Source organism: Lacinutrix chionoecetis, from assembly GCF_053604665.1.
On sequence record NZ_JBSHNQ010000084.1, the window covers coordinates 173,015 to 230,685 of the forward strand.

At 33.9% G+C, this 57,671-nt stretch carries 50 protein-coding genes (2 of these 50 running past the window's edge); 25 read left to right on the top strand and 25 right to left on the bottom strand.

The window, feature by feature from the left end; genetic code table 11:
• Positions 1-645, bottom strand: partial view of an HD domain-containing protein gene (locus ACVC43_RS10685; RefSeq protein WP_452224509.1) — the 5' portion only. 585 nt of this gene lie to the left of the window's left edge; the window shows 645 of its 1,230 coding nt (coding positions 1-645); it begins with the start codon at positions 643-645; its stop codon lies off the left edge, out of view.
• A 38-nt stretch (positions 646-683) separates the two neighbouring features.
• Between ACVC43_RS10685 and porX the strand changes: the two genes are divergently transcribed.
• The 5 genes from porX to ACVC43_RS10710 all read left to right on the top strand — a co-directional run bounded on the left by porX (position 684) and on the right by ACVC43_RS10710 (position 5,280).
• A complete protein-coding gene (gene porX / locus ACVC43_RS10690; RefSeq protein ID WP_452224510.1) occupies positions 684-2,237 on the top strand; it encodes a T9SS response regulator signal transducer PorX in 1,554 nt (517 codons plus the stop codon).
• A gap of 50 nt (positions 2,238-2,287) precedes the next feature.
• Positions 2,288-2,698 (top strand): tRNA (adenosine(37)-N6)-threonylcarbamoyltransferase complex ATPase subunit type 1 TsaE, encoded by a 411-nt coding sequence (gene tsaE, locus ACVC43_RS10695; protein WP_452224511.1) that lies wholly within the window; start codon positions 2,288-2,290, stop codon positions 2,696-2,698.
• Between the two features lie 252 nt (positions 2,699-2,950).
• Positions 2,951-3,499, top strand: coding sequence for a hypothetical protein (locus ACVC43_RS10700; RefSeq protein ID WP_452224512.1), 549 nt, complete (start codon positions 2,951-2,953; stop codon positions 3,497-3,499).
• Between the two features lie 82 nt (positions 3,500-3,581).
• Positions 3,582-4,781, top strand: coding sequence for an alanine dehydrogenase (locus ACVC43_RS10705; protein ID WP_452224513.1), 1,200 nt, complete (start codon positions 3,582-3,584; stop codon positions 4,779-4,781).
• A gap of 124 nt (positions 4,782-4,905) precedes the next feature.
• Entirely contained in the window at positions 4,906-5,280 is a 375-nt protein-coding gene (locus tag ACVC43_RS10710; protein WP_452224514.1) for a hypothetical protein, read from the top strand.
• Here the strand turns inward: ACVC43_RS10710 and ACVC43_RS10715 are convergent.
• Complete coding sequence (locus ACVC43_RS10715) at positions 5,277-6,449, bottom strand: proline dehydrogenase family protein (protein WP_452224515.1); 1,173 nt, start codon at positions 6,447-6,449, stop codon at positions 5,277-5,279. The genes ACVC43_RS10710 and ACVC43_RS10715 overlap by 4 nt on opposite strands.
• Positions 6,450-6,541: 92 nt before the next feature.
• Between ACVC43_RS10715 and aroB the strand changes: the two genes are divergently transcribed.
• A complete protein-coding gene (aroB, locus tag ACVC43_RS10720; RefSeq protein WP_452224516.1) occupies positions 6,542-7,609 on the top strand; it encodes a 3-dehydroquinate synthase in 1,068 nt (355 codons plus the stop codon).
• Positions 7,610-7,680: 71 nt separating this feature from the next.
• The gene (locus ACVC43_RS10725; protein ID WP_452224517.1) at positions 7,681-7,971 is read left to right on the top strand and encodes a hypothetical protein; all 291 of its coding nucleotides are present in this window, start codon (positions 7,681-7,683) and stop codon (positions 7,969-7,971) included.
• Positions 7,972-7,975: 4 nt separating this feature from the next.
• Here the strand turns inward: ACVC43_RS10725 and ACVC43_RS10730 are convergent, their stop codons facing one another.
• The 3 genes from ACVC43_RS10730 to ACVC43_RS10740 form a co-directional block, all read right to left on the bottom strand.
• Entirely contained in the window at positions 7,976-8,491 is a 516-nt protein-coding gene (locus ACVC43_RS10730; protein ID WP_452224518.1) for a DinB family protein, read from the bottom strand.
• A 74-nt stretch (positions 8,492-8,565) separates the two neighbouring features.
• Positions 8,566-9,045 (bottom strand): Lrp/AsnC family transcriptional regulator, encoded by a 480-nt coding sequence (locus ACVC43_RS10735; RefSeq protein ID WP_452224519.1) that lies wholly within the window; start codon positions 9,043-9,045, stop codon positions 8,566-8,568.
• Between the two features lie 71 nt (positions 9,046-9,116).
• The gene (locus ACVC43_RS10740; RefSeq protein WP_452224520.1) at positions 9,117-10,259 is read right to left on the bottom strand and encodes a M14 family metallopeptidase; all 1,143 of its coding nucleotides are present in this window, start codon (positions 10,257-10,259) and stop codon (positions 9,117-9,119) included.
• 312 nt (positions 10,260-10,571) lie between these two features.
• On the opposite strand from ACVC43_RS10740, the gene ACVC43_RS10745 reads away from it, so the two are divergent.
• From ACVC43_RS10745 to ACVC43_RS10755, 3 genes are all read left to right on the top strand, one after another.
• The gene (locus tag ACVC43_RS10745; RefSeq protein ID WP_452224521.1) at positions 10,572-10,988 is read left to right on the top strand and encodes a helix-turn-helix domain-containing protein; all 417 of its coding nucleotides are present in this window, start codon (positions 10,572-10,574) and stop codon (positions 10,986-10,988) included.
• Positions 10,989-11,094: 106 nt separating this feature from the next.
• Positions 11,095-11,484, top strand: coding sequence for a DNA topoisomerase IV (locus ACVC43_RS10750; protein ID WP_452224522.1), 390 nt, complete (start codon positions 11,095-11,097; stop codon positions 11,482-11,484).
• 1 nt (position 11,485) lies between these two features.
• Positions 11,486-12,295 carry a TerC family protein gene (locus tag ACVC43_RS10755; RefSeq protein ID WP_452224523.1) on the top strand — a complete coding sequence of 270 codons (810 nt, stop codon included), beginning with the start codon at positions 11,486-11,488 and terminating at the stop codon, positions 12,293-12,295.
• Here ACVC43_RS10755 and ACVC43_RS10760 read toward each other — a convergent pair.
• Together ACVC43_RS10760 and ACVC43_RS10765 are read right to left on the bottom strand one after the other, a co-directional pair.
• Positions 12,292-14,967, bottom strand: a complete 2,676-nt coding sequence (locus ACVC43_RS10760) for a DNA gyrase/topoisomerase IV subunit A (protein ID WP_452224524.1) — start codon at positions 14,965-14,967, stop codon at positions 12,292-12,294. The two genes, ACVC43_RS10755 and ACVC43_RS10760, sit on opposite strands and share 4 nt — an antisense overlap.
• A 76-nt stretch (positions 14,968-15,043) precedes the next feature.
• Positions 15,044-16,903, bottom strand: a complete 1,860-nt coding sequence (locus ACVC43_RS10765; RefSeq protein ID WP_452224525.1) for a DNA topoisomerase IV subunit B — start codon at positions 16,901-16,903, stop codon at positions 15,044-15,046.
• Between the two features lie 229 nt (positions 16,904-17,132).
• On the opposite strand from ACVC43_RS10765, the gene ACVC43_RS10770 reads away from it, so the two are divergent.
• The gene (locus ACVC43_RS10770; protein WP_452224526.1) at positions 17,133-17,957 is read left to right on the top strand and encodes a phosphatase PAP2 family protein; all 825 of its coding nucleotides are present in this window, start codon (positions 17,133-17,135) and stop codon (positions 17,955-17,957) included.
• A gap of 114 nt (positions 17,958-18,071) precedes the next feature.
• Here ACVC43_RS10770 and ychF read toward each other — a convergent pair whose 3' ends face one another.
• A complete protein-coding gene (gene ychF / locus ACVC43_RS10775; protein WP_452224527.1) occupies positions 18,072-19,166 on the bottom strand; it encodes a redox-regulated ATPase YchF in 1,095 nt (364 codons plus the stop codon).
• 197 nt (positions 19,167-19,363) lie between these two features.
• On the opposite strand from ychF, the gene ACVC43_RS10780 reads away from it, so the two are divergent.
• Complete coding sequence (locus ACVC43_RS10780) at positions 19,364-20,494, top strand: carboxypeptidase-like regulatory domain-containing protein (RefSeq protein WP_452224528.1); 1,131 nt, start codon at positions 19,364-19,366, stop codon at positions 20,492-20,494.
• A 70-nt stretch (positions 20,495-20,564) separates the two neighbouring features.
• Here ACVC43_RS10780 and ACVC43_RS10785 read toward each other — a convergent pair whose 3' ends face one another.
• Positions 20,565-20,918, bottom strand: coding sequence for a 4Fe-4S dicluster domain-containing protein (locus ACVC43_RS10785; RefSeq protein WP_452224529.1), 354 nt, complete (start codon positions 20,916-20,918; stop codon positions 20,565-20,567).
• Positions 20,919-20,994: 76 nt separating this feature from the next.
• Here ACVC43_RS10785 and ACVC43_RS10790 point away from each other — a divergent pair, with 76 nt between their 5' ends.
• The 7 genes from ACVC43_RS10790 (at position 20,995) to ACVC43_RS10820 (ending at position 28,741) form a co-directional block, all read left to right on the top strand.
• The gene (locus ACVC43_RS10790; RefSeq protein WP_452224530.1) at positions 20,995-22,053 is read left to right on the top strand and encodes an acyl-CoA reductase; all 1,059 of its coding nucleotides are present in this window, start codon (positions 20,995-20,997) and stop codon (positions 22,051-22,053) included.
• A gap of 109 nt (positions 22,054-22,162) precedes the next feature.
• Positions 22,163-23,224: a 3-phosphoserine/phosphohydroxythreonine transaminase gene (gene serC, locus ACVC43_RS10795; protein WP_452224531.1), complete on the top strand. Its 1,062-nt coding sequence runs from the start codon at positions 22,163-22,165 to the stop codon at positions 23,222-23,224.
• An 85-nt stretch (positions 23,225-23,309) separates the two neighbouring features.
• Entirely contained in the window at positions 23,310-24,272 is a 963-nt protein-coding gene (locus ACVC43_RS10800) for a D-2-hydroxyacid dehydrogenase (RefSeq protein WP_452224532.1), read from the top strand.
• A gap of 110 nt (positions 24,273-24,382) precedes the next feature.
• A complete protein-coding gene (locus ACVC43_RS10805; RefSeq protein WP_452224533.1) occupies positions 24,383-25,021 on the top strand; it encodes a DUF937 domain-containing protein in 639 nt (212 codons plus the stop codon).
• Positions 25,022-25,124: 103 nt separating this feature from the next.
• Positions 25,125-25,562, top strand: a complete 438-nt coding sequence (locus ACVC43_RS10810; protein ID WP_452224534.1) for a DUF6146 family protein — start codon at positions 25,125-25,127, stop codon at positions 25,560-25,562.
• Between the two features lie 47 nt (positions 25,563-25,609).
• On the top strand, positions 25,610-26,104 hold the full coding sequence (locus ACVC43_RS10815; protein WP_452224535.1) for a DUF6787 family protein: 495 nt from the start codon (positions 25,610-25,612) through the stop codon (positions 26,102-26,104).
• A gap of 396 nt (positions 26,105-26,500) precedes the next feature.
• On the top strand, positions 26,501-28,741 hold the full coding sequence (locus tag ACVC43_RS10820) for a TonB-dependent receptor (RefSeq protein ID WP_452224536.1): 2,241 nt from the start codon (positions 26,501-26,503) through the stop codon (positions 28,739-28,741).
• A 106-nt stretch (positions 28,742-28,847) separates the two neighbouring features.
• Here ACVC43_RS10820 and ACVC43_RS10825 read toward each other — a convergent pair whose 3' ends face one another.
• Both ACVC43_RS10825 and bcp read right to left on the bottom strand, forming a co-directional pair.
• A complete protein-coding gene (locus ACVC43_RS10825; RefSeq protein WP_452224537.1) occupies positions 28,848-36,281 on the bottom strand; it encodes a choice-of-anchor Q domain-containing protein in 7,434 nt (2,477 codons plus the stop codon).
• A gap of 327 nt (positions 36,282-36,608) precedes the next feature.
• A complete protein-coding gene (gene bcp, locus ACVC43_RS10830) occupies positions 36,609-37,064 on the bottom strand; it encodes a thioredoxin-dependent thiol peroxidase (RefSeq protein ID WP_452224538.1) in 456 nt (151 codons plus the stop codon).
• Between the two features lie 45 nt (positions 37,065-37,109).
• On the opposite strand from bcp, the gene ACVC43_RS10835 reads away from it, so the two are divergent.
• Positions 37,110-37,766: an endonuclease III domain-containing protein gene (locus ACVC43_RS10835; RefSeq protein WP_452224539.1), complete on the top strand. Its 657-nt coding sequence runs from the start codon at positions 37,110-37,112 to the stop codon at positions 37,764-37,766.
• 64 nt (positions 37,767-37,830) lie between these two features.
• On the opposite strand, the gene ACVC43_RS10840 is transcribed toward ACVC43_RS10835, so the two are convergent.
• Positions 37,831-37,974: a hypothetical protein gene (locus ACVC43_RS10840; protein WP_452224540.1), complete on the bottom strand. Its 144-nt coding sequence runs from the start codon at positions 37,972-37,974 to the stop codon at positions 37,831-37,833.
• A gap of 59 nt (positions 37,975-38,033) precedes the next feature.
• Positions 38,034-38,618 (bottom strand): RNA polymerase sigma factor, encoded by a 585-nt coding sequence (locus ACVC43_RS10845; RefSeq protein ID WP_452224541.1) that lies wholly within the window; start codon positions 38,616-38,618, stop codon positions 38,034-38,036.
• A 235-nt stretch (positions 38,619-38,853) separates the two neighbouring features.
• Here ACVC43_RS10845 and uvrA point away from each other — a divergent pair, with 235 nt between their 5' ends.
• A complete protein-coding gene (gene uvrA / locus ACVC43_RS10850; RefSeq protein WP_452224542.1) occupies positions 38,854-41,652 on the top strand; it encodes an excinuclease ABC subunit UvrA in 2,799 nt (932 codons plus the stop codon).
• Between the two features lie 224 nt (positions 41,653-41,876).
• On the opposite strand, the gene ACVC43_RS10855 is transcribed toward uvrA, so the two are convergent.
• Together ACVC43_RS10855 and ACVC43_RS10860 are read right to left on the bottom strand one after the other, a co-directional pair.
• Positions 41,877-42,245, bottom strand: a complete 369-nt coding sequence (locus ACVC43_RS10855) for a hypothetical protein (protein WP_452224543.1) — start codon at positions 42,243-42,245, stop codon at positions 41,877-41,879.
• A 72-nt stretch (positions 42,246-42,317) separates the two neighbouring features.
• Entirely contained in the window at positions 42,318-42,929 is a 612-nt protein-coding gene (locus ACVC43_RS10860) for a DUF3667 domain-containing protein (protein WP_452224544.1), read from the bottom strand.
• Between the two features lie 218 nt (positions 42,930-43,147).
• Between ACVC43_RS10860 and ACVC43_RS10865 the strand changes: the two genes are divergently transcribed.
• Positions 43,148-43,864, top strand: coding sequence for a hypothetical protein (locus ACVC43_RS10865; RefSeq protein ID WP_452224545.1), 717 nt, complete (start codon positions 43,148-43,150; stop codon positions 43,862-43,864).
• A gap of 80 nt (positions 43,865-43,944) precedes the next feature.
• Here the strand turns inward: ACVC43_RS10865 and ACVC43_RS10870 are convergent, their stop codons facing one another.
• From ACVC43_RS10870 to ACVC43_RS10885, 4 genes are all read right to left on the bottom strand, one after another.
• Positions 43,945-44,169 (bottom strand): hypothetical protein, encoded by a 225-nt coding sequence (locus ACVC43_RS10870; RefSeq protein ID WP_452224546.1) that lies wholly within the window; start codon positions 44,167-44,169, stop codon positions 43,945-43,947.
• A 5-nt stretch (positions 44,170-44,174) separates the two neighbouring features.
• Entirely contained in the window at positions 44,175-44,543 is a 369-nt protein-coding gene (locus ACVC43_RS10875) for a DUF2085 domain-containing protein (RefSeq protein ID WP_452224547.1), read from the bottom strand.
• A gap of 178 nt (positions 44,544-44,721) precedes the next feature.
• On the bottom strand, positions 44,722-45,321 hold the full coding sequence (locus ACVC43_RS10880) for a porin family protein (RefSeq protein WP_452224548.1): 600 nt from the start codon (positions 45,319-45,321) through the stop codon (positions 44,722-44,724).
• Between the two features lie 61 nt (positions 45,322-45,382).
• Complete coding sequence (locus tag ACVC43_RS10885; protein ID WP_452224549.1) at positions 45,383-45,994, bottom strand: DEAD/DEAH box helicase; 612 nt, start codon at positions 45,992-45,994, stop codon at positions 45,383-45,385.
• 126 nt (positions 45,995-46,120) lie between these two features.
• On the opposite strand from ACVC43_RS10885, the gene ACVC43_RS10890 reads away from it, so the two are divergent.
• Entirely contained in the window at positions 46,121-47,383 is a 1,263-nt protein-coding gene (locus tag ACVC43_RS10890; RefSeq protein WP_452224550.1) for a hypothetical protein, read from the top strand.
• A 75-nt stretch (positions 47,384-47,458) separates the two neighbouring features.
• Here ACVC43_RS10890 and ACVC43_RS10895 read toward each other — a convergent pair whose 3' ends face one another.
• The 4 genes from ACVC43_RS10895 to ACVC43_RS10910 form a co-directional block, all read right to left on the bottom strand.
• Positions 47,459-48,913, bottom strand: coding sequence for an oligosaccharide flippase family protein (locus ACVC43_RS10895; protein WP_452224551.1), 1,455 nt, complete (start codon positions 48,911-48,913; stop codon positions 47,459-47,461).
• Between the two features lie 40 nt (positions 48,914-48,953).
• A complete protein-coding gene (locus tag ACVC43_RS10900; protein WP_452224552.1) occupies positions 48,954-50,246 on the bottom strand; it encodes a glycosyltransferase family 4 protein in 1,293 nt (430 codons plus the stop codon).
• A complete protein-coding gene (locus ACVC43_RS10905; RefSeq protein ID WP_452224553.1) occupies positions 50,239-52,707 on the bottom strand; it encodes a YfhO family protein in 2,469 nt (822 codons plus the stop codon). The genes ACVC43_RS10900 and ACVC43_RS10905 overlap by 8 nt, the downstream gene beginning before the upstream one ends.
• Positions 52,708-52,829: 122 nt before the next feature.
• The gene (locus ACVC43_RS10910) at positions 52,830-53,093 is read right to left on the bottom strand and encodes a DUF4834 family protein (protein WP_452224554.1); all 264 of its coding nucleotides are present in this window, start codon (positions 53,091-53,093) and stop codon (positions 52,830-52,832) included.
• A 116-nt stretch (positions 53,094-53,209) separates the two neighbouring features.
• On the opposite strand from ACVC43_RS10910, the gene ACVC43_RS10915 reads away from it, so the two are divergent.
• The gene (locus ACVC43_RS10915) at positions 53,210-54,235 is read left to right on the top strand and encodes a transporter (protein ID WP_452224555.1); all 1,026 of its coding nucleotides are present in this window, start codon (positions 53,210-53,212) and stop codon (positions 54,233-54,235) included.
• A gap of 5 nt (positions 54,236-54,240) precedes the next feature.
• On the top strand, positions 54,241-55,365 hold the full coding sequence (locus ACVC43_RS10920; RefSeq protein ID WP_452224556.1) for a GTP cyclohydrolase: 1,125 nt from the start codon (positions 54,241-54,243) through the stop codon (positions 55,363-55,365).
• Between the two features lie 62 nt (positions 55,366-55,427).
• Here the strand turns inward: ACVC43_RS10920 and ACVC43_RS10925 are convergent, their stop codons facing one another.
• Together ACVC43_RS10925 and ACVC43_RS10930 are read right to left on the bottom strand one after the other, a co-directional pair.
• Positions 55,428-56,687, bottom strand: a complete 1,260-nt coding sequence (locus ACVC43_RS10925) for an aminotransferase class I/II-fold pyridoxal phosphate-dependent enzyme (protein WP_452224557.1) — start codon at positions 56,685-56,687, stop codon at positions 55,428-55,430.
• A 139-nt stretch (positions 56,688-56,826) separates the two neighbouring features.
• Positions 56,827-57,671, bottom strand: partial view of a PLP-dependent cysteine synthase family protein gene (locus tag ACVC43_RS10930; RefSeq protein WP_452224558.1) — the 3' portion only. It continues 196 nt past the right edge of the window; the window shows 845 of its 1,041 coding nt (coding positions 197-1,041); its start codon lies beyond the right edge, outside the window; its stop codon occupies positions 56,827-56,829.

Genomic DNA, 57,671 nt, shown 5'->3' on the forward strand with positions numbered 1-57,671 from the left:
GGCTACTAAAAATTTTTCAATACTATAAATACCCTTGTCTTCTACAACTAACTTATCGTCTTTAACATTAAGCATAGTAATTAAACGGTCGCTATTAATGTTCCCTTCTGCAACTCCCGTATAAAAACTATCACGCTTAAGGTAATCTGCCCTATCCATATCTATTTGACTCGAAATAAGTTCACACATAAACTTACGAGGATACTCTCCTTTAAAAATTTGTATCGCCAAAGTTAAATCGTTGTTAAATTCCTTATTTAAAGTTTCCATAAAAAGCATAGAAATATGCTCGTGAGAGATACCATTAACGATGCTGTGTTCCATGGCATGAGAAAATGGACCATGCCCAATGTCGTGTAATAATATAGCTATGTAAAGTGCGTTTTTTTCTTCATCTGAAATGTCAACACCCTTAAAACGTAGCACTTGCACAGCTTTTTGCATTAAATGCATGCAGCCTATTGCGTGATGAAAACGCGTGTGGTGAGCTCCTGGATATACCAAATAGCTCATACCCATTTGAGTAATGCGACGGAGTCTCTGGAAATATCGATGTTCTATTAAATCGAAAATTAACGAATTTGGGATAGTAATAAATCCGTAAATTGGGTCGTTTAATATTTTAAGTTTGTTACTTTTTTGCAAACTGATGATTTTTCAATGATTTATATAAACAAATATACATGGATAAAATAAAAATACTTTGGGTTGACGATGAAATAGATTTACTAAAACCACATATTATGTTTTTAGAGCAGAAAAACTATACCGTTACCAAATGCAATAGTGGTACCGAAGCGCTCGAAATATTAGATAATGATAAATTTGACATTGTTTTTTTAGATGAAAATATGCCTGGATTAACTGGCTTAGAAACCTTGAACGGTATTAAAGAAAAGCAAGACACACTTCCTGTGGTTATGATAACCAAAAGTGAGGAAGAATATATTATGGAAGAAGCCATAGGCAATAAGATTGCAGATTACCTTATTAAACCGGTTAATCCAAACCAAATCCTGTTAAGCCTTAAAAAGAACTTAGATCACTCACGTTTGGTTTCAGAAAAAACAACGTCTAATTACCAGCAGGAATTTAGAAAGATTGCTATGGATATGGCGATGGTAAATAGTTACGAGGAATGGGTTACACTTTACCAAAAGCTAATTTACTGGGAAATGCAGTTAGAAAATATTGAAGATTCTGGCATGTTCGAGATTTTAGAATCACAAAAAAACGAAGCGAATATTCAGTTTGGTAAGTTTATAGATAAACATTACCCTACTTGGTTCGAGCCTAATGTAGATGCACCAACCTTATCTCATAACTTATTTAAAGATAAAGTGGTTCCAGAATTAAGCAAAGAGCAACCTACTCTTTTAGTGGTGGTTGATAATTTGCGTTACGACCAATGGAAAGCTTTCGAACCCTTTGTCACCAACCATTATAAGAAAGAGAGCGAAACGCCCTTTTTTAGTATATTACCAACGGCTACGCAGTATGCCAGAAATGCTATTTTCTCTGGGTTAATGCCAAGTGACATGGAAAAAATGCATCCGGAGTTTTGGAAAAACGATACCGATGAAGGCGGCAAAAACATGCACGAAGACGATTTTTTAAACGCCCAAATGAAGCGTTTAGGACTTACAAACTACAAGCATGAATATTACAAAATAACCAATCTTAAATCTGGAAAAAAATTAGCCGAAAACTTTAGGGGCTTAAAGGATAACGATTTAACTGTTGTGGTTTATAATTTTGTAGATATGCTCTCGCATTCTAAAACAGAAATGGATGTTGTAAAGGAATTGGCGTCTAACGACAAAGCTTATCGCTCACTTACGCAGAGTTGGTTTAAAAACTCACCTCTGCTCGAAATGATACAACAGGCACAACAAATGGGTTTTAAACTCATTCTTACTACAGATCATGGTACAATTAATGTAAAAAACCCATCGAAAGTAATTGGCGACAGAGATACAAGTTTAAATTTACGCTATAAAACAGGACGCAGTTTAAGCTACGAAGATAAAGATGTGTTGGCTGCTAAAGACCCAAAGTCTATTCATTTACCCTCACTTTCTATGAATAGCTCTTTTATTTTTGCTAAAAGCGATTTGTTTTTTGCCTATCCAAACAACTACAACCATTATGTTAGTTACTATAGAAACACCTACCAGCATGGTGGCGTTTCTTTAGAGGAGATGATTATTCCTTTTGTAGTTTTAAACCCAAAATAAAATGAATTTGTTTTTTTAATTTAAGTTTTTAGTTTTACCTCATGCTTAAAATGGAATACGCTTTAAACGAAATTGATGCCGTTGCAATACAAATACTAGAGCATGCAACCTCTAAAGTATTTCTATTTAATGCTGAAATGGGAGCTGGTAAAACCACACTTATTAAAGCATTAGTAAAAGCATTGGGTTGTAAGGATGTGGTTAGTAGCCCAACCTTTTCTTTGGTAAATGAATACGAAACTGAAAAAATAAAAATCTATCATTTCGATTTATATCGTGTAGAAACCGAAGATGAGCTATACGATTTTGGCATAGAAGAGTATTTAAATACGGATGCCTATTTATTTATTGAATGGCCAGAATTAGTAAACAATATGTTAACTGATTTTGAAACTATTAAAATAGAACAAAAAGAAAATAACTCAAGACAATTAAAAATGTACTCAAACAAAAAAAAATAACACTTTTTTATGTTACTAAAATGTGTATTTTTACCCGAAGTACGGTTTTTACCGTACTGAAAAAAGCTGAAAATGCTTTTTTTAACATAATTTTAACATTTAGAGTGTAATACGGTTAAGGATTTATCTAATTTAGAGTAATTAATTAATTTAAATCCCTAACAATTATGAAAACAAAAAAGTATGTAATCGCACTAGCGATTTTCGGAGGTGTACTATTCACCGCAAATGCAACTAACATTATTAATTTAGATGACCAACAAAAAACTGAAATCGACGGAAGAAAAGTCAAAGTTCCGAAGCACGGTTAATAGAAAAAAAACAATTATATTAGGTAGTTTTACTGCAACAATTATTGGTATTACACCTTATTTGTTTTACACATACGAAGGTGTTCCAGAAACTAAAATCTGGAACACTTTTTTATTTACATATGATAGTGAGGTTTATCAAGATGCACATATGGTCGCTTGGACTTTATGTGGTAAGCTAACACCCCTTCTGCTTTTACTGATTTGGTTCTTTACATGTCGCCACTGGTGGTATCATGCTATTTTGATTCCAATAATAATGTATATCTATCAAATAATAGGTTTTATTTCTTCGGATACAGGTTTTTTTGATGAATTTCAGCTTATGCATTTAGTTCCATTTATGGCTGTTATACTGCCTTCAATATACTTAATAAGAGCTAGGATTTTTGATAGACTAAACTCTATAGATAAAACAACCCAAGAACTAGAAGATGAATTAATGCTTAAACCAAAAAATCTTTGGCAAAAGATTAAGCAGTTTTTTTAGTCGTATTTATTAATACCGTATAATACTTGTAAATTTGCTATTTATTCGTAATTTAATTCCTAAATAAAACGAACCACAAACAATGGCAAAATCCATTACTCCTTTTTCTAAGGCACAACTTTTACCACAAGAAGAAAAATTAGAAATTTTAAAGCAAAAAAGCTCTCTATTTATAGGCATACCTAAGGAAACGGCGTTTCAGGAAAAACGTGTTTGTTTAACGCCAGATGCGGTTTCGGCGATTGTAAATAACGGACATCGTGTTTTAATAGAATCTGGAGCTGGCAAAGGTTCGAAGTTTAGCGATAAAGATTACAGCGAAAATGGCGCCGAAATAACTAACGATGTTGCCAAAGTATACAGTTGCCCAATGATTTTAAAAGTAGAACCACCTACTTTAGAGGAACTTAAATTAATTAATCCGCAAACAATTTTAATTTCTGCGCTTCAACTAAAAACACAGTCTAAAAAATATTTCGAAACACTTGCCAATAAACGGATTACAGCCTTGGCTTTCGAGTTTATTCGCGACGAAGATGGTGCTTATCCTGCGGTGCGTGCCTTAAGTGAAATTGCAGGGACAGCTTCGGTATTAATTGCCTCGGAATTACTAAGTAACACAAGTGATGGAAACGGATTAATGTTTGGTAATATAAGTGGTGTACCTCCTGTAGAAGTAGTCATTTTAGGCGCTGGAACCGTAGGCGAATTTGCAGCAAGAAGCGCTATAGGATTGGGAGCTAATGTCAAAATTTTCGATAATTCTATTACCAAATTACGCTGTGTGCAAACCAACTTAGGCAGAACACTTTACACCTCTACTATTCAACCTAAATATTTAAATAAAGCATTAAAGCGCTGTGATGTAGTTATTGGCGCTGTTAGAGGTAAAGATCGTGCTCCAGTTATTATTACCGAGGCTATGGTGGAGCAAATGAAAAAAGGATCGGTTATTATAGATGTGAGTATTGACATGGGTGGTTGTTTTGAAACCAGTGAAATTACCTCGCACAAACACCCAACGTTCGAAAAACATGGTGTTATCCATTATTGCGTGCCCAACATTCCCGCTCGATATTCGCGTACTGCCTCTGCTTCTATTAGCAACATTTTCACACCTTATTTGCTTAAAATTGCCGAAGATGGTGGCTTAGAACATTCGCTGCGTATGGATCGCGGACTCAAAAACGGACTCTACTTCTATCATGGTATATTAACCAGTCGTGCCGTTGGTGAGTGGTTCGATTTAAGTTATAACGACATTAATCTCCTTATTTTTTAATAAAATAATTAGTTTAAATATCTCTGTTATTAACCAGTTATATTTCCGAATTTTGCAAAATAAATAATGTTTTCGTTACTGCCCAACAAGCAAGTAGGTTCACGGAAACAAAAATTAATTTTCAATGAGTTTACTTAAAAGATTTGGCTACTATTTTGGCGGTTTTGCTATTGGTTTAGTGATTTTAGCCTTTTTTTTAAACGGAAAAAAAGTGTCTTGCGATTATGGGCCAGATGCCAGAGTTTTAAAGAATATAAACTCTAAAACATTAGTATATTCTACAGAAGCTGAAGCTTTTATAGCTTCAAAAAATATAGATACGACCCAGATAAATTACATTTTATATAAAGGCGATATAAATTTTTCTAAAAGTGATAGTAGAAAAACGCCTTGCGGCACTTATTTTGTTGAAGGCGAAATTAACGACAAAGACACAGGATTAACAATTGAAAACTGTGAAAAAATTGCTACCATACAATCTGTAGAATTTATAGACTAAGCCTTTCTGCGCTGTCGTTCTTTTTTAATTAAAGCTAATTCTCTACTTGTTTGTCCCGCAACCGAGGTGTTTTCTTCGGCTCGACGTATAAGATATGGCATCACATCTTTAACTGGGCCAAAAGGTAAATATTTAGCAACGTTATAGCCATTATTAGCTAAATTAAAGCTAATATGATCACTCATACCATACAGTTGGCCAAACCACACACGATTATCATCTTTTTTAATAGCTAAGGTTTCCATTAAATCCATTGCCAAATAAGTGCTTTCCTCGTTGTGAGTGCCAATAAATATCGACATATCTTCCAGGTTTTCTAAAACATAACGCTGGCAGTTGTTAAAATTATCGTCGGTTGTTTTTTTGTCTTTGCAAATTGGCGATTCATAACCTTTTTCTTCGGCTCTTTCACGCTCTTTTTCCATATAAGCACCTCTTACTATTTTAAAGCCTAATTTATAGCCTTTAGCTTTTGCCCGCTTATGCGAAGCTTTTAAAAAATCTAACCTGTCCCAACGGTAAGTTTGTAAGGTGTTATAAACGTAGGGCACCTCTTTATTATATAACGCCATCATTTGCTCTATTAACTCATCTGCGGCATCCTGCATCCAGCTTTCTTCGGCATCAATTAGCACTTCTACATCTTTAGATTTTGCCAAGCTGCATAACATATTAAATCGCGCTATGATTCTATTCCATTCCTCATTTTCTTCAGCAGTAAACGCTTTGCCTTCTCCCTTTTTTTGAAACAATGCAAAACGCCCTAAGCCAGTAGGTTTAAAAACCACAATTGGCATGGCTTCTTTTTTGTCTGAAAACTCTATAATTTTAGCTAAACGTGCTGTTGCATCATCAAATTGATTTTCTGATGCTTTACCCTCTACCGAGTAGTCTAAAACAGAACACACACCTGCAGTAAACATTTTATCAATCGCTGGTAAACAATCTTCTTCGTTTACACCGCCACAAAAATGATCGAAAACAGTTGCTCTAATTAATCCTTCTACAGGCAGTTTTGCTTTTAAAGCAAAATTAGTCGCAGCAGTACCTATACGAACCAATGGCTCGTTTGCAATCATTTTAAATAAAAAGTAAGCACGTTCTAATTCAGAATCACTTTTTAAAGCGAAAGCGACCTCTGTATTATCAAAGATTTTATTGGATGTCATTTAAACCAGAAAATTATTTGAACAAATATAAATTAACTAAATTATAATTCTTTAAAAACTCCTTACTTTTACATTTCAATAAAATTATTTTAATGACTTCAATTAACACTCAAGATTATACCATTTATTTCAATGATGATGGCTACAAAGCTATAAATGAGCATTTAAAACCTAAAAAATATTCAAAAGTGTTTATTCTTTGCGATAGCAATACAAATATAGATTGCCTGCCAACTTTTTTGTCCCATATCGACACAGATGTTACTTACGATATTTTAGAAATCGATCCTGGAGAAGAACAAAAAAATCTCGACATCTGCTTAGGCCTGTGGGAAACCCTGTCTGAATATGGTGCAGATAGAAAAAGTGTAATGATTAATGTTGGTGGTGGTGTTGTAACAGATTTAGGCGGCTTTGTGGCTTCTACGTTTAAGCGTGGGATAGATTTTATTAATATACCAACCAGCTTATTAGGCATGGTAGATGCATCAATTGGTGGCAAAACAGGAATAGATTTAGGGCATCTTAAAAACCAAATTGGAGTAATAAACACACCAGAACTTATAATTGTTGATACTTCTTTTTTAAATACTCTACCACAATTAGAGATGCGTTCTGGTTTAGCCGAAATGCTCAAACATGGATTGATTTTCGATGAAGATTACTGGAATAGACTACAGGATTTGTCTAAATCTTCAATTGAAGATTTAGACACCTTAATTTACGAGTCTATAATTATAAAGAAGACTATTGTAGAGCAAGATCCAACAGAGCAAGGCTTACGTAAGACTCTAAATTACGGCCACACACTCGGTCATGCCATAGAATCTTATTTTATGGAAAGTGAAGACAAAGAGCGCTTATTGCATGGAGAAGCCATCGCTATTGGCATTATTTTAGCCAATTATCTTTCGACAGTATATTGCGGCTTTTCTAAAGAGAAGAATAACGAGATTAAACGAATAATTAAAGCTATTTATGGGCATGTAGCATTAAATGAAACAGACTACGCTGCTATTACAAATCTTTTAAAACACGATAAAAAGAACGAGAATGGCAATGTATATTTTGTGTTACTCGAAGCAATTGGGAAGCCAAAAACTAACTGTATAGTCGACGACGAAAGCATAATTGAAGCTTTTAAATTTTATAGTGTTTAACTTTAAATAAAAATTTGTAATTTTATAAATAGCTTACTAAACATAATCACTAACCTTAAAACCAAAGTGTTATGCGCAGAGTCATTGTAGATTATAAAAAACTAACTCCAAACGTGTTAACTTTACTCACTGAGAAATTTCCAGATGGTTATGGAGATGATGACATCGTGGTTTTCGACAACCATCGAAACGAAACCATTGAAGCTGTAGAAGTTAAAACCGAAGACACTATTTACCTGGTTAAAATTGGCAGTAAATTGCATTATACCATGGCTAATTTTGCAGATGCAGACGATTTGGTGTTAAATGAAGATGGTCATATTTTAATTGAAGAATCCTTTAGCAACGACGAAGAAGAATAAGCAGTTAAAGATAACGTTTCTTTATCACTTCGCAATGGTGCTTTTCGTGTCCTGCAATTAAAAAACCTAAAGCACGAACAGAAACTTCTCCGCCTCCTGCTTTACCTGTACGCTTTAAAATTGTGCTATCAAAAGTATTAAAAAGTTTAATGGTTGCTTGTCGTAATAGCACATACTCCTCTAATAAATCGTTAAAATCTCTATTATTAGCAAAGCTTTCTATAACATAGTCATCCTGTTCAAAACCAGGGACAGGAGTATTATCGTTTCTTGCAAAACGCAACGCGCGATAAGCAAAAACACGTTCTGAATCGATTAAATGATTTACAATTTCTTTTATAGTCCATTTACCTTCTTCGTATCTATATTCTAATTTGTCTTGATCGATGGATTTTAAAAATTTGGTGGTGGTTTCTAAACCTTCGGTTAAACCATCCACGAGAATTAAATCGCCAAGTTGATTGATGTAAGGTTGAAAATAAGGTATATATTCTGTATCTGATAAATCTGAAACTCTCATAGTTTATAAAATTAAGTCCAAAAAAAAGTCCTTTAGCAAGATAACCAAAGGACTTTTAAATAGTATAAGTTTTTTTACAAAGAATTAAAAATATCGTGCATTAAACGTTTTTTGTCGTTAATGCTTTCTTCTAAAGAAATCATGGTTTCTGTTCTGTAAACTCCCTCAATTTCATCCAACATGAAGATTATATTTTTAGCGTGCTCAGTATTTCTGGCTCTAATTTTACAGAATATATTAAATTTCCCAGTAGTTACGTGTGCTACAGTAACGAATGGGATTTCATTAATGCGCTCTAATACAAAGGTTGTTTGCGATGTATTTTGAAGAAAAACACCTACATAAGCTATAAAAGAATACCCTAATTTTTTATAGTCTAAAGTTAAAGAAGAACCTTTTATAATGCCTGCATCTTCCATTTTTTTCACTCTAACATGAACCGTTCCTGCAGATATAAGTAATTTTTTTGCGATATCTGTAAAAGGTACTCTGGTATTATCAATCAACATATCTAATATTTGGTGATCAATTTCGTCTAATTTAAATTTTGCCATTTGTCTGATTTCATTAAATAATAATCAAAAATAATACATTTTTAATGAATTATCCATATCAAAAATACATATTAACTAATATTTAATGAAAATTTTACATTTTTAATGACAACGAAAAGGTTTTCGTAACCTACTTTCAATATCCCATTATCCTCACCGAAAACCTCGTTATTATTGGCTTCGAGATAGTTGTGAGCATAAAAATTAAATAATTTCTCGATTTTTTCAATTTTGGGCACAAAATGTATCTTATTATTAACTAATTGTTCTTGATATTGAATTGCCACATCTACTATTTCGTTTTCAACAAGTGCATTTTTAATAATAATATCATAAAACATTTTTTTATTCTCAGGGATTAACAAATAAGCTTTGTAATCTTCCTTATCGACAGCATTATTAGCAATGGTGTTCAAGGCAACGATGTAAGATTGAAATATTAACCTTCTCACTTCTTCTCTATCGTAATCATTAGCGTAGTGTCCAGCTTCAAATAGAACGGTTGGCACATTTAAACTCTGAAAAGTATCACCAACACAATTAATATTAAAAGCATCATCGTAAACACCAACTTGCTTTGGTATCTCGTTTTGAAGCATATTGTTCATTTTAACAATAACAGACATGGCAATCTTTCTGTTTTCCGTAATGGTGCAACCTTCGTCTTGGGCTGGCGATAAAAAAGACAACGTAGCAGGTTTATTAGTGTTTCCTGCACTAAAAATGGTGCGTTGTCCATGAAGATTAAAGGAATAATGCGGTTTAAAAGCTTTAAAAACATTAGCCAACACCTTGCTTTCGGGTTGTGTTAACGCTTGCGCATCACGATTTAAATCTATTTTATTGGCATTTAAGCGCGTATACGCCTTGGCTCCATCGGGATTTAGAATAGGAATAATACAAATAACACAGTTTTTTAAAAGGAATTCTGCCTTAGGATTTTCAGAAAGAAAGTTTAACAAATCGAAAACAGCCTTGGTTGTTGTCGATTCATTACCGTGCATTTGCGACCACATTAATATTCTTTTTTCTCCAGAGCCAATTTTTACGCTATGAATATCTGCTCCCAAAACCGATTGCCCAATAACTTCAATTTTAAATTTACTGGCATGTTTTTTTAACAGTGGCTTAATAGATTCATTGTTAATGTAACGCCCAAAAAGAGTCGTTTCTTTATGTGTTTCAAATATGTTTTTTAATTCTGTATTTATCATATAAATTTTATGTGTTACAAATGTAAACAATATCTATTTTACAATTGTAAACAGTAGTTGTTACAAATGTAATTTACAAGTGTAACCAAATTTTAAAAAAGTATAGCAATTGATGCAGCTTCAGCTTCGTTAAAATTAACAAAAATAAAAACTTACACCTAAATTATTCTTTTTCAGATATTTAAAATATATCATATAAAGTTTTAATTTAATTATTTTCGATTGTTTAATGGGATAATTCACTCCTTTTATTTGTTAAATATACAATTGTAAACATAAATATTGAAATCAATTGTTTACATTTGTATCGCAATGATAAACAACGAAGAATTTACCAAAAGACTGAAAAAAGTCATCGATTATTACGGAGAAACCGCCTCTTCTTTTGCCGAAAAAATTGGTGTGCAACGCTCTAGTATTTCTCATATATTATCTGGCAGAAATAAACCAAGTTTAGAATTTGTATTAAAAGTACTCTCCTCTTTTCCCGAAGTAGAATTATATTGGCTCATGAATGGGAAAGGAAATTTTCCTTCGGAAAAAACTGCAGACAAAAAAAATATAGTATCACCAAGTTTGGAAAAAGCAAATTTGTTTTCTGAACAGAAAATTGAAAATACTTTTGCTAAAACTCCCGAAATAAAAAATAGTGCTTCAAATCAAAAAAAAGAAATTGACCGTATTATTATTTTTTACAAAGACGGTAGTTTTTCAAATTTTGAAAATTAGACACTCACTTCAAGAAAATTTTGAATACGCGATTCTAAGAGATTATGAAAAAAGCACATTTTTGATCGTTTCATTTTGTAATTTTGTTTTAAAGTAAACCGTCAAAATGAAAAAACTCATCTTTCTCTTCTTCTCTATTTTTATTTTTAGTTGTCAGCAACCGGAAAGAAGTTGTAAAGATTATAAAACTGGTTTTTTTGAATTTAGTTATAATGACAATGGCATAGAAAAGACCGGTTATATTTTAAGAGACAATAAACTCCAGATTGAAACCTACGATAATAAAATAGATTCGTCTGAAGTAAGATGGATTAATGATTGTGAGGTGATTTTTAAAACCATTAACCCTAAACGCATGGTAGATAAAAATGATATTCATTTAAAAATACTATCGACAACAGATTCTACTTATACGTTTGAATATTCTTATGTAGGTAAATCGAATAAACAAAAAGGAATTGCTAAAACAGCTGAACTAATTAAAAGCACTAAATAATATGCTGGATTTTCTATTAACATCGGATGCTATTTTTGCGCTACTAACACTAACGTTTTTAGAGATAATACTTGGCATAGACAATATTATATTTATTTCTATTGCTGCAAATAAGCTTCCTGAAAATCAGCGTAAAAAAGCAACCAATATTGGGCTAGTGCTAGCCATGGTGCAACGTGTTGTCTTATTATTTTTCGTATCTTTTTTAATAGGTTTATCTAAACCTTTTTATACTATTGAAACCAGCTGGTTAACTATAGATTTAACCTGGCAAAGTATTATTCTTTTTGCAGGTGGTTTATTTTTAATATATAAAAGTACTTCTGAAATTAGAGAAAAAGTTGAAACTCCACAACATGACGAGAATACGGTGAAAAGTAAAGTTATTAAGTCTTTACAGCAAGCACTGGTGCAAATTTTAATTATTGATTTTATATTCTCTATAGATTCTATTTTAACTGCAGTAGGGATGACAAATGGATTGAGTGAGAACCATAATCATAATTTAGTTTTAATGATTATTGCTGTAGTTATTTCTATAGCTGTAATGATTGGTTTTGCAAATAAAATTAGATTATTTATAGAGCGACACCCAAGTATTCAGGTTTTAGCTTTGGCGTTTTTAATTTTAATAGGATTTATGTTAATTACAGAAGCTGCGCATTTAAGTGAAGCTACCTTTTTTGGTAAAAAAGTAGGTGCAATACCTAAAGGCTATTTATACTTTGCCATTGCTTTCTCGTTGTTTATAGAGTTTTTAAACCATAAGATTAGTAATCCAAAGAAAAAGAAACGAAGCGAGAATCTTTAAAACAATTTCGCTTGTCCGCTATCATCTACATCTGCATCCTTATCGTTTAAGTTCGTGTCTTTATTAGCGGTAGATTGTGAGTCATCATCTTTTGTGCTTTCAGCAGATACTTCGGTTTCACCTATAACTTCCATATCTTCTGCGTGTACTTCTTCGGGAGCTTCGTAAGGTAATGGTGTTAATAAACTAACCTGATTGACTTTGTGTTTTGTAAGCTGATTTCCTAATGCCGAAATACCTTTAATGGCAATAAAATCTTCGATATTTATTTCTTCGTTCTCACGTCTGTCTTTACCACGTTCTTTTGCAAAGACTATTTCTGCTATTGGTCTCCAATCTGTAGAAACAATCTCTAATTGGGAGTTTGGATGGTCTGAAATAAAAGATTCTTCTTTATCTTCATTTTCAATAAGGAAACGTTTTACATAGTATTTTTCCTTTTCACCATCAAAATAAATTGCGGAAATTGGTTTTTTAGGCAACCATTTTTCCATAACAATCATATCATCATCAAAATGAAGGGTTACTTCTGGTGTTACGGTTTTGGCTATTCCTTTTTGATTAATGATTAACAGTTTATCTTCTCCTCTAAATTCGCCAACCAATTCGCCACGACCATCTACATTTAAGCGCTGTACAGCATCATCAAACCATAGTTTTCTTGGTTTTAATGTAGACACACCTTCCTCTTTTAATTCTATTTTTTTAATAGCATATTTAGTAACTACATTCCCTTTACTATTACGACCTTTTATTAGAATATCTGCAAAATCGACATCCCACTTTAGTTTTTTAATACTACCAACCTGACGCAAGAAAATTGAAATAACCTCAGCCTCTCCATTCGGGTTTGCAGAAAAATACCAAAGTTTAGACCCTTTACTTCCATTGGTTAAATCGTACTCTTTATCACGAGTCATCGATGTAACAGCAAAACGCTTAATATAACTTGCGCCTTTGGCACCATCACGATATACCATATTGTAAATAGTCCGTTTGTCTTTCTTTTTAAAGACTGCTACATGAATAATATCTTTACCAATAAAGGTTTTAGAGTCTACTTTAGTTACCATCATTTTACCGTCTCCGGTAAAGGCAATAATATCATCAATATCACTACAATCGCAAACATATTCGTCACGACGCAGCGAGGTTCCTATAAAACCTTCTGCTCTGTTAACGTAAAGTTTTGTGTTTCTAATTATTACTTTAGTTGCGTCGACATCTTCGAAAGTACGTATTTCGGTTTTACGTTCTCTACCTTCACCATATTCCTTTTTTAATCTTGTAAAATATGCAATAGCGTAATCTATTAAATGTGCTAAATGATGTTTTACTTCAGCTATTTGCTCTTCTAAAGCATCAATTTTTTGCTGTGCTTTATCAATATCAAATTTAGAAATACGCTTGATTCTAATTTCGGTTAAACGTGTAATGTCTTCAACCGTAATTGCACGCTTTAAATGTTTAATATGTGGCTTAAGTCCTAAATCTATAGCGTTAATAACACCTTCCCAGGTTTCTTCTTCTTCAATATCGCGATAAATTCTATTTTCTATAAAAATACGCTCTAAACTGGCAAAGTGCCATTGTTCTTCTAATTCGCCAAGTTTAATTTCAAGCTCTTGCTTAAGTAATTGTACGGTATTATCTGTAGAACGACGTAACATTTCGGTTACACCAACAAACAACGGTTTGTTATCTTCAATAACACAACCCAAAGGCGAAATTGAACTTTCACAACTTGTAAAAGCATATAAGGCATCTATGGTTTTGTCTGGCGATAAGCCAGATGGTAAATGAATTAATATCTCTACCTCTGCAGCAGTATTATCTTCAATTTTTTTAATTTTAATTTTCCCTTTGTCGTTGGCTTTTAAAATGGAGTCGATAAGTGATGACGTGGTCGTACCAAAAGGAATTTCGGTAATTGCCAATGTGTTTTTATCTTGTTGTAAAATTTTGGCTCTTACACGCACTTTTCCACCACGTAAACCATCTTTATAATCTGAAAAATCTGCAATTCCAGCTGTTGGAAAGTCTGGCAAAATAGTAAAACGCTTCCCTTGTAAATGCTTAACTGAAGCATCTATTAATTCTATAAAGTTATGAGGTAATATTTTGGTTGATAAACCTACTGCAATACCTTCGCCACCTTGCGCTAATAAAAGCGGAAACATGACAGGCAAATTTACTGGTTCCTTACGTCTGCCATCATAACTGGCTTGCCATTCTGTAATTTTAGGATTGAAAACAACATCTAATCCAAATTTAGAGATGCGCGCTTCAATATAACGAGATGCTGCTGCGCGATCTCCTGTTAATATATTTCCCCAGTTTCCTTGAGTGTCAATTAGTAAATCCTTCTGGCCAATTTGTACCATGGCATCTGCAATACTGGCATCGCCATGTGGATGATACTGCATGGTGTGACCCACAATGTTTGCTACTTTATTGTAGCGACCGTCGTCGAGATCCTTCATAGAATGCATGATACGACGCTGTACAGGCTTAAAGCCATCCTCAATCGCTGGTACGGCACGTTCTAAAATTACATACGAAGCATAATCTAAAAACCACTCTTTGTACATTCCAGTAATTCTGGTAATGGTTTCTTGTGGTTCTTGGTTTTCTAAATTTTCGTTTGTTAGGTCGTCGTTTTCTTCTATCATATTACCTATTCCTGCGGAGGCAGGAATCTATTTTTCTTTTAGTGGATTCGGCATCAAGTGCAGAATAACAAATGGTTTATTTTTCTTCCTCAATTAAATCCAATTCCACTTTCAAATTATCTATTATAAATTCTTGTCGTGTTGGCGTGTTTTTCCCCATATAAAATGATAATAATTCTTCAATAGACATATTATCATCAAGCATAACAGGGTCTAAACGAATATCGTCGCCAATAAAATGAACAAATTCATCTGGCGAAATTTCACCCAAACCTTTAAATCGTGTAATTTCAGGTTTCGGCTTTAGTTTTTCTATAGCGTCACGACGTTCCTCTTCAGAATAACAATAAATGGTTTCTTTTTTATTTCTAACACGGAATAATGGCGTTTGTAAAATATACAAGTGCCCTTCCTTTATTACTTCTGGAAAAAACTGAAGAAAAAAAGTAATTAACAACAGGCGAATGTGCATACCATCTACATCGGCATCTGTTGCGATTACTACATTATTATAACGTAAATCTTCGAGTGATTCTTCTATATTTAATGCGGCTTGTAAGAGGTTGAACTCTTCGTTTTCGTAAACTATTTTTTTTGTTAGTCCGTAGCTGTTTAAAGGTTTTCCTTTTAAACTAAATACAGCCTGTGTATTAACATCGCGAGACTTTGTGATACTTCCTGAAGCGGAATCTCCCTCTGTAATAAACAGCGTTGTCTCGAGATTTCTTTCGTTTTTTGTATCGCCAAAATGCACACGACAATCGCGTAATTTTTTGTTATGTAAACTTGCCTTTTTGGCTCTGTCTTTTGCTAATTTTCTTATACCTGAAAGTTCTTTACGCTCGCGTTCTGCCTGAAGAATTTTACGTTGAATTTTCTCAGCTGTATCTGGATTTTTATGTAAATAATTATCTAAATATGTTTTTAAAAAATCGTTAATATAAGTTCTTACCGTTGGCAAATCGCCTCCCATATCTGTAGAACCTAATTTTGTTTTAGTCTGGCTCTCGAAAACTGGTTCCATAACTTTAATTGCAATAGCAGACACTACAGATTTTCTAATATCTGATGCATCGTACTGCTTACCAAAAAAATCGCGAATTGTTTTTACTAAAGCCTCACGAAAGGCATTTAAATGCGTACCGCCTTGTGTAGTGTTTTGCCCATTTACAAAACTATTGTATTCTTCGCTATACTGCGTTTTACTATGCGTTAATGCTACTTCGATATCGTCACCTCTAAGGTGAATGATTGGGTATAGCAAGTCGGTTTCTGCAATTTTTTCAGCTAAAAGATCTTTTAAGCCGTTTTCACTAAAATACTTTTCGCCATTAAAAACTATGGTTAAACCTGGATTAAGGTACACATAGTTTTTAAGCATTTTTACTACGTATTCGCTTCGGTATTTATAGTTTTTAAAAATTATGTCGTCTGGTATAAAGGAGACTTTTGTTCCTTTTCTTCGGCTTGTTTCTTCTAATAACTCTTGATCGATAAGGTTTCCTTGTTCAAAATCTGCAGAGGCACTTTTACCGTCTCGCGAGGATTCTACCCTAAAATAAGATGATAATGCGTTAACAGCTTTGGTACCAACACCATTTAATCCCACTGATTTTTTAAAGGCTTTAGAGTCGTACTTTCCGCCTGTATTCATTTTAGATACAACATCTACAACTTTTCCTAACGGTATACCACGACCATAATCACGAACGATTACTTTTGAGCCTTGTATAGAAATTTCTATGGTCTTACCTGCTCCCATAACAAATTCATCTATAGAGTTGTCAAGTACCTCTTTTAAAAGAATGTAAATACCATCGTCTGGGGAAGAACCGTCGCCTAATTTACCAATATACATTCCCGGACGCATACGAATATGCTCTTTCCAATCTAGCGAGCGTATATTATCTTCGGTATATTTGGTTTGTTCAGACATAGAGTTGAGTAAAATTTCGTGATAGGTTGCTAATATAGTATAACGATATAAAAAATAAAACACTGCGCGAATAAAGTAATTAACAATGTTTTTTAATAAGTAAGTAATCTGTTTTTGATCTCATAAGCTCAAACTTTAAGCCCTATCGTTAAAATAATCATAAGATGTATTCCTTAATTTATTTGTTTGTGTTTCTATCCTTATTTTTACACACAACGAATTTTAAAATATGAAAAATATAATATTATCCTCATTGGTATTCTTACTTGTTATAAACCTTAATGCTCAGAAAAACAATTCTCCTTATGAATGGGATTGGACAAGAGATGGCATATGGACTGGTGCTGCATTGGCAGGAACAGCGGCAGGTGTTTTAATTATTGGAAATAAAGATGGTTTTACCGAAGATAAAATTGCCGAATTAAGATCTAATGTCGATGACATTAATTTTGCCGATCGCTGGGTTGCAGGGAAATTTAGCGAAGATGCCAGTAAATTAAGCGACATTCCTTTTTATTTATCTTTTGCTGCTCCTTTTGCACTTTTATTAGACGATGAAGCCAATGAGCATAGCGGCCAACTGTTTGGCATTTACATAGAAAGTTTAGCAACAACCTCTACACTATTTACAATTAGTGCCGGAATTACTAACAGAGCAAGACCTTATGTTTACAACGCTACAACTCCAGAAGACAGATTAACAAGTATTACTGCAACACGTTCCTTTTATTCGGGACATGTGGCTGCTACCGCAACGGCTACATTTTTTGCTGCTAAAGCCTATCAGGATTTTAATCCAGATTCTCCAGCTATAGCTTATGTGTGGACTGGTGCTGTTATTTTACCAGCTGCTGTGGGATATTTAAGATTAGAAGCAGGACAACATTTTTTAACAGATGTCTTAATAGGATATGGTTTGGGTGCTCTTGCTGGTTATTACATACCAGAATTACATAAAAAATCTAAAGAGACAGGCATTGGTTTTTCTCCTGTTATGGGTCAAACCAAATTTGGAGACACTTACCAAGCCCTTAGTCTCAACTATAAATTTTGACACTACTTAAGTTGAATTGATTAAAACCAACTAAAAGATTAAAAAACGAAAAAGCGAGATGAACATTCATCTCGCTTTTTTGTTGTAATATTAAGTAGTCTTAACGCTAAGCTCTTAGACATTAAAAAGAAAATGCATAACATCGCCATCTTTAACGGTATAACCCTTGCCTTCAACTCTCATTTTACCAGCTTCTTTTACTTTTGCTTCACTACCATATTCCACGTAATCATTATAACCTATAACTTCGGCTCTAATGAAACCTTTTTCAAAATCGGTATGTATTACTCCTGCAGCCTGTGGTGCAGTTGCTCCAATGTTTACAGTCCAAGCACGAACTTCCTTGACACCTGCTGTAAAGTATGTTTGCTGGTTTAATAGTTTATATGCCGAACGAATTAATTTAGCCGAACCTGGTTCATCTAAACCTATATCTGCTAAAAACATCTGGCGCTCCTCATAATCATCAAGTTCTGTAATATCGGCTTCTGTACCAACCGCAAGCACTAAAACCTCGGCATTTTCATTTTTTACAGCTTCTTTTACTTTTTCAACATATGGGTTTCCAGAAACAGCAGAACCTTCGTCTACATTACAAACGTACATTACTGGTTTGTCTGTAATTAACTGCGATGGTTTAACAAAATCACGGTCCTCATCTTCTGTAAATTCAATAGCCCGAACAGATTTCCCTGCCTCTAAACCTGCTTTAAGTTTTAAAAGGACAGCTTCTTCCTTTTGTGCTTCTTTATTACCAGTTTTAGCTGCACGCTTTACTTTATCCAGCTTTTTTTCTACTGTATCTAAATCTTTAAGTTGTAGTTCTATATCTATGGTTTCTTTGTCTCGAATAGGATCTACACTACCATCAACGTGTACAATATTATCGTTATCAAAACATCTTAATACATGTAAAATTGCATCTGTCTCTCTAATATTAGCTAAAAACTGGTTTCCTAAACCCTCTCCTTTACTTGCACCTTTTACCAAACCAGCAATATCTACAATTTCAACAGTAGCAGGCATTACGCGTTCTGGATTGACTAATGATTCTAATTTTTGAAGTCTTGGATCTGGTACATTTACCACACCAATATTAGGTTCTATAGTACAAAATGGAAAATTCGCACTTTGCGCTTTTGCGTTTGATAAACAATTAAATAATGTTGATTTGCCAACATTTGGTAGGCCTACAATTCCTGCTTTCATTGCGTATAATTTATTATATTATTTCCGCTAAAACGGAAATCTTTTTTAAAGAATGCAAAGGTAGTTAATTCTTTAAATCTTCATAGTTACAAAATATATTAATTTGTTTAGTAGGAAAAAATACGATTAAGTTGTTATATTTATGATACTAAGGCTATTAGCTTACATTCTCGTAATTAACCAAAAACCAAAACAAAATGAAAACATTTATTTTATCTGCATTTCTTCTAATTTTTGTATTCTCATGCTCTAAAGATGAAGATCAACCAGCTATAAATCCTGAGAATATTTTAATTTCTGGAAAATTATTAGCACCAAACAATCTCGATCCAATAGTTAATGCTAAAGTGTTGGCATTACAAAATAATGTTATAAAATTCGAAACCATTACAGATCCTGAAGGTAATTTTCAAATATCCGTCCCAAAGGGAGACTATAATTTAACGCTCACAAAAGGGTTATTTTCAACTCAAAAACAAATAACAGTTGAAGAAGAAGTGGTTTTAGACGCATATAAAATTGAAACGCTACCCAATATTGGTGTAATAACTGGAAGCTTCGATAATATTGAAAGTGTGCTTTATGGTATTGGCTTAGTCGATCCTGTAACTGGAGAACCAATATTTGACATTATTGATGGAATTAATACTAATAAAAATACTGTTTCTGGACATGGAGAACATGGTCATGGTGCTTCAAAAAGCAACTCTCAATTTAAAAATCCTTTACTGGACCCAAATGTGAGTTTTTCTTACGATGATTTAATGTCTGATCCTACATTATTAGCCTCTTACGATGTTTTATTTATTAATTGTAGCTCTCATAGCGACAATCCAACTTACGAACAAAACTTAATGGATTATGTTAATAATGGTGGCTTTTTATATGTAACCGATTGGTCTTCGAGCCTCTTAAACACCATGACAAATAACGACACTAATTATTTATCATTTTACACACCAAGACGCAGTGGTCAATCTTTATCTACTACAGCAACTATTTTAGATACAAATTTAAGTGCCTGGTTGTTGTTAAATTTTGGAATTTCTACTAATGGTACTGTAGTCATCGATGAATTTTTAGGTTCTTGGCAGGTGGTAGACTCTTACGATCCTGCTACCACAATTTCATGGCTTAATGGTCCTGTGGAATATAGAGATGCTACTAATAACACTGTTGCTGAGACTAAAGATTTAGCTTTTACGTTTTTATTAGGTCAAGGCGCTGTGTTTTATTCTTCATTTCATACAGAAAATGATGAATTCGATTTTACTACAACCGATAGGGTTCTGGAATATTTAGTATTTGAAATGACAGATATAGAATAACATTAATTTTACAACATAAAAAAACCGGGCAAATGGCTCGGTTTTTTTTGTATCGTCTATTTCTAATTTATTATCCCTCAGGATGCATAAATTTCTGTTTCCCTAATAAAACCTCTTCTGTTTCCACATGATCATCATCTGGAACACAACAATCTACAGGACATACTGCAGCACATTGTGGCTCATCATGAAAACCTTTACATTCTGTACATTTATCTGGTACTATATAGTATATTTCATCACTAATAGGTTCTTGTGCTTCGTCGGCATCCACCGTCTTACCATCGGGTAATACTAAATTCCCTTCAAGGCTCGTACCATCTTTATAACGCCAGTCGTCTGCTCCTTCATAAATTGCAGTATTTGGGCATTCAGGCTCGCATGCTCCACAATTTATACATTCATCTGTTATAATAATTGCCATAGTAATTCTTTTATTTAGTTTGCGTAAATTTGCAACTGCAAAAATAACGACTAAACACGTATTACGCAAGTATAGAATGGAATTACAACAAAGAATTAACGCTTTTGCCAAATTAGGAGCCTTTATTAGTCAGTTTACTTCGGAAACATTCGAAAAACAAGACAATATTCCGCATAATGATTTATTTTTCGATGGTTTTAAACACCAAATAAAACTAGCCGAAGAAAACAACGGATGGTTTACAAAAGCCAATATTATTTTTGCGTTAAACGGCTGGTCTAATTTACTCACATCAAGTAACCTAATCCATTGGTTATCAAATTATAAAATGAATGCCGAGAAGTTGCAAACTGTAGCAATAATTATGGCTGGGAATATTCCACTTGTTGGCTATCATGATTTTTTATCTGTATTAATTTCAGGACATGCAGTTTTAGTAAAACAATCTTCAAACGATAAGCATTTACTTCCTTTTTTAGCTAAATATTTAGAACACGTAGAACCAGGGTTTAAAGGAAAGATTAATTTCACAGCAGGCGAACTTAAAAATTTTGATGCTGTTATTGCCACAGGAAGTAGTAATACTGCACGATATTTTGAATATTATTTTAAAAATAAACCCTCCATTATAAGAAAAAACAGAAATTCGATTGCCGTTTTAACAGGGAACGAGACAAATGAGCAATTAGAAAACCTGTCTGAAGATATATTTAGATATTACGGTTTAGGCTGTAGAAATGTATCCAAGCTATTTCTACCTAAACAGTATAATTTCGATGCGTTTTTTAAAGCTATTTATAAATGGCATCCCATAATAAACGAAGCCAAATATGCCAATAATTACGACTATAATAAGGCTGTTTATTTAATGAGCGAATTCGATATGCTGGAAAACGGTTTTTTAATGATTAAAGAAGATGAAAGCTTTGCTTCACCAATAGCCACAGTATTCTACGAGTATTATGAAAATTTAGATGAGTTACAATCCCTAATTAAAGACAAAAAAGAACACATTCAGTGTATTGTTGCCGACGGTTGGGATGATAACGAGGTAAAATTTGGGCAAACCCAAAAACCAGAACTTTGGGATTATGCAGATAATGTGGATACTATTTCTTTTTTGTTAAAATTATAGTTGATAAATTATCATATTCATAACAAAAAAGCGCAGATAAATTAGCACCTTTGTAGCGCTTAAAATTTAATAAATTTCCTATTAGCGGAAATGAATAAAATATTTTTCTATGAAAAGACACAATTTTAGCGCAGGACCTTGCGTATTACCTAAACAAGTGATTATGAAAGCTTCGGAAGCCTTATTAGATTTCGACAATGGGCTTTCCCTTATTGAAATTTCTCATCGAAGTAAACCATTTGTAGATGTTATGGAAAAAGCCAGAGCCTTAGCTTTAGAACTTTTAGGTTTAGAAGGCAAGGGTTACAAGGCTTTATTTTTACAGGGTGGAGCAAGTACACAATTTTTAATGGTAGCTCTAAATTTATTAGAAAAAAGAGCTGGTTACCTAAATACAGGAACCTGGAGCGATAAAGCAATAAAGGAGGCTAAAATTTATGATGATGTATACGAAGTAGCATCCTCTAAAAATGCTAATTATAACTATATCCCGAAAGGTTACGATGTTCCTTCTAATTACGATTATTTCCATTGCACATCTAACAATACCATATTTGGAACACAAATGAAAAATTTTCCAAAAATCGATATTCCTATGGTTTGCGATATGAGTAGTGATATTTTCTCGCGTACATTAGACTTCTCTAAATTTGACTTAATATACGCAGGAGCACAAAAAAATATGGGACCTGCCGGAACAACCTTGGTTGTTGTAAAAGAAGATATTTTAGGTAAAGTGTCTCGTAAAATCCCATCAATGATGGATTATAAAGTGCATATAGATAAAGGTAGCATGTTTAATACACCTCCTGTTTTTGCAGTATATACATCTATGTTAACCATGCAGTGGTTAAAAGATTTAGGTGGTATTAAAGCAATTGAGGAAGAAAATGAAAAGAAAGCTACCTTAATGTACTCCGAAATTGATTTAAACCCACTCTTTAAAGGTTATGCAGCGAAAGAAGACCGCTCTAATATGAATGCGACATTTACATTAGAGAATGAAAATCTCAAAGAAACTTTTGAGTCTATGGTACAAGAAGCTGGCATTAATGGTATTAATGGTCATAGAAGTGTTGGCGGTTATAGAGCATCAATGTATAATGCCTTATCGCTTGATAGCGTAAAAGTATTAGTTGAAGTAATGAGTGAATTAGAAAGCAAAGCATAACCGCTCTATAGTAACCCGTTTGAATTTTAAATAAATTATTAAATATATTTCCGCTTTTTCGGAAATAAAAAGTAAAATTTTTTCAATGAAAGTATTAGCTAATGATGGTATTTCGCAAAGCGGAATTGACGCCTTAGAACAAGCAGGATTCCAAGTTTCTACAACCACAGTTGCTCAAGAACAACTTGCAAATTATATAAATGAAAATAATATTAGCGTAGTATTAGTTCGTAGTGCTACAACAGTAAGAAAAGACGTTATCGATGCCTGTCCAGATTTAAAAATCATAGGACGTGGTGGTGTTGGTATGGACAATATTGACGTAGAATATGCGCGTAGTAAAGGATTACACGTTATTAATACACCTGCAGCTTCTTCTCATTCTGTGGCAGAATTAGTGTTTGCCCACTTATTTACTGGTGTACGTTTTTTATACGATGCCAATAGAAATATGCCTTTAGATGGAGACAAACAGTTTAAAAAACTTAAAAAAAATTACGCTAAAGGTGTTGAATTAAAAGGAAAGACTTTAGGTATAATTGGCTTTGGTCGCATTGGTCGAGAAGTTGCTAAAATAGCTTTAGGTGTTGGTATGAAAGTAATAGCATCAGATAAGTTTGTAGGTAAAGCAGATATTAAGGTAAAATTCTACAATGGTCAATTTATTAATGTTGAAATTGAAACAGAATCGATGGAAGAGGTTTTAAAACATTCCGATTTTATAACACTTCACGTACCTGCACAAAAAGAATACGTTATTGGTAAAGCAGAGTTCGACATTATGAAAACAGGTGTAGGCCTTGTAAATGCTGCACGTGGTGGTATTGTAAACGAAGTTGAATTAGTAAACGCCTTAGACAGCGGTAAGGTTGCTTTTGCCGGTTTAGATACCTTTCAAGATGAGCCAACTCCAGCGGTACAAATTTTAATGCATCCTAAAGTATCATTAACTCCGCATATTGGAGCTGCAACTAATGAGGCACAAGATCGAATAGGTTTAGAATTAGCATCACAAATTAAAAGTTTGTTACTCACCGATAAAAACTAACCGTTTATAGGTTTTTATCTATGTTTTAATAAATCGAAAGGCTCAATTTAAACGTTGAGCCTTTTTTTATGTACCTTTTCACTTCAATTTATAACTTAAACAATAAAATAATGTCAGGAATTTTAGATTTATTAGGAAGTGATTTAGGGAAAACTATAATTAATGGTGTCGCTGGATCAACTGGTAACGATACAAGCAAAACAAGCAGTGTGCTAACTATGGCCTTACCTGTATTAATGAAAGCTATGCAACGTAATGCAGCCACTCCACAAGGTGCAGAAGGATTAATGGGTGCTATACAAGGAAAACATAATGGCAGTATTTTAGACAATCTTGGTGGCCTTTTTGGAGGCGGAGTTGATGAAGAAGTTAAACAAGATGGTGATAAAATTCTAGGTCATGTTCTTGGAGCAAAAAAGCCAGGTGTAGAAAAAATAATTGGTGAAAAATCTGGATTAGATGCTGGTTCTGTTGCAAATATTCTAAAAGTTGCTGCTCCTATTTTAATGGGAGTTATAGGTAAACAAGCGCAACAACAAAATGTAAGCTCTTCTAATGGTTTAGGTGATTTGTTAGGTGGATTACTAGGTGGCAATTCTGCAGAGAAAGAACAGAGTTTCTTAGAATCTATTTTAGATGCAGATGGAGACGGCAGTATTGTAGATGACGTGGCAGGTATGGTACTTGGTAGTGCAAAGAAAAAAGGAGGACTTGGCGGATTGTTAGGCGGTCTTTTTGGAGGCAGATAGATTATCGAATTTCTATTTATAGTTTAAGAGCCAAACGCAAGTTTGGCTCTTATTGTTTTAATAAATTCCATTTAAAATTTGTACTTTTATTAAAAATTGAATTATGAAAAATCTATTTATTTTACTTGCTATTTTAGTTATTACATTCAGTTGTAATTCATCAAAAGAAGTTAAGAAACCAGATAATGAAAACACCCAATTAAAAGCTGGAGATACAATAAAAATTTCAAGCGAAGAATTAGAGTATGATGTTATCATAATTGAACCTGGATTTGGTACTTATCTTGCATCAATTGCGCATCCTGAAGGATTTTACACACAGGAATATATGGAAAGTAGAAATATAAGATACGTGCAAGAATGGAACAGGAGAGTGCAACAACCAGGACGTTATAATCCAAATTTGTATGAATTGGACATTAATTACAGACATGGTATTGATTATGGTTATGAGGTTAATTACAAGATTTATAACTACTTTGTTTATTTTCAAAACAAATACAACCAAAATCTCTTAGGTGGCAGAGTTCCTCAAAATTAAACTATATTTGCAGCCCTAACTGCCATTAGGCAGATTCAAATTACCATATGAAGCAATTTAAAGAGCGGTGGGAAATCACTAAAAATTGGCAATTAGTTTATCCTATTATAGGCTTGGTAGGTCTATTTTATACAGGTTTTAAAATTGCTGGGCTTTTTAGAAAAGAGAACCACATTGCGTTTCAAATAGCGTTTGCCCTCTTAATTACATTTTTTCTTTTGCGTTTAACACTCTTTATCTTTAAAAAACTCGAGAATAAATGGGTGGTTAAACAACGCTGGGAGATTATTAGAATTTTTATCGTGTTCGCAATAACGGGATCTTCATCTTTGTTTATTGGTAAGCCTATTATTAAGTTTTTAGGTATTACTAAAGAAAACTTAAATATTTTTGTTTATTGGTTATTATATATTATCATTGGTCTAATTTTCTACCAGATTCTTTTAGTGGCTTTTGGTTATTTATTTGGTCAAGGTAAGTTCTTTTGGGAGTTCGAAAAGAAAATGTTACGCCGTGTTGGCTTAGGAAGGTTTTTAGATTAATGCATAACAACATTCTACATCTTATTTTTAAATGTACAGCAACATTGCTTCTGCTGGTTGTTTTATTACCTTCTGCAATTAAATTTGCCCATATTTTTGAAAATCACAAACATGAGGTTTGTAACAATCCAACAGACACTCACTTTCATGAGGTAGACATTGATTGTGAGTTCTACAAATTTAAATTGAATACGGTTTTTTCATTTAAAGCCTTAAATTCAGAAATTTTCACTTTCAAAGATCACTACAAAATTATTGATTCTCAATATCAATTTGTAAGTGATTTTCAGCGCTTACCTTTTGCTCTTCGCGGTCCTCCATATTTAATTTAATATTCCTTTTTTAAGCTGAATCTCCTTGTATTCAGTACAACAATATTAAATTAAATTATTAAATATGAAATATTTTATTATGGTTGCTATCTTATTAGCAACTCAATATCTGTGTGCTCAACAAAGCATTACAGGTACAATTACAAACAATGAAAACGGTGAGGTATTAAAAGATGTAAATGTATATATTCCAAACCTCGAAAAAGGCACAATAAGCAATGAGGAAGGTGTTTTTAATTTTTCTAACTTACCAGAAGGTAATCACACCATTATTTTTTCAAGCATAGGTTTTAAAAGTCTTTCTAAAACTGTACAATTACCTTTAAACGCATCTCTTGATATAGTTTTAAACCCTTCAGCAATAGAAATGGACGAGCTTATTATCTCTACACCTTTTCACAGATTACAAAGCGATAATGTAATGAAAGTTGAACGTGAGAACATAACTGCTTTACAACAAAATGGAGCTGTAACCTTGTCAGACGGATTAACGGCAATTGCTGGTGTAGAAAGTGTTTCTACCGGAGTAAGTATAGGTAAACCAGTTATTAGAGGCTTGAGTTCTAATCGTGTTGTGGTCTATGCTCAAGGTGTAAGACTGGAAAACCAGCAGTTTGGCGATGAACACGGTTTAGGTGTTAGTAGCTCTGGTATAGAAAGCGTAGAAGTTATAAAAGGTCCTGCTTCTCTACTCTATGGTAGTGATGCTCTTGGTGGTGTTCTTTACATAAATCCAGAACGTTTTGCTGCACAAAATAGTTCGGCAGCCGATGTTAATGCTAATTATTTTAGTAATACTAAAGGTTATAGTACAAATCTTGGTTACAAAACCTCTGCCAATAATTTTAAACTGCTTTTTAGAGGGAGTCTGGCAGAACATTCCGATTACAAAACCAATGATTATCGTGTTACCAATACACGTTTTAAAGAGCAAGATTTTAAAGCTGGAATTGGTTACCAAATTCAAGGTTTTAAAACCGATTTTCGCTACAACGTTAACCATTCTAAACTGGGTTTACCAGAAGGCGTTGGAGAGCAGTCTTTAGCAAGGACACCATTATTACCTTTTCAGGATTTAACCAACCATATTTTTAGTTCGAAATCGAAAATATTTTTTAGAAATTCAAGTTTAGATGTGAATATGGGCTTTACCTATAATGATAGAAAGGAATTTGAAGAACATCACCATCATGAAGAGGATGAAGAAGAGCATGAAGAAGACGAAGAACATGAGGAAGAGGAGCATGAAGACGACATATTGGCTCCTGCTTTGCACATGAAGCTAAAAACTGTAAATTATGATATTAAATATAATTTACCTACCCTTGGAAAGTTCGAGACTATAATTGGTGTTCAAGGCATGAACCAAACAAATACTAATTATGGGGAAGAGCAATTAATACCAGATGCCACCACCAATGATTTCGGCATTTTGGCGACTTCTCACATTCATTTTAATACATTAGATGTGCAATTAGGAGCGCGTTTCGATTCCAGAACGATAGATGTTGTAGAAAGCATAAATAAAAAATATAATAGTTTTAATGGGGCAATAGGAGCAAAAAAAGACCTTACCGATAACCTTGTGTTAAGATTAAATTTTGCATCAGGTTTTAGAGCACCTAATCTTGCAGAATTAACCAGTTTTGGAACACATGAAGGCACCAACCGTTTCGAGATTGGAAATTCTGAATTAAATAACGAACAAAATTTTCAATCTGATTTAGCAATCGAATTTAAAAATGAACATGTTGAAGTGTTTGCAAATGGTTTTTATAACAGTATTAGCAATTATATATATCTGTCACCAAACGGAACGTTTGTCGATAATGATCCCGTATTTAATTACCTGCAACAAGATGCAAGTTTATATGGAGGAGAAATTGGGTTGCATTTTCATCCACATCCATTAGACTGGTTACATGTTGAAAGTAGTTTTGAGTCCGTTACAGGAAAGCAAAAAAATGGTGATTATTTACCATTAATTCCTGCTAACAGTCTAACAAATACCATTAGAATAGAATATGAGAAAGGCTGGGTAACTAAAGGTTACACTTTTATAAAAATTAGAAATACCTTTAAACAGACTAAAGTTAGTAATTTTGAAACGCCTACAAATAGTTATGCTTTACTGAGCGCTGGTTTTGGTGGAGATTTTAAAATTTTAAATCATTTGTTGACTTTAAACGTTTCAGGAAATAACCTAACTAATAAAAGTTACATAAATCATCTTTCCCGATTAAAAGGTGATGGTATTTTTAACATTGGTCGTAATATAAGCATAGGATTGAGCTTTAAGATTTAGATTAAATCGCCTTTAAGTACAAATTGATAAAAAATAAAAAAACCTAAACAATAAAATATTGTTTAGGTTTTTTTTATTAACGCGACTAATTAATGTTTAATTCAAATTAGTTTAAAATTAATTTCTTAGAAATTGAATTGTTTCCTGTCGAAATATTTACAATATATAATCCTGAAGATAAATTGCTTACATTTACCCTATTGCTTCCAACGTTTAATGTTTCGCTTTTTACTACCTGTCCTGTGATAGAAACTATTTCCATCTGTATTGTTCCAGAAATGGTGTTATCGAAGTTAAGGTTAAAGATCCCATTTGTTGGATTTGGAAACATGTTAAAAGTAGAATCTAAATTAAAATCATCTACAGATAAAGTTATTTGAGATTCATAAGCTCCAATATCTCTAGCTACTCCAAATATTACTTGACCAATTTGATCTGCAAAAGTATCCGCTGGATCACCAGCATCAAAAGCAGGAGAATTAGCAAGTAATTGATGTGTTAGAGTCGTCCCGCCGTTATCTTGTAAAGGACCTAATAATGCATCCATGCCTTCAATATCATTTGCTTCTGGTGTAAAGACATTTAAGTCATCCAATCCAATTAAGTTGTAATTGTTAGACGTAATTGTTCCTGAGACATCAGTCCCAGATCCAGCAGTATTATTTCCTACAATAGTATTCTTTAAAGATACACTATTAACAGCATCGATTCCTCCACCTGTTGCTGCAGTATTAAAAGCTACTGTTACAGCATTTAAGTCTAAACTTGCTCCGTTATTAGTTAATCCTCCACCAGAAGTTGTTGCAGTATTACCCGAAACAGTACTTCTCATAACTGTAGTAATAGAACCCATATTATTATAGATTCCTCCACCTTCATCTGCAGAATTATTATCAACTGTAGAAGCTACAACATTCATTGTTGTTCCATTTTGATTCCATAATCCACCACCTTCGTTAGCAGCAGCATTCCCTGAAATTGTACTTGTATCGATAGACACCGTTCCACTCGTTCCTGTAACGTGTAATCCACCACCATTTCCTGGTGCTGCGGTTCCAGCTGTTCCATCAACATCATTATTTAACATTGAAGAGTTTGTGAACGTTAATGTTCCATCAATGATTTCGATTGCTCCACCAGCTCTGTTAGCTGAATTAGTATCGAAAGTTGAATCTGTAACCGTTACATCACCAGCAGTACTTAATAAACCACCACCAGAAGCAGAAGCACCTGTTGACATGTTATTAGAAACTACTGTTCCGTTAACTACATTTAAAGTTCCTCCATTATTGAAGATTCCTGCTCCACCTTGATTAGCAGCACTACCTAAAGCAGTGTTACCATCAATTGTTACACCATCTACTAACATCACTCCTGTTCCATTCCAAAGTCCAGCTCCTTCACGACCTGCAGAATTACCATTAACGGTTCCTCCAGTAATTGTAAAGTCTTGCATTCCTGAAATGTGTAATCCACCACCATTTCCTGGTGCAGCTACTGCTGGTGCAACTCCTGCATTATTGTTATTTAATGCGGTGTTAGTTAAAGACGCTGTTCCTATTCCGGCCACAACTTCTATTCCTCCACCTGCGCGGTTTGCTTGGTTTCCTGTTATAAACGAATCTGTAGCACTAAAGCTGGCATCAACGTCTACTAAGATTCCTCCTCCAGAACCTGAAGCACCATCTGCAATGTTATTTGAAACTGTTGCTCCGTTTACAAGATTTACGGTTCCTCCACTTAAAGCGTAGATTCCACCACCACCTTCGGCAGCTGTTGCGCCACTTGCTGTGTTGGCATCTATTGTTGTTGCATCAACAGTCATGATTCCTGTTCCATTCCATAATCCACCGCCTTCTGATGCGGCTGTGTTCATATTTACGGTTCCGCCTGTTACGGTTACAGCACTGTTACCACTTACGTGTAAACCACCACCATTTCCTGGTGCACCTGCTCCTGTAACAACTCCTGCATCGTTAGAATCTAAAGTGACGTTGGTAAGCGTTACTGCGCCTCCACCGTTTGTTTCAATTCCTCCACCTGCTCGGTTTGCTGTATTATCCATAATAGTAATACCATTTGCAGTTAGTGTTCCTGCTGCATTTAAAATTCCTCCACCAGTTGACTGTGCGCCATCGGCTACGTTATTTGTAATTGCTGTAGTTCCTGATAAATCCAATGTTCCACCTTCGTTGTAGATTCCTCCACCTCCAGCGGCTCCTGGTGTTGTGCCATCATTTCCTGAGGCTGTATTACCATCAACTGTATGGTCAACAACAGTCATAACTCCAGAACCATTCCATAATCCACCACCTTCATTGGCTGCGATATTTCCGTTTGATGTCCCGCCAGTAATAGTAATGTCTTGCATTCCTGTAATATGAATGGCTCCACCACTTCCTGGTGCGGCTACTGCTGGTGCAACTCCTGCATTGTTATTATTTAAGGTTGCATTGGTTAAAGTCATTGTTCCTGCTCCAGCAACAATTTCTATAGCACCACCTGCTCTGTTGGCTTGGTTTCCTGTTATTGATGAACCATCGATATTTAATGATGCACCATCGATTAACAATCCACCTCCAGAACCTGAAGCTCCATCGGCAATATTATTACTTACTGTTGCTCCATTAATTAAATTTAATGTCCCACCTGTAAGTGCGTAGATTCCTCCACCACCTTCTGACGCTGTTGCTCCACTTGCTGTGTTGGCATCTATTGTTGTGCCATCAACAGTCATAATTCCTGTTCCGTTCCACAGTCCACCACCTTCTGATGCGGCTGTGTTCATATTTACGGTTCCACCTGTTAGCATTACAGCACTGTTTCCACTAACGTGTAAACCACCACCATTTCCTGGTGCGCCTGCTCCTGTAACAACTCCTGCATCGTTAGAATCTAAAGTGACGTTGGTAAGCGTTACTGCGCCTCCTCCGTTTGTTTCAATTCCTCCACCTGCTCGGTTTGCTGTATTGTCCATTATAGTAATACCATTTGCCATTAAAGTTCCTGCTGCATTTAAAATTCCTCCACCTGTTGACTGTGCGCCATCAGCTACGTTATTTGTAATTGCTGTAGTTCCTGATAAATCCAATGTTCCACCTTCGTTGTAGATTCCTCCACCTCCAGCGGCTCCTGGTGTTGTGCCATCGTTTCCTGAGGCTGTATTTCCATCAACTGTATGGTCGACAACAGTCATAACTCCAGAACCATTCCATAATCCACCACCTTCATTGGCAGCGATATTTCCGTTTGATGTTCCGCCAGTAATATTGGTTGTTGCTGGACCAGTTACGTGCAATCCACCACCAGAACCTGGTGCTGCAACTGCTGGTGCTACTCCTGCATTATTATTATCTAAAGTTGCATTAACTAAATTTAAAGTTCCTCCAGCTAATTCAATTCCTCCACCTGCTCTGTTGGCTTGATTCATTGTTACTGAAGATGTGTTAACTGTAACATCACCTCCAATAGTTAAAATTCCACCACCAGAACCTGAAGTTCCATCAGCAATGTTATTACTAATTATAGTAGCATTTTGCACTACAAGTGTTCCGCCATTATTAAAGATTCCTGCACCTCCATCATCAGCAGCAGGACCAGAAGCAGTATTGCCATCGATGGTTGTTCCATCGACAGTCATTGTACCAGTTCCGTTCCATAATCCTCCACCTTCACGTGCAGCGGTATTCATATTAACAGTTCCGCCAGTTATATTAGAGTCTGCCGCTCCAGTAATATGCAATCCACCACCATTACCTGGTGCTGACCCTGTTGTGTTTGAATCTAAAGTTGTAGCTGAAAGATTTAACGTTCCTTCAATTAGCTCAATTCCTCCACCTGCTCTATTTGAGGTATTATTTGTAATTGTAGATGCATTGATAATAACTAATCCATCGGTAGACAAAATTCCTCCACCAGAACCAGAAGCTCCAGTCGCAGTATTATTAGTTATCGTTGTTCCATTTTGAACGTTTAATGTTCCTCCATTGTTGAAGATTGCTCCACCTCCATCATCTGCTGCCACACCTTGTGCATCATTGCCGTCGATAGTTGTACCATCTACAGTCATTATTCCTGTACTATTCCATAATGCACCACCTTCTCTTGCTGCGACATTATTATTAAAAGTACCACCTGTAATTAATGCTGTTGCTGTACCACTAATATGAAGACCACCACCATTTCCTGGTGCTGCAATTGCTGGTGCGACACCTGTATTATTGTCACTAATATTAAAATTACCTGAAAAATCTATAGAACCGTCTATAACTTCTATGGCTCCTCCTGCTCGGTTAGACCTATTAAAAGCTAAAACCGCATTAACTACAGTTACAGCACCATTAGTACTGAAAATTCCTCCTCCAGAACCAGAAGCACCATCGGCAATATTATTAGTTATTGTTGTAGCATTACCTACATTTAATGTTCCTCCATTATTAAAAATTGCTCCACCACCATCATCGGCAGCATCACCTGAAGCGATGTTTGCGTCCAAAAACGTTAAACTAACATCCATTGTTCCTAAATTATTCCAAAGTCCACCACCTTCTAAAGCTGCGAAATTTCCTGAAACTGTACTGTTAGAAATAGTAGCATTGGTTGTTCCTGATAAGTGAATTCCTCCACCATTTCCTGGATTTGCCATAGCTCCTAATCCGATATCTACACCTGCAGAATTACCTGTAAGTGTAACACCATCTAAATTTAATGTGCCTCCTGAACTGTCTTCAATTGCTCCACCTGCTCTACTTGCATAATTTCCTGATATAGTTGAACCAGTAGCCACATTTAAAGTACCTCCTGTATTGTTAAATATTGCACCACCACGTCCGCCTGGAGTTGCAGCGATTGCACTATTTCCTGTTAGAGTTGTAGTAGCATCAACATTAAGTGTTCCACCATTATTAAAAAGTCCGCCACCACCTGTAGCGTCACCATTAGCAATATTTCCTGTAATAGTTGTTCCTGAAACGGTCATTGTACCAACACTGTTCCATAATCCACCACCTTCAAAAGCTGTATTATTAATTACTGAACCACCATTATAAACAACATCTCCCATTCCTGAGATATGTAATCCACCACCATTTCCTGGTGCTGGTCCGTTTACTGTATTCCCATCTAACGTTACATTATTAAATGCATATGTTTCACCTGAAGCAGAATTGATTTCAATTCCTCCACCTGCTCTATTAGCTGTGTTGTTTGAAATTGTTAATCCATCAACATTAAGTGTTCCAGGCGTTAAAGAAAAAATTCCACCTCCAGAACCTAAAATTCCTGAAGCTGTATTATTAGTTATTGTTGTTCCATTTTGAACTATTAATACTCCACCATTGTTGAAGATTGCTCCTCCACCATCATCTGCTCCTGCACCTTGTGCATCATTAGCATTTAAAACTGTGCTATTTACAGTCATGGTTCCTGCGTTATTCCAAAGTCCGCCACCTTCTAAAGCTGCGAAGTTTCCTGAAATGGTACTGTTAGCAATAGTAGCATTAGTTGTTCCAGATAAGTGAATTCCTCCACCATTTCCTGGATTTGCCATAGCTCCTAATCCAATATCTACACCTGCTGAATTACCTGTAAGTGTTACACCATCTAAATTTAATGTTCCTCCTGAAGCATCTTCAATGGCTCCACCAGCTCTACTTGCGTAATTTCCTGAAATAGTCAATCCAGAAGCTAAAGTTAAAATACCTCCTGTATTATTGAAGATTGCACCACCACGTCCTCCTGGAGTTGCTCCCATTGCTACGTTTCCTGTTAGTGTAGTTGCTGCATCAATATCTATGGTTCCGTTTCCATTGTTGAATAATCCTCCACCACCAGTAGCATTTCCTACTGCTGAATTGTTAGTTATTGTTGCTCCATTGATATCTAAAGTTCCACTTCCGTTCCATAATCCACCACCTTCTTTGGCAGCCGTATTTCCTGTTACTGTTCCTCCGTTAATTGTAAAATCTTGCATCCCAGTAATATGTAGTCCACCACCATTTCCTGGTGCGGCTACTGCTGGTGCAACGCCTGCATTGTTATTATTTAATGCGGTGTTTGTTAATGATGCTGTTCCTGTTCCGGCTACAACTTCTATTCCTCCACCTGCGCGGTTTGCTTGGTTTCCTGTTATAAATGAATCGGTAGCACTAAAGCTGGCATCTACATCTACTAAGATTCCTCCTCCAGATCCTGAAGCGCCATCGGCAATATTATTTGAAACTGTTGCTCCGTTTATAAGGTTTACGGTTCCTCCACTTAAAGCGTAAATTCCACCACCACCTTCGGCAGCTGTTACACCACTTGCTGTGTTTGCATCTATTGTTGTTCCATCAACGGTCATTGTTCCTGTTCCGTTCCATAGTCCACCACCTTCTGAGGCTGCAAGATTACCAGAGACTGTTCCTCCAGTAATATTTACTGTAGCAGTACCTGAAATATGAATAGCTCCTCCATTTCCTGGATTCGCCATACTTCCTAAACCTATATCTGCTCCTGCTGAGTTTCCTATTAAATTAACTCCGTTTAAAGTTAATGTTCCATTAGAACTATCTTCTATTGCTCCACCAGCTCTACTTGCGTAGTTTCCTGATATTGTTAATCCTGAAGCTAAAGTTAAAATTCCACCTGTATTATTGAAGATTGCACCACCACGTCCTCCTGGAGTTGCTCCCATTGCTACGTTTCCTGTTAGTGTAGTTGCAGCATCAATATCTATGGTTCCGTTTCCATTGTTGAATAAACCTCCACCACCAGTATCGCTTCCTACTGCTGAGTTATTTGTAATTGAAACTCCGTTTATATCTAAAGTTCCGCTTCCATTCCATAATCCGCCTCCTTCTTTGGCAGCTGTGTTTCCGGTAACAGTTCCTCCGTTAATTTCAACACTTCCTGGTCCTGTTATATGTAAGCCACCACCATTACCTGGTGCTGCTGTTGCAGGAGCTACTCCTGCGTTATTATTATCTAAGTTTACATTATTTAAAGTAATTGCTAATCCTGTTCCAGAATTATCTTCAATTCCTCCACCCGCTCTATTGGCCAAGTTGGAAGATATTTCAGAATCATTTATTACTAAAACACCACCAACATCGTTAAATATCGCACCACCAGAACCTGGCGTTCCATTTGCAATGTTACCAGTTAATATTGAGTCATTGATGGTTACGGAAGCATTAGAAACAAAAATGGCTCCACCATCTATTGCCAAGCCATTTGTTAAAGTTAAGTTTTCTAAGGTTACTATTCCCGCAGTAATATTAAATAGTCTTCCATTATTATTTCCATCTACTGTTACAGTTGTAACTGGTGCTCCAGTAATGGTTAAGTTTTTGTCTATAACTATTTCTCCAGTTAAAAGAGTAATGTTAGTTACAGTTGGCGCGAATGTGATTGCATCGCCAGCCGTTGCATTCGCTACTTCGACACGTAGTGTGCCTGGTGAGCCGTCATCTGCAGCACTCGTAACGAGTTGGGCAAATGAAATACTTGTTGTAAAAATTGCCAAGATCATGGCAATTAGTAGTGTAGTTTTGTTTTTCATTGTTAAGGTGTTTGGTTAATATTAATTTTATAGCGTCTAATAATCTACTCATTAATGAATAGAATAGCTGTTGTATTAATTTTAATCTTAACTCAATAGCTAAATTGTAATTTATTTAACTGAATTTTAATAGTTTACAACCACCCATAAGAGTTTTACTAGACAAAATGTCTACGAAAAAAGCTATGATAAGGTTTTAAAATTTTATGTATTTAACATAATATTGTGAATAATGACAATATAACTCCGGGATCATTATTAAGGTTTATGTATAAATAAAAAAAGCACTCAAAATTGAGTGCTTAAAATTTTTAGAAATTAGAGAATTTATAATTCTAATATCTGTGCAGCATGATCTTTAGTTTTCACTTTGTCAATAACATGCTCAACGACTCCGTTTTCGTCTATTAAGAATGTTTTTCTATGAATACCATCGTAAGTTCTACCCATAAACTTTTTTTCTCCCCAAACACCAAATGCGTCAATAACTTCTTTTTCGGTGTCTGCTAATAAAGGATAAGGAAAATCAAATTTATTTTTAAAATTAGATTGCTTCTTTTCTGTATCTGCGCTAACGCCTAAGATAGAATAGCCTTTATCTTGTAATAGTTTATAATTATCTCTTAAATTACAAGCTTCTACTGTACAACCTGGTGTGTTTGCTTTTGGATAAAAGAATACTACTAATTTTTTTCCTTTATAATCACTTAGAGAGATTGAATTTCCATCTTGATCGTTTACTTTAAAATTTGGGACTTTATCACCTTGTTTTAATGTTTTCATAGTTGTAATTTTGATTTTCATTGTTATCACTCAAAAATACAACTAATGACCAAGCAAGAAAAGGTAGATTTTGTTATAAATACGTTAAATGCATTGTATCCAGAAATACCTATTCCTTTAGACCATAAAGATCCTTATACTTTGTTAGTTGCAGTTTTACTATCTGCACAATGTACCGATGTTCGCGTCAACCAAATTACACCCTTATTATTTGCAAAGGCTGACAATCCTTACGATATGATAAAAATGAGTGTTGAAGAAATAAAGGATATTATAAGACCGTGTGGATTATCTCCTATGAAAAGTAAAGGCATTTATGGCTTATCACATATTTTAATTGATAAACACAACGGAGAGGTCCCGCAAAGCTTTGAAGCTTTAGAAGCCTTACCTGCAGTAGGCCACAAAACGGCAAGCGTTGTGATGTCTCAAGCCTTTGATGTTCCTGCTTTTCCTGTAGATACTCATATACACAGATTAATGTACCGCTGGAACTTAACTAACGGTAAAAATGTTGCTCAAACCGAGAAAGATGCTAAACGATTATTTCCAAAAGAAACTTGGAATGACTTGCACTTACAAATAATATGGTATGGCAGAGAATATTCACCTGCTCGTGGTTGGGATATAGAAAAGGATATCATAACTAAAACTATTGGTAGAAAATCGGTTTTAGATGCTTACTATAAAGGACAGCGATAGAAATATTATTTTAATAACGGTTACAAAAAAAATCCTGATTTAGTTAAAATCAGGATTTTTCAGTCTAATTCAGAAGTGCTTCAAACTTCATTTTATTATAATCTATAACACTTAAAGCCTTGGAATAGTTAAGAATGAAACTAATGGTCTCATCTTTAGGGTTCATTTTTGTATCCTTTTTTGGATTCTTAGAGTAAATTTTTGCCATCTATTTGTTTTTTAGTTACAAATAAATAACGCAACATTTATTCTAATATTGTATAATCCCTAATTGGTTAAAATAATATTATGTTTTTCAATAATTTTTCTCATATTTATTAAAGCGTAACGCATACGACCCAGCGCTGTATTTATGCTCACGCCTGTACGTTCGGAGATTTCTTTAAAACTCATATCGTTATACATTCGCATTACTAAAACATCTTTTTGGTCGTCTGGTAATTCTTCAATTAAACGTCTTACATCGCTTTCTACTTGATCTTTAATAATCGCTTTTTCGGCGTTTAAACTTGTATCGCTTAACACAGAAAAGATACTAAATTCGCCACTGTTATCGAACTTAGGCATACGGTTGTTTTTTCTAAAGTGATCTATTACTAAATTATGTGCAATACGCATTACCCAAGGTAAAAATTTACCTTCTTCGTTGTATTTCCCCTTTTTAAGAGTACGAATAACTTTAATAAATGTGTCCTGAAAAACATCTTCTGCAACATCACGATCGTAAACTTTCGAATAAATAAAACTGTAAATACGTTGTTTGTGCCTTTTAATTAAAACTTCGAGAGAAGATTCGTCGCCATTAATATAGCTACTTACTAAAGTAGCGTCTGAGATAAGTTCTTTTCGCATAATCATTACTTTTTATTTGCAGAAGTTAGGGCTTCAGCTAGGGTTAATAAATTTAAAAAAGTAATTGTATGCTATAGGCTTGAAAATTAGTTTGTTGTTATTGCGGTAAATATAACAACAATCATTCCTAAAAAGCAAAAAAAAATTAAAGTTTTAACATTTTATTACACAATAATCTTTTTTATAAGACACTTTAGATGTGTTATCTTTGCATCACTTTTATATCTAAACACTTATGAACATTAAGCTTTCCGAAGTAAATCCTAAACAAAATATCATCATTAAAGGTGCGAAATTGCACAACTTAAAAAATATTGATGTTGTTATTCCAAGAAATAAGTTGGTGGTAATTACAGGATTATCTGGATCTGGAAAGTCGAGTTTAGCATTCGATACGCTGTATGCCGAAGGACAAAGACGCTATGTAGAAAGTCTTTCTAGTTATGCAAGACAGTTTTTAGGCAGATTAAACAAACCTAAAGTAGATTACATAAAAGGCATAGCTCCAGCAATTGCTATTGAACAAAAAGTAAATTCTACCAATCCTCGATCGACTGTTGGTACCACTACAGAAATCTATGACTATCTTAAATTATTATTTGCACGAATTGGTAGGACATATTCGCCTGTTTCTGGACAGGAAGTAAAAAAAGATTCAGTTTCTGATGTTTTAAATTATGTAAAGTCTCTTGCTGACGGTAAAAAATTATTACTTCTCGCTCCTATTCATTTAGAAGAAGGTCGAGAAATGAGTGACAAACTAAAAGCATTAAATGCTCAAGGTTATGCGCGAATTAAAGCTAACGGCGAAGTATTAAGATTAGATAAAGCAGAAAAAATTACCAAAAAAACCAAAGATTTATTTTTAGTGGTTGATAGAATTGTAACTAAAAATGATGAGGATTTTTACAACCGTCTTGCCGATGCAATACAAACCGCTTTTTTCGAGGGTAAAGGAGAATGTTTTATTGAATTGATTAAAAGTGACTCTTCAGCTAATGAAATGCGTCATTTTAGTAATAAGTTCGAATTGGATGGAATCACTTTTTTAGAACCTAATGTACATTTATTTAGCTTTAACAATCCTTATGGAGCCTGCCCAAAATGTGAAGGTTATGGAGATGTTATTGGTATAGACGATGATTTGGTTATTCCTAATACGGCATTATCGGTTTACGAAAATGCCATTTTTCCTTGGCGTGGAGAAAGTATGAGTTGGTATCGCGATCAATTGGTTAATAATTCGCATAAATTCGATTTCCCGATTCATAAGCCTTTTTTTGAGTTGAGCCAGAATGATAAAAACTTAATCTGGACAGGAAACAAATATTTTGAAGGTTTAAATTCCTTTTTTGCCGAATTGGAAAGTAAAGCTTATAAAATTCAAAATCGTGTGATGCTCTCGCGATACAGAGGGAAAACAAAATGTAAAGTTTGCAATGGAAAGCGTTTAAGACCAGAGGCTAATTATGTTAAAATTGCCAATGCAACCTTAACAGATTTGGTAGAAATGCCTTTAGATAAGCTTGCTATTTTCTTTAAGCAATTAGAGTTAAACGATCACGACACAACCATTGCTAAACGTTTGTTAAAAGAAATTTCCAATCGATTAGCCTTTTTATCTAATGTCGGTTTAGACTATTTAACATTAAATAGAAAATCGAACACCTTATCTGGAGGTGAAAGTCAGCGTATAAATTTAGCGACTTCATTGGGCAGTAGTTTGGTAGGCTCCATGTATATTCTCGATGAACCAAGTATTGGTTTACACCCTAAAGATACTGAAAGCCTTATTTTAGTGTTAAAGGCTTTAAGAGATTTAGGCAATACGGTTATTGTTGTTGAGCATGACGAAGACATTATGAAAGAGGCCGACGAAATTATCGATATTGGACCAGAGGCTGGAACTTTTGGTGGACACGTTGTAGCAACAGGAACATATAAGGATATTTTAGCTTCAGCATCTTTAACGGCTAAATATTTAAATGAAACTTTAAAAATTGAGGTTCCTAAAAAACGTCGTACTTCAAAATACAACATTAAAATTAAAGGTGCTCGAGAAAACAATTTAAAAAATATCGACGTTACTTTTCCGTTAGGCATGCTAACTGTTATCACAGGAGTTTCCGGTAGTGGAAAAAGTACGTTAGTAAAGAAAATACTTTATCCAGCAGTACAAAAATTATTAACCGGTTTTGGTGATAAACCAGGACAGTTTTCTAATATTGAAGGCAATTACAGTAATGTCAAGCATATAGAATTTGTAGACCAGAACCCTATTGGTCGCTCGTCGCGTTCAAATCCTGTAACTTATATTAAGGCTTATGATGATATTCGCGCACTTTACAGCAAGCAAAAATTAAGTAAAATTAGAAATTATGCTGCGAAACATTTTAGTTTTAATGTAGATGGTGGACGATGCGAAACCTGTAAGGGAGAAGGCGAAGTTACTATTGAAATGCAATTTATGGCAGATGTACATTTAGAATGTGAAACCTGCAAAGGCAAGCGTTTTAAAAAGGAAGTACTTGAGGTTACTTTTGCCGATAAAAATATAGATGATATTTTGAATATGACTATCGACGATGCCATTTCTTTTTTCGATGACAATCATGTTACTAAAATTAAGAATAAATTACAACCGTTACAAGATGTTGGTTTAGGCTATGTTACACTTGGCCAAAGCTCATCTACACTCTCTGGAGGAGAAGCACAACGTATTAAATTGGCCTCTTTTTTAGGTAAAGGAAATACTAAAGAAACTGCACTCTTTATTTTCGATGAACCTACAACAGGACTCCATTTTCATGACATTAAAAAGCTATTAAAATCATTTAATGCCTTAATTGAAAAAGGACATTCTATTGTTGTTGTAGAGCATAATTTAGAACTTATTAAATGTGCAGACTACGTTATTGATTTAGGCCCAACTGGTGGTGAAAATGGTGGACACTTGGTAGCTTCTGGAACTCCAGAAGAAATCGTAAAAATTAAGACTTCGGAAACTGGGAAATATTTGAAAGAAAAATTATAGCATCTTAAAAGATGTTATGCTTGACCGAAAACCTTTAAAGAATGAAGTAATATTTTCGCTACTACTTGATAACTGCCATTTACATTGGTAAAAATAAGCTGCCCTTTTTTTGTTTCGGGAAAGATAAATACTAAGATCTATACGTTTGTTTTCTAATTTGTTTTTATTGATGATTATTACCTGATCACACAAATAAATTCATTCAACGTTACACTTTTTTAAACCTAATAAAATAGAAAAGAAACAAACCCAAGTGTTATAAAGGCTAATGGCACCATTAATATTAAAAAAACAAATGAAATGATACCGCTTTTAATAATACTTAAAAACAAGTTTTGCTTATAAAACCTGTTTACAGCAATCACCAAATAAATAAAGGTGGATAACATGATTAAAAAGTCTACCCAGCCTGGTGCATCTATTATAAAATCTGCTATTAGTAATAAACTAAACACAACAAATAAAAAGGCAAAAAAGTAGAATGTGAATACCAAATGGTATGCATACTTTCCTTTTTTATAGTAAAATAGCTTTAAAAATAGAGCAAAGATTGGTAAAAGAATAAACAGTGCAATTGGCGTTGCTTTAATCATCGAATTCCAAATAGAGCCTACGTTTTGTTCTTTATGAAATTTTAGTATTTGAGGATAGACTATTTTTTGAAACTAATTAGGATTTTCATCCATGCCCATTTCCTTGTAAATCTCCTCTTTTGGTGCGTTTATATCTAAAAGTGAATCGACCCTCTTTATATTGTAGCCTAACGTTATTTGTTTCTTTGGAGAATTTAAATTGGTTTTATTTACAATAGAATCTATTTCTTTATCTGTAGCGCCTGTAAATGGTTGTGTTTTTTTTAAAGCCGAATATAATTCTGCTTTATCGCTAGAGTCTGTTTCTACTTGTACCAATTCATCTTTCATTTCTGAAGTAACCACCTTAAAATCTTCATTTAATTTTAATTCTTGTTTACTGGTTACAAAGGAAAACATGAAAAAGAAGATAAAAGTAACAAACAAATACAGTTGTGCAGGATGCAAATAAGAGAGTCTTCTACCTGCTATAAATTTATTTGGTAAAAAACCCGGTTTTGTCATTAATGGAACAAAACTCTTAAAGAATTTAGAATCGTAAAGTAAGTAATTGTTAACCGTATTATAAAACAAAACACCTAAAGTTAACTCTTCCTTATCCTTCATTCCACAATGTGGACAAAATTGAAAATTACTTTTAAATTCGCCATCGCAATTTTTACAAGTATTATATTTAATGGACATGAGATGGTTGGTTTTTTTGTTAAGTAAATATACTATTTAATACGTATCTACCAATAACAAAAGTGCGATAAAGAAGCCGAAAAATATCTTAAAAGCACAACAAAATCAACACCTAACAAGTTTGGCACGCATCTTGAAACTTCATTAATTAAATTGCGTAAGCATAATGCTATCCCGAATCGCTTGGGAGTACGCACTAAATCTAAAACCGTAATACTATGAAAAAATTAGTACTATTATTTACAGGAATGTTAATAGGATTAACAACTGTAACAGCAGCAGAAAAAGTTGAATCTGCATCACTAGGTGAAGATTTGACAATTACTAATCGCTACAACTTCAACCAGCCAATTCAATTTGTGGAGCGTGGTGTAGAATTTTTAATTTTTCCAGATGGGTCGTTCGACTTTAATACCAATATTGAAGACAACCATTATAATCATGATGATGGCTATTATAGAAGAACACCTATAAGACGTCGAAGCGTTAATGTAACGCATGGTGCACCAGGAACGCAAGTAAGGTTCTCTGCTCCAAGAAGTCGAGGTGTTATTGTAACTCACGACAGCGATGGTAAAGTAAGACGTATTGGAAATTTATTTGTAAACTACAATCGTTATGACCAAGTAAAGCGTTTAGGCTCTGTTTACATCGATTATAATAAACACGGTTTAGTAAAACAAATTGGAGGTTTAAAAATTAAATACAATAAAAGAGGACGAATAATTAAGGTTTCGGGTCATGTAAATTATAGTAATCAAGGTTGTGGCTTTTGTGGCGTAACTGGTTGTACTACAATTCATATTAATAACGATTCCCATTATGATAACGATTGGAATGACAATTATAACAACGATGATGACCATTATTATTACAAGAAAGATGGTAAGATAAAGAAGCAGAAAAAGCTTAAAAAATTGAAAAAAAGAAAATAAATATTTCTTTTTTGTATAAAATGAAAAATCCCACAGACTTATGTTTGTGGGATTTTTTATTTATTACTCTGTAAAAATTATTACATGGTTCCAGTAATAAGAACAGAGATGATTTGAATTACAACTCCTAAAGCAAGTCCATAAAGTGCAAAATGGCAAGCTTGTTTTGCTTTATTTGGAGATTTTTCTTTGCTTGTAAAATATATTATTGCTCCAGCTAAAGGAATACAAAAAGATAAAACTTTCATTCCAGTTTCTAATTGATCGTCTGGATTGTGGTTTGGTGTGTTTAATTGATCTGACATAATTTTTAGTTTATTAAGGTTAATATAAAGTTTCCTATGGCAATACCTGTAATAGAAACTAAAGACATAGTGCCGATCCCAGATATTATTCCTGATGTAAATCTCAATGTATTGTTACTTTGGTATTTTGTATAAGCTTGAATAGTGCCATCTATATACGTTGGGAAAACCATAGCAACAGACCACCATAAAGGAATACTAATTAAACCCAGAATAAAAAACGGTAAAATAAAATAACCCAGATTAATACCTGTACAGCGAGAACACAAAGGAAATTGTTTTCCTTTAAAAAAAAATGACCGTTCAGGGATTTGATGGCAAAAGGTAAAATGTAATTTATTGCCTCTTATTTTATAGTCTTTAATTTTAATCATTTAACAAAGTAAACTTAACGCTTTTTATAAAAAAGCAGTTACAAGTTTAAGGATTCAATATGGGAAAAGAAAATTATTTAATGATTATTTAATTGATTTGTAAGCCATAAATTTATTAAATAAGCTGTTTTGTAAGGTTTAAATCTTGATATAGCTGTTTGCTGTTGTAAACTATTGTTTAATAAAGCTTGTAACCAATAGACAAACTTATTACTGAGTTTTTATACGCTACATCTTCAAACACTTCCATTAAGCCATAGCTATAGGTGGCCTGGATGAGTAATCGATCGCTAATATCGTAAGATAATCCAGCGTTTAAAGCAACATCAATTGAATTTTCGTTAGAGAATGCTATCGCTTCTCCATTTGTAGCATCATTACTTTCAATTTCGCCCTTACTATTAATTAAAAAACCAATTTGTGGTCCAAAAAGCACTCCAAAATTATCTATAAAGTTTAGTTTGGCATACACTGGCAAATCGATATAACTAAGCTTAGTATTTATTGCATATGCAGGAAGATCTGTCATTGCATCTCTAACAGGTATTAATCCCCCTTTTTGGTTGAATAACAATTCGGCATGTATAGAAATTAATGCATTCACCTCTATATCTGCAAATGCACCTATAGCAATACCAAAATTATCTGTATTCGCTCCATTTTCAGTATGAAAACCAGAATAATTAAGGCCTCCTTTTGCACCCAAATAAAAATCGTCTTGAGCGTTGACTAATAGAATAGAAAAGAATAAGATTGATAATATAAGGTGCTTTTTCATGTTTAGGGGTATTTTGAGTTATAATATCACTAAAGTAATATAGAAAACTAAATTTTCACAATTAAACCTTAACAACTTGCGCACGATACATAAAAGTATCTTCAAAACGTTTTAATCGCGCGCTTAATTTTTCGGCAAAAACAAGATATTGACATTTATCTATACTTTCTGGAATACGGTTTATTGCTGCAAAATACAATCCTTTTTCGGCGAATTCCGCGTCTTCTAAAATATATAGTTTTAATTGACTTAAATCTAAACTATTTAATAAATACAGCTTGTTTAAACGTTTTGGAGTGGCTATTAATATATCTTGACCGTAATAAATTTCTTCTCGTTGTTGCTCTAAGGTTTGCTCATCGTAAGCAGCATAAATCCTTAAATCTGTTCTTTTGGTAAATGTTTCAAAAGTTTCTTTAAGCTTTAAGGCATCTGCTTTTGTTTCAACTAAAATTAAGGCACGAGGCGCATCTCCTATGGCTTTGCTCTTTAATTTTTGCATAACACTTATTATAATAGCTGTGGTTTTTCCGCTGTCTTTTTTACCAATACAAAAAACGTTGGCTCCTCCTTTTATTATAGGTAATACTTTTTTTTGAATAGGTGTTGGAGCTTCAAAATTATTAGTTTCTAAAGCTTCTAAAATTTCAGGATTTAATTTTTTAAAAGACATATGTGCGTGCTTACTTTAAGTATATCGCGAAACTACGTGTATTTCTTCGGTTTACAAAACTACAACGTTATAGTTTTGGCACGATGCTTGTAATTAGCTCATTGTTCAATCTTAAAAACGAATATTATGAAAAAATTAATCTACCTGTTTACAGTTTTACTCTTATCAAGTGTAGTTGTTAATGCAGAAAACGTTATAGAATCTACCGATTCTCATCAAACAAATTATCGCAATTACGGCAAATCCTTTATTTTCGAAGTAGATGGTATTGAATTTTCTGTTTTTCCAGATGGGCAGTTCGATTTTAATATTAGAAAATATACTTCTAATGTAAATATCTCTGCTAATGTGGGAGGTGTTAGCATTAATTATAATTCGGGGTACGATTATAGTGCTTACATACAATACGATGAGTTTGGTGCTATTATTCAAATTGAAAACACTTACGTGGATTACGATTATTATGGTCGTGTAAACCAAATTGGTGACATTAGAATTAATTACAATCACCTAAATACTGTTTCACGAATTGGTGGTTTAAATATTTACTACAACAATTACAATAGATTCGATTATTGCAGTGGCTATATTAATGCCTTTAACAGAGTTTATGTTTACAGACCATGGCACAGGTTTTATATTTTACCACCAGTGAATTACTGTGTAGTATATAGCCAGCCTTACAGACAATACTATACACCTATTCGTTATAGATACGACAGACCGTATAGAAATAATTACAGAAGAGTAACAGCTGTAGCTAGCCGAAGAGGTAATAAAGTTATTAGAAATAGAAGTTATGCTTCGCAAACAAAAGGTAGAACGCGAGTAGCCAGTACACCACGAACAAGAACGCGTAACAGTGCTACAGCAGCTACACCAAGAACACGAACTCGAGAAAATAATGCTACAAGTACGCCTAGAACAAGAGGTAACAGCTCTACTGCTACACCAAGGACACGAACTCGTAATAATAGTACAGCAAGTACACCAAGAACTCGAGGAAATAATAGCGTAGCGACACCAAGAACACGAACTCGAGGAAACAATGCTACAAGTGCGCCAAGAACAAGAGGTGATAACAATAATGCAACACCAAGAACTCGAACTCGTGGTAACACTGCCGCTTCTGCTCCAAGAACCAGAAGTAACAATGCTACTTCTGCGCCAAGGACAAGAAGTAATAATAGTGCGTCGCAAACCCGAACCAGAACAAATAGAACTGCACAACGTAGTGCTCCAAAATCTAATAATAGAGTAGCTTCTAGTAGAAATACTCAAACTCGTAACGCAAGAACAGCTCCAAAAAGAAGTACGCAATCGAGAGCTTCTAAGCCTGCGTCAAGTGCAAAGCGCTCGGCTTCTAATAAGCGATCGAGTCGTAGATAATTTTAAGTGGTTAATCACTATAATCCTGTTACATTGTCTTCCCAAGCAAGTAACAGGATTTTTTTTGCCCTAAATTTACTGCTTAATAATCTTATTTAGAATATTAGAGATATCTTCTGAAAGTTTAAATCGGTATATAAGAAAACCATAGATTGCTATAACTATAATAGACTTTACAAATATGTTTACTATGGGAATAAAACCAAATTCCCAAAAATAAAATGAAGATGCTAATACAATTATAAGCAACAAAGCATAAAATGTTTGTATTGAGAATGGATGCATTTTAAAACGCATATTTACATACCACACTTTTAAACTGCCATAGAGAAACAGTGCTAAAAATGTAGCAATTGCTGCACCATTAATATGGTAAACCGGAATTAATATGTAATTTAATATGACTGCCACACAGATAATAAGCACTCCAAAAAACAATATTATTCTATAATAATTAGAATTAAAGATAATAGAGTTATTATTCCCTAGTAAATTATCTCCTAATTTTATGAGTGAGATAATAACCACCACAAACAAACCCTGACTGTATTCGGGAGGTAGTAAAGCATATAACTGATTAATGTTTACCATTACGAGCACAAAAATGAGTCCGCTAACAATGACTAAGTTTAGAGAAGATTTTTTATACAAATCTTTAAGAGCACTGTTATTATTGGTATTTAAAAATTTCGCCGTTAAAGGATATGTTATTTGATGCATTGCTCTTGCAGGAACTGCAATAACTGTAGCAATAAATATTGCCACATTATAATATGCTATATTTTCTATTACTATAAGTTTACCAAGCATAAATTTATCTAAATCCAACATAAACATAGCTACAGAACCTGCAATTATTATAAGAAAACTATATTTTAATACCGAAGAAATATTAAAATTAAAATTAAAATCGAAGGTTGGTAGCCTTAAACTGAAGGCATAAATCTTCATAATAACCATTCTAACAATATATACAATAGCAATAGCTATTATAAAATGTTCTACAGAAAGCATGTTAAAATGTAATGCTAAAAGCAACAATAGAATACACACACGATGAAACACTTCTTTCATCACATTGCCAAAAGCACTTTTATAATGAATCTTGCTCCAGGCAAAAAACACCTCAAAATAAGCCATAGCCACAGCAATGATGTATATTAAATAGGTATAATCTTTTACAATAGTATTCTCTGAAGCCAACCACTTACTAATAGTATTGTAACCCAAAACACCAAGAAAACCTATAGGAATTATTGCTAACAGCGGAAGAAAAAGCATTAAAGTTAAAAAGCTATTTTGCTGTTTACGCGTTTTGTATGAGGAATAAAATTTAATGAGTGCATTACTAACACCAAACATAAAAAAAGGCATCATTATATTGGCTGCAGAAAGTAAGAAACCAACCAAGCCGTAATATTCGTCGGTTAAAAAATTGGTATAAAGAAACAACGTATTTATAGCACCAATGCCAAAACCTAAATAGGTGGTTATCGTGTTTTGAATAGATTGTTTTATTACAATTCCCATGGATTAAACTCTAAAAAAATAAAATTATAAATTCCATAAATTATTGCCTCTTTAAAATGACTTCAGATAATTTTTGGGTTAGATTCTCTCTACTATATTTTTGTACTCCTTTAGGATTTACTTTTAAATTTCCAGTTTTGAAAGCTTCAAAATGTTCAAGAATTTTCTTTTTTAATGCTTCAAAAGCATCATAATAAAAATAGCTCCCTGTATTGGTGTCGTTAATAATGCTTTCTACATCTGATGCTGTGGGACCAATAGCTATAATTGGCCTTTTGGAAACCAAATATTCAAATAATTTTCCAGGAATGATGGCTTTAGTATCTTCAGAATTTATTTCAATTAACAATAACACTTGCGCTTTTTTTTGATATATAACCGACTCTTTATGAGAAACATAACCTATTTTATTTAAGTATGTGGTTAAATTATATGCTTCAATAGTTTTTAGTATTTCTTCGCCTATTAATCCAACTAAATTAAGTCTAAAGTGTTTAGCAAAATCTTCATTTTCAAGCACCAATTCACTTAATACTTTCCATAATATTTCAGGATTTCTTTTGGATAAAAACGAGCCAATGTGTGCTATAGTAAATTGTGTGTCTAAGGTTTCGGTTGTATTCGTTTCTATGTCGTAACCATTTGTTATTACTGTAATTGGTTTGTTTGTTATTAATTGAAACTCTCTTTTAGTCACGCTACTTGTTACAATAATATTATCTGCCACATTTAGTACTTCTTTTTCAAACTTTTTATGTTTTCTCTCTGCACTTTTTGTGAGCTTTAACTGTTTATGGTAGCCAATGGTTGTCCATGGATCTCTAAAATCTGCAATCCATTTAATATTAAGCTTTTCTTTAAGCTTTAAACCTATAATGTGCAGGCTATGCGGTGGACCTGTGGTTATAACAGTTTCAATTCCGAAATCACTAATGTAAGTCGATAAATACCGAACCGAAGGTTTTATCCAGTTTTTTCTGGCATCTGGAATAAAAAAATTCCCACGTATAAATAGCATGGCCTTTTGCATGATATTTTGTTTGGACGCTACAGGTATAATACCTTTACTAATGGTTTTAGAATCTTTAGAAAAAAAATTGGCTAGTTTATAAGGTTCGCTAATAGGTTGTTTTAATATTGTAATACCTGCTGGCACCTCCTTTAGTAAGCTCTCATCTGTTTGAGGATAGATGGGATTAGAAGGGTGATATACAACGGGCTCAATACCAAATTTAGGGAGATATTTTACAAATTTTAACCAGCGTTGTACTCCTGGTCCACCTGCCGGAGGCCAATAGTAAACTATTATTAAAACTTTTTTTTGGTTACTCATTCTTCCTTTTAAACTCAAAAAACAATCCGCCTATTAAAATTAATGCTAAAACAATTGAACTTGCCAATGCTATTGTACCTCCTGTTTTAACCACTTGAGGTTCAAATTTAAATTCTATAATATGCTTCCCTTTAGGTATTTCCATACCTCTTAACAAGTAATTTACTCGATTATAGTTAGATATTTTGTTGTCTATATAGGCATTCCACCCTTCTTTATAATACATTTCTGAAAACACTGCATAACCATTATTTTTATTTTCAGTTTCGTATTTAATGTAATTTGGTTTGTATTCAACAGCTTTTATTGAAGCAAGTGAATCTATTTGAAATTTTGAAGAACCTACCGATAAATTATCTGTAGTTACTGCTTGCTGTTTTGTGTTTAAATTAACCAGACTTAACATCTCTTCATCGGCAGAATTTACTTGCGCTATTTCCTCTATAAACCAAGCGTTACCGTTAGCATCGGGATTTAAAAAAGGATAAGGCTGGTTACTATCATCTTCGCTAATAATATATTTAACATTAAACATGTTTAAAATTTCTGGATGTCTTGTAAAAGGAAAGAAGTTTGAAATCTCATCAAAACGTTTCAATTTTGCTGCATGATAACCGTTAATTGTATTATGAAAGTAGGGAGCCGATGTTGGACCAGATACCATTTCTGCTACTTTTTGTGACACTGCTCTTCCACTACCCGAGCTTACATCGTAAATTCTAAAATTACCAGACTCACTTAATATTTTTTTATCAGCATCGTTAGGCTGAAATGGTCTTTGTACTTCTCTGCTTTTTACAAAATTTTTGGTGTTTACATAACGTCTGTCTACTCCAACCAAGTCGAAAAGAATTAATACTGCAAAAACTATAACTACTTTAACTTCTGAAAGTTTTTGCTTTAAAAATAAATATATTGCGCCCGTAGAAAGTAAAACTAAAAAGAGTGAACGTACGGTATCTTTGGTGAAAATTGATTTTCTATCTGCTACAATTGCATCTACAAACGCTTGTCCTCCTCCTTCTGCCCAACTCTTATCTCTTATGCCTTCAAAATCTAAAACAAATCCGGCATATCTAAAGATTAAGAATAACAAACAAAATCCAGCAGTAATTACGGTTGCAAATTTTAAAGCTCTTAGTTTATTTTCATTTTTTTCAAATTCGTTAAATAGTCTGACTAATCCGAAAACAGCTAAAACGGGAAGACATAATTCCAAAAGTACTTGAATGGATGTTACGGCTCTAAACTTGTCGTACAATGGCACATAATCGATAAAAAAGTCTGTTAAAAAATTAAGGTTTTTTCCGTAGGATAATAATAAAGCAAAAATAGCGCTCGAAACCAGCCACCATTTTAAGCGACCCTTCACTAAAAACAGAGCAAAGACAAATAAAAATATAATTACCGCTCCAATATAAGCTGGTGCCTCAACTATTGGTTGTTTTCCCCAATAGGTTGGGACGGCTTTTGCCGCTTCTGCCGCTTCTAATGGTGGTACATTTTGACTTCGATAAAATTTATAAAACGCAGATTCTTTACCCAAATTCTCTCCCATGCCACCACCTAAAAATCTTGGTATAAACAAATTAAACGTTTCCCAATACCCATAACTATACTCTGTAATTTTTGCTTTTGCCAAACCAGAGCTAATATCTTCTTTTGGGGAGCCATCGGGATTTATAGTTAATTCCGTCTTACTACGTGTACTTTCTTTCGCATATTCCTGAGTTGCCATAATATTAGCAGCATTTAAGCCAAGTGCCAAAATAACTGCAGCTACTAAAATGCCAACCGATTTAAAATAATGAGGAAGTAATTTCTTTTTAAAAGCATCTATTAAATAAACGATGCCTAAAATAATAACAAGCAACAACAGATAATAAGTCATCTGGAAATGGTTTGCTACCAATTCTAATCCCATGGCTATTGCAGTTACAATAAAACCTACAATATATTTACGCCTAAACGTTAGGATAATACCGCTTAAAACCAAAGGCATGTAAGCGATGGCATGTGCTTTACTATTGTGCCCAACACCAAGTATTATAATTAAATAGGTTGAAAAGCCAAAAGCTAATGCACCAAGCGCAGCAAGTTTAAAATCTACTTTTAAACTTAATAATAAAATATAAAACCCTATAAAATACAGGAAGAGATAATCTGCTGGTCGTGGTAGAAACCGCAAACCTAAATCTAAATTTTTAATATACGTGTGTGGATATCTTGCTCCTAATTGGTACGTTGGCATACCTCCAAAAGCGCTGTTGGTCCAATACGCTTCTTCTCCAGTGTTAGCCTTAAAATCGCGTTGTTGCTTTGCCATACCATTGTATTGCAAAATATCGCTTTGTAAAATTTGCTTTCCTTGTAGAACAGGACTAAAATAAGCTAATGATAGTATTATAAATCCAGCAAACACAAGAATATGTGGCAAGATTTTTTTAAAAGTTGATTGCATAAATAGTGTTACTATATCTGAAAGTGAAAATTACTGATATTTTTTGAATGCACTATCACTATTGAAGAAAAACTACTAAGATATTAGAGTTTTTTGTTTAAATTAATGGGGTCGTTTAGAAATTAATCGATCTCTTCGTAATCGACATATTCTCCAACAGAGTTATTAGATGATTTATTTTTAGGCATTTTATCAATCGTTATTTCCCCTTCGTTTTGAGGTTTTTGCTGTTGCCTTTGGTTATTAAAATCGCGAAATTGCCCACTAAACCGTTCTGTCGCTTTTTTCGACAAATATTTAAGTATAAAAGGTCCAAAAAATCTGGCTAAGATTTTAAATCCGTAGTAAACCAGTAATATAATAAGTATGGTCTTTAAAAATCCCATAAGATAATTTTAATAAAATGTTGTCCTACAAAAATACAACACTTAGATAGTAATTTCAGATTTAAATACTTAAAAAAAATATAAAATCTCTATATTTGGAGCTAAACCTAAAACTTATGTTTTTTAATAAAACCTATTTAATATTTATTCTGTTTGCTACTGGTTTAACAGTACAGGCGCAGTATACAGAAGTTATAAACTCTAACCGTCCTGGTGTGTCGCGATCTGCATTTTCAGTAGGAACAAACGTAGTACAGTTTGAAGCTGGCCCATATATAGTTAAAGAAGAACACACGCCTTTAAAATACGAAGTATCTGGTTTTGGTGTGGATGTCGCAGCGCGTTACGGTTTACTTTTACCGCAGCTAGAGATTAATATTGAAGCTACCTATCAAAACGATACACAAACTGATTTTCGTTCGGCAATTCCTGCGGAATTTGAGCGTGCCAATTTTAAGAACCTAACCTTAGGAGCTAAATACTTATTCTACGATCCTTATAAAAAACGTGGAGAAGAAAAACCAAATTTATACAGTTATCATGCTAATAGACGATTTAAGTGGAGCGATTTAATTCCTGCAGCAGCCATATATGTTGGTGCTAATTTTGACTCTAAAGATAATCCATACACAGCGCCAGGAGTTGAAGGTTTTAGCCCAAAAGTCATGCTTGCTACACAACATAATTTTTCCAGTGGATGGGTTTTTGTAATGAATTTCTCTAAAGACAGAATAGGTACAGATTTTTCAGATTTTCAATATATATTAACACTTACAAAAGCAATAAATGAGCAATGGGTATTGTTTGGTGAAACCCAAGGAATTCAAAGTGATTTTTATGCCGATAATTTGTTTAGATTTGGTGGTGCCTATTTATGGAACAGAAATTTTCAGTTAGACACAGCACTCACGTTTAACACTAAAGACACACCGTCTGTATTTGGAGTGAACTTTGGTGTATCTTACCGTTTAGATTTTCATAAAGATCCAGAAATGGACAACGGTACATCTGCCGAAGAAGAAGCCGAACGTAAGGCTAATAGAAAACGTAAAAAAAGAAATAAAGATAAAGATGACGATGCTCCCGATGGCGATAATAAACGAAAAAAAGAAACGCAGATAATTGATTTTGATAACGAGTAACGCGCATGATTACAATTAAAAAAGCCGTAAATAATAAGGATTTAAAAGCCTTTGTAAAGTTTCCATTTTCGCTCTATAAGGACTCAAAATACTGGGTCCCTCCTATTATTAATCAAGAATTACAAACTTTTAATAAAAAGAAAAACCCTATTTTTAATGATGCTGAAGCTACTTTTCTTTTAGCCTACAAAGAAGGTAAACTTGTAGGACGCGTAGCTGCCATTATAAATTGGTTAGAAGTTAAAAATCAAAACCAGAAAAAAATGCGTTTTGGCTGGTTCGATTTTATTGATGATTTAGAAGTTTCTAAAGCTTTGCTTGAGCAAGTCGAAAAAATAGGTAAGGCACACAATCTTGAATACACTGAAGGCCCTGTTGGATTTTCAAATTTGGATAAAGTTGGCGTAATGACCGAAGGTTTCGATCAAGTAAGTAATATGATTACCTGGTACAATCATGAGTACTATATTAAGCACTATGAAGCTTTAGGGTATACAATTGCCAAAAATTATTCTGAGAGCAAATTTCCGTTTAAAAACGTAAAACCAGAATTTTTTAAAAAGGCCCAAGAACTCATTAAAAGACGTTATAAGTTAAGAGCACTGCAACTTACCAAGACATCAGAGGTTATGCCTTATGCAGATAAGATGTTCGATTTGTTTAACAAATCATACGGAAAATTAGCTTCTTTTGTTGAAATAACAGACATACAAAAAGAGTACTTTAAGAAAAAGTTTATTTCGTTTGTAAACCCAGAATACATCAAGTTTATAGTAGATGAAAATGATAACATGATTGCTTTTGCTATAGTCATGCCAAGGTTTGCCTATGCCTTACAGGAAATGAATGGTAAACTATTTCCATTTGGATTTGCTAAATTATTGAAAGCAAAAAAATCGAGCAAAGACGTTGTTTTTTATTTAATTGGTGTGCATCCTGATTATCAAAATAAAGGCGTACATGCCTTAATTTTTAACGAGTATTACGAAACCTTTGTAAAGAAAGGAATTATAGATTGTTACAGAACTCCTGAATTAGAAGAAAACGAAGCCATACATAAAATCTGGAAGCATTTTGATCCTGTGGTTGTAAAGCGGAGAAAAACTTATAAGAAGCCTATTCAATATTAATAACACAAAAATCCAATGCAAACGCATTGGATTTTTGTATTTAATTATTTTGAGATGTAAAGCTACTCTCCCATTGCTTTTATTAAAGCGGCAGACATCCTCTTATACGTGCCATTTTCTAATCGTGTTCTAATTGCATCAAAAGCATCTAATGTTTCTGTAACATCTTGTAAAGTATGAGTTGCTGTTGGGATCATTCGTAATAAAATTAATCCTTTTGGAATTACAGGGTACACCACTATAGAACAGAAAATTCCATAATTTTCGCGTAAGTCTCTTACTAAAGCCATAGCTTCTGGAATACTACCATTTAGGTAAACAGGTGTAACACAACTTTGTGTTGTACCAATATCGAAACCACGTTCTTTTAAACCAGATTGAAGGGCGTTGACAATTTTCCATAAGTTTTCTTTTAACTCAGGCATTGTACGTAACATATCCAATCGCTTTAATGCACCTACAACTAATTGCATTTGTAAAGATTTGGCAAACATTTGCGAGCGTAAGTTATACTTTAAGTAATCTATAACTTCCTGATCTGCCGCAATAAAAGCACCTGTACTTGCTAAAGACTTAGCAAAGGTTGCAAAATATACATCAATATCTTCTTGTACGCCTTGCTCTTCACCAGCTCCTGCTCCTGTTTTTCCTAAGGTTCCAAAACCATGAGCATCGTCTACAAATAATCTGAAATTAAATTTCTTTTTAAGTGCTACAATTTCTTTTAAACGACCTTGCTCTCCACGCATTCCAAACACACCTTCAGAAATCACTAAAATTCCTCCGCCTGTTTGTTCGGCCATTTTAGTAGCACGCTCTAAATTTTTCTCTAAACTTTCAACATCGTTATGTTTGTAAGTAAAACGTTTACCCATATGTAAACGTACACCATCAATTATACAAGCATGCGCATCTACATCGTAAACTATAATGTCGTCTTTAGCTACTAAAGCATCAACGGTAGAAACCATTCCTTGATAGCCAAAATTTAGAAGGTAAGCTGCTTCTTTATTAACAAATTCTGCCAACTCATTTTGCAATTGTTCGTGTAGTTCTGTGTGACCAGACATCATACGCGCTCCCATTGGGTAAGCCGAACCATAGGCAGCTGCAGCTTCTGCATCTACTTTACGAACGTCTGGATGGTTTGCCAGGCCTAAATAATCGTTAATACTCCATGTAATAACGTCTTTACCCTGAAACTTCATTCGGTTAGAAATTTCTCCTTCTAATTTAGGAAACACAAAATAACCTTCCGCTTGCTCTGCCCATTTGCCTAATGGCCCTTTATCCTTATATATTTTTGCAAATAAATCTTTCATTTGTTGTTTTGTTAGTTTAGAATTTACAAAATTACACAATTCTCGGTTTTTTGCATAACATTTTTTAATTCTATTATTAACATAAAAAAGCTGATACTTTTTTTCGAAGTATCAGCTTTCGAGTATTTTAATATTAATTTTATTTAACGTATTCTATACCTTTTGCAGTTTCTACATTTTTACTGTCGAAAAAACCTTGATCACTCATCCATTTATCGCTGTAAATTTTACTCATATAACGCGATCCATGATCTGGAAAAATAACGACAATATTGTCTGAAGTTTTAAATTCTCCCTCTGCATTTAACTGCTTAATTGCCTGCATTGCTGCACCAGATGTATAACCTACAAAAAGACCTTCGGTTTTTGCAATTTCTCTTGCTGTATGTGCGCTTTCCTCGTCTGTTACTTTTACAAATTTATCTATAGCATCAAAATCTGTTGCAGACGGAATTAAATTTTTCCCTAAACCTTCAATTCTATAAGGGTATATTTCCTTAGCATCGAATTCTTTAGTTTCATGATATTTCTTCAGTACAGATCCAAATGCATCAACTCCAATAATTTTAATGTCTGGGTTTTGTTCCTTTAAGTATTTTGCTGTACCAGAAATTGTTCCTCCGGTTCCGCTACACGCTACTAAATGTGTAATTTTACCTTCAGTTTGATTCCATATTTCTGGACCTGTTGATGCGTAGTGAGCATCTATATTTAACTGATTGAAATATTGGTTAATATATACCGAACCTTTAATTTCCTCATGTAAACGTTTTGCTACCTGATAATATGATCTTGGATCGTCTGCACTTACATTTGCCGGACAGACATACACTTTAGCACCCATGTTTTTAAGCATATCTATTTTATCTGCCGAAGATTTAGAACTTACTGCCAAAATACAATCGTATCCTTTTATTACGCTTACCATGGCAATACTAAAACCAGTATTACCAGAAGTTGTTTCGATAATGGTGTCACCTGGCT

Coding starts and splice junctions, on each gene's coding strand:
- porX (WP_452224510.1), top strand. CDS start 684: ATGGATAAAATAAAAATACTTTGGGTTGACGATGAAATAGATTTACTA.
- tsaE (WP_452224511.1), top strand. CDS start 2,288: ATGGAATACGCTTTAAACGAAATTGATGCCGTTGCAATACAAATACTA.
- ACVC43_RS10700 (WP_452224512.1), top strand. CDS start 2,951: ATGACCAACAAAAAACTGAAATCGACGGAAGAAAAGTCAAAGTTCCGA.
- ACVC43_RS10705 (WP_452224513.1), top strand. CDS start 3,582: ATGGCAAAATCCATTACTCCTTTTTCTAAGGCACAACTTTTACCACAA.
- ACVC43_RS10710 (WP_452224514.1), top strand. CDS start 4,906: ATGAGTTTACTTAAAAGATTTGGCTACTATTTTGGCGGTTTTGCTATT.
- ACVC43_RS10715 (WP_452224515.1), bottom strand. CDS start 6,449: ATGACATCCAATAAAATCTTTGATAATACAGAGGTCGCTTTCGCTTTA.
- aroB (WP_452224516.1), top strand. CDS start 6,542: ATGACTTCAATTAACACTCAAGATTATACCATTTATTTCAATGATGAT.
- ACVC43_RS10725 (WP_452224517.1), top strand. CDS start 7,681: ATGCGCAGAGTCATTGTAGATTATAAAAAACTAACTCCAAACGTGTTA.
- ACVC43_RS10730 (WP_452224518.1), bottom strand. CDS start 8,491: ATGAGAGTTTCAGATTTATCAGATACAGAATATATACCTTATTTTCAA.
- ACVC43_RS10735 (WP_452224519.1), bottom strand. CDS start 9,045: ATGGCAAAATTTAAATTAGACGAAATTGATCACCAAATATTAGATATG.
- ACVC43_RS10740 (WP_452224520.1), bottom strand. CDS start 10,259: ATGATAAATACAGAATTAAAAAACATATTTGAAACACATAAAGAAACG.
- ACVC43_RS10745 (WP_452224521.1), top strand. CDS start 10,572: ATGATAAACAACGAAGAATTTACCAAAAGACTGAAAAAAGTCATCGAT.
- ACVC43_RS10750 (WP_452224522.1), top strand. CDS start 11,095: ATGAAAAAACTCATCTTTCTCTTCTTCTCTATTTTTATTTTTAGTTGT.
- ACVC43_RS10755 (WP_452224523.1), top strand. CDS start 11,486: ATGCTGGATTTTCTATTAACATCGGATGCTATTTTTGCGCTACTAACA.
- ACVC43_RS10760 (WP_452224524.1), bottom strand. CDS start 14,967: ATGATAGAAGAAAACGACGACCTAACAAACGAAAATTTAGAAAACCAA.
- ACVC43_RS10765 (WP_452224525.1), bottom strand. CDS start 16,903: ATGTCTGAACAAACCAAATATACCGAAGATAATATACGCTCGCTAGAT.
- ACVC43_RS10770 (WP_452224526.1), top strand. CDS start 17,133: ATGAAAAATATAATATTATCCTCATTGGTATTCTTACTTGTTATAAAC.
- ychF (WP_452224527.1), bottom strand. CDS start 19,166: ATGAAAGCAGGAATTGTAGGCCTACCAAATGTTGGCAAATCAACATTA.
- ACVC43_RS10780 (WP_452224528.1), top strand. CDS start 19,364: ATGAAAACATTTATTTTATCTGCATTTCTTCTAATTTTTGTATTCTCA.
- ACVC43_RS10785 (WP_452224529.1), bottom strand. CDS start 20,918: ATGGCAATTATTATAACAGATGAATGTATAAATTGTGGAGCATGCGAG.
- ACVC43_RS10790 (WP_452224530.1), top strand. CDS start 20,995: ATGGAATTACAACAAAGAATTAACGCTTTTGCCAAATTAGGAGCCTTT.
- serC (WP_452224531.1), top strand. CDS start 22,163: ATGAAAAGACACAATTTTAGCGCAGGACCTTGCGTATTACCTAAACAA.
- ACVC43_RS10800 (WP_452224532.1), top strand. CDS start 23,310: ATGAAAGTATTAGCTAATGATGGTATTTCGCAAAGCGGAATTGACGCC.
- ACVC43_RS10805 (WP_452224533.1), top strand. CDS start 24,383: ATGTCAGGAATTTTAGATTTATTAGGAAGTGATTTAGGGAAAACTATA.
- ACVC43_RS10810 (WP_452224534.1), top strand. CDS start 25,125: ATGAAAAATCTATTTATTTTACTTGCTATTTTAGTTATTACATTCAGT.
- ACVC43_RS10815 (WP_452224535.1), top strand. CDS start 25,610: ATGAAGCAATTTAAAGAGCGGTGGGAAATCACTAAAAATTGGCAATTA.
- ACVC43_RS10820 (WP_452224536.1), top strand. CDS start 26,501: ATGAAATATTTTATTATGGTTGCTATCTTATTAGCAACTCAATATCTG.
- ACVC43_RS10825 (WP_452224537.1), bottom strand. CDS start 36,281: ATGAAAAACAAAACTACACTACTAATTGCCATGATCTTGGCAATTTTT.
- bcp (WP_452224538.1), bottom strand. CDS start 37,064: ATGAAAACATTAAAACAAGGTGATAAAGTCCCAAATTTTAAAGTAAAC.
- ACVC43_RS10835 (WP_452224539.1), top strand. CDS start 37,110: ATGACCAAGCAAGAAAAGGTAGATTTTGTTATAAATACGTTAAATGCA.
- ACVC43_RS10840 (WP_452224540.1), bottom strand. CDS start 37,974: ATGGCAAAAATTTACTCTAAGAATCCAAAAAAGGATACAAAAATGAAC.
- ACVC43_RS10845 (WP_452224541.1), bottom strand. CDS start 38,618: ATGCGAAAAGAACTTATCTCAGACGCTACTTTAGTAAGTAGCTATATT.
- uvrA (WP_452224542.1), top strand. CDS start 38,854: ATGAACATTAAGCTTTCCGAAGTAAATCCTAAACAAAATATCATCATT.
- ACVC43_RS10855 (WP_452224543.1), bottom strand. CDS start 42,245: ATGATTAAAGCAACGCCAATTGCACTGTTTATTCTTTTACCAATCTTT.
- ACVC43_RS10860 (WP_452224544.1), bottom strand. CDS start 42,929: ATGTCCATTAAATATAATACTTGTAAAAATTGCGATGGCGAATTTAAA.
- ACVC43_RS10865 (WP_452224545.1), top strand. CDS start 43,148: ATGAAAAAATTAGTACTATTATTTACAGGAATGTTAATAGGATTAACA.
- ACVC43_RS10870 (WP_452224546.1), bottom strand. CDS start 44,169: ATGTCAGATCAATTAAACACACCAAACCACAATCCAGACGATCAATTA.
- ACVC43_RS10875 (WP_452224547.1), bottom strand. CDS start 44,543: ATGATTAAAATTAAAGACTATAAAATAAGAGGCAATAAATTACATTTT.
- ACVC43_RS10880 (WP_452224548.1), bottom strand. CDS start 45,321: ATGAAAAAGCACCTTATATTATCAATCTTATTCTTTTCTATTCTATTA.
- ACVC43_RS10885 (WP_452224549.1), bottom strand. CDS start 45,994: ATGTCTTTTAAAAAATTAAATCCTGAAATTTTAGAAGCTTTAGAAACT.
- ACVC43_RS10890 (WP_452224550.1), top strand. CDS start 46,121: ATGAAAAAATTAATCTACCTGTTTACAGTTTTACTCTTATCAAGTGTA.
- ACVC43_RS10895 (WP_452224551.1), bottom strand. CDS start 48,913: ATGGGAATTGTAATAAAACAATCTATTCAAAACACGATAACCACCTAT.
- ACVC43_RS10900 (WP_452224552.1), bottom strand. CDS start 50,246: ATGAGTAACCAAAAAAAAGTTTTAATAATAGTTTACTATTGGCCTCCG.
- ACVC43_RS10905 (WP_452224553.1), bottom strand. CDS start 52,707: ATGCAATCAACTTTTAAAAAAATCTTGCCACATATTCTTGTGTTTGCT.
- ACVC43_RS10910 (WP_452224554.1), bottom strand. CDS start 53,093: ATGGGATTTTTAAAGACCATACTTATTATATTACTGGTTTACTACGGA.
- ACVC43_RS10915 (WP_452224555.1), top strand. CDS start 53,210: ATGTTTTTTAATAAAACCTATTTAATATTTATTCTGTTTGCTACTGGT.
- ACVC43_RS10920 (WP_452224556.1), top strand. CDS start 54,241: ATGATTACAATTAAAAAAGCCGTAAATAATAAGGATTTAAAAGCCTTT.
- ACVC43_RS10925 (WP_452224557.1), bottom strand. CDS start 56,687: ATGAAAGATTTATTTGCAAAAATATATAAGGATAAAGGGCCATTAGGC.